Annotated in this window: 57 protein-coding genes and 2 tRNA genes (1 of these 59 running past the window's edge); 27 read left to right on the top strand and 32 right to left on the bottom strand. The window is 63.4% G+C overall.

Annotated elements, in window-relative coordinates; translation table 11 throughout:
• The 3 genes from CH293_RS20400 to CH293_RS20390 form a co-directional block, all read right to left on the bottom strand.
• Window positions 1-246 carry the 5' portion of a DUF5130 family protein gene (locus tag CH293_RS20400; protein ID WP_037110227.1) on the bottom strand. 231 nt of this gene lie to the left of the window's left edge, so the window shows 246 of its 477 coding nt (coding positions 1-246); its start codon is at window positions 244-246; its stop codon lies beyond the left edge, outside the window.
• Window positions 233-487 carry a hypothetical protein gene (locus tag CH293_RS20395; RefSeq protein WP_019664760.1) on the bottom strand — a complete coding sequence of 85 codons (255 nt, stop codon included), beginning with the start codon at window positions 485-487 and terminating at the stop codon, window positions 233-235. Before CH293_RS20395 ends, CH293_RS20400 begins: the two co-directional genes overlap by 14 nt.
• A gap of 72 nt (window positions 488-559) precedes the next feature.
• On the bottom strand, window positions 560-1,087 hold the full coding sequence (locus CH293_RS20390) for an HNH endonuclease (protein ID WP_020111685.1): 528 nt from the start codon (window positions 1,085-1,087) through the stop codon (window positions 560-562).
• A gap of 331 nt (window positions 1,088-1,418) precedes the next feature.
• Between CH293_RS20390 and CH293_RS20385 the strand changes: the two genes are divergently transcribed.
• Window positions 1,419-2,393: a mechanosensitive ion channel family protein gene (locus CH293_RS20385; protein WP_037110225.1), complete on the top strand. Its 975-nt coding sequence runs from the start codon at window positions 1,419-1,421 to the stop codon at window positions 2,391-2,393.
• Between the two features lie 49 nt (window positions 2,394-2,442).
• Entirely contained in the window at window positions 2,443-2,838 is a 396-nt protein-coding gene (locus CH293_RS20380) for a globin (protein ID WP_094721337.1), read from the top strand.
• A gap of 10 nt (window positions 2,839-2,848) precedes the next feature.
• On the opposite strand, the gene CH293_RS20375 is transcribed toward CH293_RS20380, so the two are convergent.
• Window positions 2,849-3,340 carry a cupin domain-containing protein gene (locus CH293_RS20375; protein WP_037110220.1) on the bottom strand — a complete coding sequence of 164 codons (492 nt, stop codon included), beginning with the start codon at window positions 3,338-3,340 and terminating at the stop codon, window positions 2,849-2,851.
• Window positions 3,341-3,604: 264 nt separating this feature from the next.
• Between CH293_RS20375 and CH293_RS20370 the strand changes: the two genes are divergently transcribed.
• Entirely contained in the window at window positions 3,605-5,188 is a 1,584-nt protein-coding gene (locus CH293_RS20370; protein WP_037110217.1) for an alpha-amylase family glycosyl hydrolase, read from the top strand.
• Between the two features lie 7 nt (window positions 5,189-5,195).
• Here CH293_RS20370 and CH293_RS20365 read toward each other — a convergent pair whose 3' ends face one another.
• The 7 genes from CH293_RS20365 to CH293_RS20335 form a co-directional block, all read right to left on the bottom strand.
• Window positions 5,196-5,882: a hypothetical protein gene (locus CH293_RS20365; protein WP_037110214.1), complete on the bottom strand. Its 687-nt coding sequence runs from the start codon at window positions 5,880-5,882 to the stop codon at window positions 5,196-5,198.
• A complete protein-coding gene (locus CH293_RS20360; protein WP_052059270.1) occupies window positions 5,875-6,339 on the bottom strand; it encodes a thioesterase family protein in 465 nt (154 codons plus the stop codon). Before CH293_RS20360 ends, CH293_RS20365 begins: the two co-directional genes overlap by 8 nt.
• A gap of 46 nt (window positions 6,340-6,385) precedes the next feature.
• The gene (locus tag CH293_RS20355; RefSeq protein WP_094721336.1) at window positions 6,386-11,254 is read right to left on the bottom strand and encodes an NAD-glutamate dehydrogenase; all 4,869 of its coding nucleotides are present in this window, start codon (window positions 11,252-11,254) and stop codon (window positions 6,386-6,388) included.
• 136 nt (window positions 11,255-11,390) lie between these two features.
• Window positions 11,391-13,070 carry an energy-dependent translational throttle protein EttA gene (gene ettA / locus CH293_RS20350; RefSeq protein ID WP_019664769.1) on the bottom strand — a complete coding sequence of 560 codons (1,680 nt, stop codon included), beginning with the start codon at window positions 13,068-13,070 and terminating at the stop codon, window positions 11,391-11,393.
• A gap of 151 nt (window positions 13,071-13,221) precedes the next feature.
• The gene (gene ssb, locus CH293_RS20345; protein WP_037110211.1) at window positions 13,222-13,758 is read right to left on the bottom strand and encodes a single-stranded DNA-binding protein; all 537 of its coding nucleotides are present in this window, start codon (window positions 13,756-13,758) and stop codon (window positions 13,222-13,224) included.
• Window positions 13,759-13,929: 171 nt separating this feature from the next.
• The gene (locus tag CH293_RS20340; protein ID WP_094721335.1) at window positions 13,930-14,553 is read right to left on the bottom strand and encodes a YigZ family protein; all 624 of its coding nucleotides are present in this window, start codon (window positions 14,551-14,553) and stop codon (window positions 13,930-13,932) included.
• 52 nt (window positions 14,554-14,605) lie between these two features.
• Window positions 14,606-16,369 carry an ABC transporter ATP-binding protein gene (locus CH293_RS20335; protein WP_094721334.1) on the bottom strand — a complete coding sequence of 588 codons (1,764 nt, stop codon included), beginning with the start codon at window positions 16,367-16,369 and terminating at the stop codon, window positions 14,606-14,608.
• A 117-nt stretch (window positions 16,370-16,486) separates the two neighbouring features.
• On the opposite strand from CH293_RS20335, the gene CH293_RS20330 reads away from it, so the two are divergent.
• On the top strand, window positions 16,487-16,915 hold the full coding sequence (locus CH293_RS20330; protein WP_037110203.1) for a MarR family winged helix-turn-helix transcriptional regulator: 429 nt from the start codon (window positions 16,487-16,489) through the stop codon (window positions 16,913-16,915).
• Between the two features lie 21 nt (window positions 16,916-16,936).
• Here CH293_RS20330 and CH293_RS20325 read toward each other — a convergent pair whose 3' ends face one another.
• Both CH293_RS20325 and CH293_RS20320 read right to left on the bottom strand, forming a co-directional pair.
• The gene (locus CH293_RS20325; protein WP_094721333.1) at window positions 16,937-18,967 is read right to left on the bottom strand and encodes a cytochrome c oxidase assembly protein; all 2,031 of its coding nucleotides are present in this window, start codon (window positions 18,965-18,967) and stop codon (window positions 16,937-16,939) included.
• 92 nt (window positions 18,968-19,059) lie between these two features.
• Window positions 19,060-20,211 carry an XdhC family protein gene (locus CH293_RS20320; RefSeq protein WP_094721332.1) on the bottom strand — a complete coding sequence of 384 codons (1,152 nt, stop codon included), beginning with the start codon at window positions 20,209-20,211 and terminating at the stop codon, window positions 19,060-19,062.
• A gap of 356 nt (window positions 20,212-20,567) precedes the next feature.
• On the opposite strand from CH293_RS20320, the gene CH293_RS20315 reads away from it, so the two are divergent.
• The 4 genes from CH293_RS20315 (at window position 20,568) to CH293_RS20300 (ending at window position 23,419) form a co-directional block, all read left to right on the top strand.
• The gene (locus CH293_RS20315) at window positions 20,568-21,641 is read left to right on the top strand and encodes a site-specific integrase (RefSeq protein ID WP_176460073.1); all 1,074 of its coding nucleotides are present in this window, start codon (window positions 20,568-20,570) and stop codon (window positions 21,639-21,641) included.
• Between the two features lie 281 nt (window positions 21,642-21,922).
• Window positions 21,923-22,090 carry a helix-turn-helix domain-containing protein gene (locus tag CH293_RS20310; RefSeq protein ID WP_094721330.1) on the top strand — a complete coding sequence of 56 codons (168 nt, stop codon included), beginning with the start codon at window positions 21,923-21,925 and terminating at the stop codon, window positions 22,088-22,090.
• A 246-nt stretch (window positions 22,091-22,336) separates the two neighbouring features.
• A complete protein-coding gene (locus tag CH293_RS20305; protein ID WP_141217204.1) occupies window positions 22,337-23,023 on the top strand; it encodes a hypothetical protein in 687 nt (228 codons plus the stop codon).
• A gap of 6 nt (window positions 23,024-23,029) precedes the next feature.
• Entirely contained in the window at window positions 23,030-23,419 is a 390-nt protein-coding gene (locus tag CH293_RS20300; protein ID WP_141217203.1) for a hypothetical protein, read from the top strand.
• A gap of 114 nt (window positions 23,420-23,533) precedes the next feature.
• Here CH293_RS20300 and CH293_RS28260 read toward each other — a convergent pair whose 3' ends face one another.
• Window positions 23,534-23,683: a hypothetical protein gene (locus tag CH293_RS28260; RefSeq protein WP_176460072.1), complete on the bottom strand. Its 150-nt coding sequence runs from the start codon at window positions 23,681-23,683 to the stop codon at window positions 23,534-23,536.
• 12 nt (window positions 23,684-23,695) lie between these two features.
• Between CH293_RS28260 and CH293_RS20295 the strand changes: the two genes are divergently transcribed.
• The 5 genes from CH293_RS20295 to CH293_RS20275 all read left to right on the top strand — a co-directional run bounded on the left by CH293_RS20295 (window position 23,696) and on the right by CH293_RS20275 (window position 27,796).
• Window positions 23,696-24,547: a hypothetical protein gene (locus CH293_RS20295; protein ID WP_141217202.1), complete on the top strand. Its 852-nt coding sequence runs from the start codon at window positions 23,696-23,698 to the stop codon at window positions 24,545-24,547.
• A 393-nt stretch (window positions 24,548-24,940) separates the two neighbouring features.
• The gene (locus CH293_RS20290; RefSeq protein ID WP_141217201.1) at window positions 24,941-25,186 is read left to right on the top strand and encodes a hypothetical protein; all 246 of its coding nucleotides are present in this window, start codon (window positions 24,941-24,943) and stop codon (window positions 25,184-25,186) included.
• Between the two features lie 400 nt (window positions 25,187-25,586).
• The gene (locus CH293_RS20285) at window positions 25,587-26,144 is read left to right on the top strand and encodes an HK97 family phage prohead protease (RefSeq protein WP_176460071.1); all 558 of its coding nucleotides are present in this window, start codon (window positions 25,587-25,589) and stop codon (window positions 26,142-26,144) included.
• A gap of 15 nt (window positions 26,145-26,159) precedes the next feature.
• Window positions 26,160-27,437 carry a phage major capsid protein gene (locus CH293_RS20280; RefSeq protein ID WP_094721324.1) on the top strand — a complete coding sequence of 426 codons (1,278 nt, stop codon included), beginning with the start codon at window positions 26,160-26,162 and terminating at the stop codon, window positions 27,435-27,437.
• A gap of 2 nt (window positions 27,438-27,439) precedes the next feature.
• Window positions 27,440-27,796: a hypothetical protein gene (locus tag CH293_RS20275; RefSeq protein ID WP_094721323.1), complete on the top strand. Its 357-nt coding sequence runs from the start codon at window positions 27,440-27,442 to the stop codon at window positions 27,794-27,796.
• A gap of 445 nt (window positions 27,797-28,241) precedes the next feature.
• On the opposite strand, the gene CH293_RS27950 is transcribed toward CH293_RS20275, so the two are convergent.
• The 3 genes from CH293_RS27950 to CH293_RS28255 form a co-directional block, all read right to left on the bottom strand.
• On the bottom strand, window positions 28,242-28,478 hold the full coding sequence (locus tag CH293_RS27950; RefSeq protein WP_141217200.1) for a hypothetical protein: 237 nt from the start codon (window positions 28,476-28,478) through the stop codon (window positions 28,242-28,244).
• A gap of 1,179 nt (window positions 28,479-29,657) precedes the next feature.
• Window positions 29,658-29,730, bottom strand: a tRNA-Arg gene (locus CH293_RS20265).
• A gap of 29 nt (window positions 29,731-29,759) precedes the next feature.
• Window positions 29,760-29,912 (bottom strand): hypothetical protein, encoded by a 153-nt coding sequence (locus CH293_RS28255; protein ID WP_170945301.1) that lies wholly within the window; start codon window positions 29,910-29,912, stop codon window positions 29,760-29,762.
• Between the two features lie 38 nt (window positions 29,913-29,950).
• On the opposite strand from CH293_RS28255, the gene CH293_RS20260 reads away from it, so the two are divergent.
• Together CH293_RS20260 and CH293_RS20255 are read left to right on the top strand one after the other, a co-directional pair.
• A complete protein-coding gene (locus tag CH293_RS20260; protein WP_052059275.1) occupies window positions 29,951-31,069 on the top strand; it encodes a N(5)-(carboxyethyl)ornithine synthase in 1,119 nt (372 codons plus the stop codon).
• Between the two features lie 188 nt (window positions 31,070-31,257).
• Complete coding sequence (locus CH293_RS20255) at window positions 31,258-31,899, top strand: YdcF family protein (RefSeq protein ID WP_094721321.1); 642 nt, start codon at window positions 31,258-31,260, stop codon at window positions 31,897-31,899.
• Window positions 31,900-31,932: 33 nt separating this feature from the next.
• Here the strand turns inward: CH293_RS20255 and CH293_RS20250 are convergent, their stop codons facing one another.
• The 4 genes from CH293_RS20250 to CH293_RS20235 form a co-directional block, all read right to left on the bottom strand.
• Complete coding sequence (locus CH293_RS20250; protein WP_094721320.1) at window positions 31,933-33,111, bottom strand: CdaR family transcriptional regulator; 1,179 nt, start codon at window positions 33,109-33,111, stop codon at window positions 31,933-31,935.
• 215 nt (window positions 33,112-33,326) lie between these two features.
• Complete coding sequence (locus tag CH293_RS20245) at window positions 33,327-33,554, bottom strand: hypothetical protein (protein WP_033190614.1); 228 nt, start codon at window positions 33,552-33,554, stop codon at window positions 33,327-33,329.
• A 46-nt stretch (window positions 33,555-33,600) separates the two neighbouring features.
• The gene (locus CH293_RS20240) at window positions 33,601-34,779 is read right to left on the bottom strand and encodes an acyl-CoA desaturase (RefSeq protein WP_019664781.1); all 1,179 of its coding nucleotides are present in this window, start codon (window positions 34,777-34,779) and stop codon (window positions 33,601-33,603) included.
• Window positions 34,780-34,827: 48 nt separating this feature from the next.
• A complete protein-coding gene (locus tag CH293_RS20235; protein ID WP_052059274.1) occupies window positions 34,828-35,940 on the bottom strand; it encodes a ferredoxin reductase in 1,113 nt (370 codons plus the stop codon).
• 199 nt (window positions 35,941-36,139) lie between these two features.
• Here CH293_RS20235 and CH293_RS20230 point away from each other — a divergent pair, with 199 nt between their 5' ends.
• Complete coding sequence (locus CH293_RS20230; RefSeq protein ID WP_037110336.1) at window positions 36,140-36,766, top strand: TetR family transcriptional regulator; 627 nt, start codon at window positions 36,140-36,142, stop codon at window positions 36,764-36,766.
• A 42-nt stretch (window positions 36,767-36,808) separates the two neighbouring features.
• Window positions 36,809-37,642 (top strand): alpha/beta hydrolase, encoded by an 834-nt coding sequence (locus tag CH293_RS20225; protein WP_094721319.1) that lies wholly within the window; start codon window positions 36,809-36,811, stop codon window positions 37,640-37,642.
• Window positions 37,643-37,644: 2 nt separating this feature from the next.
• On the opposite strand, the gene CH293_RS20220 is transcribed toward CH293_RS20225, so the two are convergent.
• Window positions 37,645-38,967, bottom strand: a complete 1,323-nt coding sequence (locus CH293_RS20220; RefSeq protein ID WP_094721318.1) for an MFS transporter — start codon at window positions 38,965-38,967, stop codon at window positions 37,645-37,647.
• A 129-nt stretch (window positions 38,968-39,096) separates the two neighbouring features.
• Between CH293_RS20220 and CH293_RS20215 the strand changes: the two genes are divergently transcribed.
• From CH293_RS20215 to cmrA, 3 genes are read left to right on the top strand one after another with little or no spacing between them, the layout of a single operon-like run.
• A complete protein-coding gene (locus tag CH293_RS20215; protein ID WP_037110187.1) occupies window positions 39,097-39,624 on the top strand; it encodes a PadR family transcriptional regulator in 528 nt (175 codons plus the stop codon).
• On the top strand, window positions 39,621-41,657 hold the full coding sequence (locus CH293_RS20210; RefSeq protein WP_094721317.1) for an NADPH-dependent 2,4-dienoyl-CoA reductase: 2,037 nt from the start codon (window positions 39,621-39,623) through the stop codon (window positions 41,655-41,657). Before CH293_RS20215 ends, CH293_RS20210 begins: the two co-directional genes overlap by 4 nt.
• Before the next feature lie 52 nt (window positions 41,658-41,709).
• Entirely contained in the window at window positions 41,710-42,513 is an 804-nt protein-coding gene (gene cmrA / locus CH293_RS20205; RefSeq protein ID WP_094721316.1) for a mycolate reductase, read from the top strand.
• 4 nt (window positions 42,514-42,517) lie between these two features.
• On the opposite strand, the gene CH293_RS20200 is transcribed toward cmrA, so the two are convergent.
• Window positions 42,518-43,129, bottom strand: coding sequence for a hypothetical protein (locus CH293_RS20200; RefSeq protein WP_094721315.1), 612 nt, complete (start codon window positions 43,127-43,129; stop codon window positions 42,518-42,520).
• Between the two features lie 113 nt (window positions 43,130-43,242).
• On the opposite strand from CH293_RS20200, the gene CH293_RS20195 reads away from it, so the two are divergent.
• Complete coding sequence (locus CH293_RS20195; RefSeq protein ID WP_094721314.1) at window positions 43,243-43,767, top strand: DUF3558 domain-containing protein; 525 nt, start codon at window positions 43,243-43,245, stop codon at window positions 43,765-43,767.
• A 31-nt stretch (window positions 43,768-43,798) separates the two neighbouring features.
• Here the strand turns inward: CH293_RS20195 and CH293_RS20190 are convergent, their stop codons facing one another.
• Window positions 43,799-45,541, bottom strand: coding sequence for a helicase HerA-like domain-containing protein (locus CH293_RS20190; protein ID WP_141217199.1), 1,743 nt, complete (start codon window positions 45,539-45,541; stop codon window positions 43,799-43,801).
• A 105-nt stretch (window positions 45,542-45,646) separates the two neighbouring features.
• Between CH293_RS20190 and orn the strand changes: the two genes are divergently transcribed.
• The 3 genes from orn (at window position 45,647) to CH293_RS20175 (ending at window position 47,451) form a co-directional block, all read left to right on the top strand.
• Window positions 45,647-46,249 carry an oligoribonuclease gene (gene orn, locus CH293_RS20185; protein WP_080732968.1) on the top strand — a complete coding sequence of 201 codons (603 nt, stop codon included), beginning with the start codon at window positions 45,647-45,649 and terminating at the stop codon, window positions 46,247-46,249.
• Window positions 46,250-46,336: 87 nt separating this feature from the next.
• Window positions 46,337-46,412: transfer RNA gene (locus tag CH293_RS20180), tRNA-His, on the top strand.
• Window positions 46,413-46,731: 319 nt separating this feature from the next.
• The gene (locus CH293_RS20175; RefSeq protein WP_241483767.1) at window positions 46,732-47,451 is read left to right on the top strand and encodes a M23 family metallopeptidase; all 720 of its coding nucleotides are present in this window, start codon (window positions 46,732-46,734) and stop codon (window positions 47,449-47,451) included.
• On the opposite strand, the gene CH293_RS20170 is transcribed toward CH293_RS20175, so the two are convergent.
• From CH293_RS20170 to uraD, 8 genes are all read right to left on the bottom strand, one after another.
• Window positions 47,448-48,641 carry an Ig-like domain-containing protein gene (locus tag CH293_RS20170; RefSeq protein ID WP_052059273.1) on the bottom strand — a complete coding sequence of 398 codons (1,194 nt, stop codon included), beginning with the start codon at window positions 48,639-48,641 and terminating at the stop codon, window positions 47,448-47,450. The two genes, CH293_RS20175 and CH293_RS20170, sit on opposite strands and share 4 nt — an antisense overlap.
• 189 nt (window positions 48,642-48,830) lie before the next feature.
• Window positions 48,831-50,312 (bottom strand): NAD(P)/FAD-dependent oxidoreductase, encoded by a 1,482-nt coding sequence (locus tag CH293_RS20165; protein WP_094721312.1) that lies wholly within the window; start codon window positions 50,310-50,312, stop codon window positions 48,831-48,833.
• Window positions 50,313-50,340: 28 nt separating this feature from the next.
• On the bottom strand, window positions 50,341-51,201 hold the full coding sequence (locus CH293_RS20160) for an SDR family oxidoreductase (protein WP_094721311.1): 861 nt from the start codon (window positions 51,199-51,201) through the stop codon (window positions 50,341-50,343).
• 106 nt (window positions 51,202-51,307) lie between these two features.
• The gene (locus CH293_RS20155; RefSeq protein ID WP_037110162.1) at window positions 51,308-52,057 is read right to left on the bottom strand and encodes an IclR family transcriptional regulator; all 750 of its coding nucleotides are present in this window, start codon (window positions 52,055-52,057) and stop codon (window positions 51,308-51,310) included.
• A 65-nt stretch (window positions 52,058-52,122) separates the two neighbouring features.
• Complete coding sequence (locus CH293_RS20150; RefSeq protein ID WP_217900776.1) at window positions 52,123-53,637, bottom strand: nucleobase:cation symporter-2 family protein; 1,515 nt, start codon at window positions 53,635-53,637, stop codon at window positions 52,123-52,125.
• A gap of 11 nt (window positions 53,638-53,648) precedes the next feature.
• Window positions 53,649-54,539: a factor-independent urate hydroxylase gene (gene pucL, locus CH293_RS20145; RefSeq protein WP_094721310.1), complete on the bottom strand. Its 891-nt coding sequence runs from the start codon at window positions 54,537-54,539 to the stop codon at window positions 53,649-53,651.
• 2 nt (window positions 54,540-54,541) lie between these two features.
• Window positions 54,542-54,874, bottom strand: coding sequence for a hydroxyisourate hydrolase (gene uraH / locus CH293_RS20140; protein WP_094721309.1), 333 nt, complete (start codon window positions 54,872-54,874; stop codon window positions 54,542-54,544).
• Window positions 54,875-55,405 carry a 2-oxo-4-hydroxy-4-carboxy-5-ureidoimidazoline decarboxylase gene (gene uraD, locus CH293_RS20135; protein ID WP_094721308.1) on the bottom strand — a complete coding sequence of 177 codons (531 nt, stop codon included), beginning with the start codon at window positions 55,403-55,405 and terminating at the stop codon, window positions 54,875-54,877.
• Window positions 55,406-55,625: 220 nt separating this feature from the next.
• On the opposite strand from uraD, the gene CH293_RS20130 reads away from it, so the two are divergent.
• The 3 genes from CH293_RS20130 to CH293_RS20120 all read left to right on the top strand — a co-directional run.
• Window positions 55,626-56,018 carry a gamma-glutamylcyclotransferase gene (locus CH293_RS20130; protein WP_037110157.1) on the top strand — a complete coding sequence of 131 codons (393 nt, stop codon included), beginning with the start codon at window positions 55,626-55,628 and terminating at the stop codon, window positions 56,016-56,018.
• Window positions 56,019-56,032: 14 nt separating this feature from the next.
• The gene (locus CH293_RS20125; RefSeq protein WP_094721307.1) at window positions 56,033-56,860 is read left to right on the top strand and encodes a hydroxypyruvate isomerase family protein; all 828 of its coding nucleotides are present in this window, start codon (window positions 56,033-56,035) and stop codon (window positions 56,858-56,860) included.
• A gap of 9 nt (window positions 56,861-56,869) precedes the next feature.
• On the top strand, window positions 56,870-56,963 hold a 94-nt coding region (locus tag CH293_RS20120), incomplete at its 3' end, for an NAD(P)-binding domain-containing protein (RefSeq protein ID WP_255122945.1).

Genomic DNA, 56,963 nt, shown 5'->3' with positions numbered 1-56,963 from the left:
TGCACCTGCGGCGACATCCTCACCCAGGTCTCCGAGGTAGACGTTGAAGCGAATCTGCGTGGCCCGCGTTGCCTCGGTGAGTGCGACGTCGAGGGACACGAGGTCCTGCGTGGCGAACGGAAGGTGCGCCGGGCTGGCCGTCCCGAACTCGTGAGCAGCCGACACACGTCCGCTGGACGTCAGAGCCGAGCCGTAGGGCAAGTCCTCCGCGTCGATGTCACTCTTGACCAGTTCACCACTTGCCACTTGCCGACCCTCCGATCGAATCTGCAGCGGATGCATGCGAATCGCCGTGGCCGCCACCGTGCGGTGTCACCTCGTCGGTCGCGCTCCACAGAATTGGTTCACGTGTCCATTCGTCGGTCAACCGGTACGGAGTGATGTCCAGACCCGGCTGCCTTTCCCCCACGTAGGACAACGCGCCGATGATTCCGATGATCGCAGCCGGAATCACCCCGAAGATCAGGATCGTCTCGAGAATGCTCACAGGGTGTGAGATTAGTCGACTTTTCACCCCGAAGCGACAGCGGGGCCGTCCGGATCGATTCGAGACCGACCGCTACGCCGCACCCTCACCCAGGTACGCCAACCAGGACGGATCGAGTTCCTTGTTGCTGGCGAGCAAACGCCAGTGAGGCCCCTTCGGTGGAACGAGTTGCGCTCGCAGAGTCCAGCCCAGCTCACTGAGCATTTTGTCTGCTTTGCGATGGTTGCACGACGCGCAGCACGCAACGCAGTTCTCCCACGAGTGCTCTCCCCCACGACTCCGCGGGATGACGTGGTCCACGGTTTCCGCCTTGGCACCGCAGTACGCGCACCGGAAGCGATCTCTGTGCATCAGCGCGGCCCTCGTCATCGGCACGCGAGCTCGGTACGGCACTCGAACGAACGTCCTCAGACGGATCACCGAGGGCACTTGGACGGAGAAGTCAGCAGATCGAATGTAGGGACCGGAAGGATCGTCGTGGACGACATCGGCCTTGTTGCACACCAGCAATACCACTGCGCGACGCATCGGCAGCGCGGTCAAGGGCTCGAAAGTGGCGTTCAGAAGCAGCACTCGGCGCTTGACCCAGGCAGGAACCATGTTGTCGCTGGGCGACACTGTCTCGCCAGGAGAAACGACATGTAGCGGAGACGCCCCCGATATCCGTTGCCGCTGGTCTGCGGTGTCATGGACATCGATGGGCGGGAGTTGTCGGTGTCGGTGTTGCTTGTTCTTCACTTCGGTTCTCCCAAAAGCGTCGGCGTCCGCGCATGGCTTGCGCGGAACACGTGTCACAGTGGAACACGAAAACGCTGGGTCTGCACACCCCTTTTCCGGATCGTGGTGATGACCGATCGGTGAACGCACAACCAACGAGCAGGTCCGCTACCAGCACGGTGGCGAGAATCCGCGCCTTCCGTAGACTCTGCAAGTGTCTGTATTCGAATCGAACTCATCGACCTACCTGACGGGCTCGTCTCTCGACACACGTGCCTTCGAACTGACCGAAACCGGTCGAGACTGGCTGGTGGACAGACCTTTACAAGTTCTCGGCTACCTTGCGCTCGCGGTTGTCCTCCGACTCGTACTGCACAAGCTGATCGACCGTTTCACCAGTCGCAGCGGATCGTCGTCGGACAAGGCACCTGCACTTCTTCGGCCACTGCGCGAGCGTGCGCCGTCGACGCTGCAGAGCTCGATCCTCTCCGAACGCCGTCGCCAACGCGCCAAGACCATCGGCTCGGTCCTCAAGTCCGGCGTGTCCGTGGTCATCCTGACGTGGTTCGTACTGTCCGTACTCGACGTGGTCGGAGTGAACGTCACCCCGTTCATCGCCTCCGCGGGCATCGTCGGAGTTGCGCTCGGTTTCGGTGCCCAGAATCTGGTCCGCGACTTCCTGTCCGGCATCTTCATGCTGCTCGAGGATCAATACGGCGTCGGCGATGTCGTCGATCTCGGTGAAGCAGTGGGCACAGTGGAAAGCGTCGGACTGCGCGTGACCACGATCCGCGACGTCAACGGCACCGTCTGGTACTGCCGCAACGGCGAGGTCCTTCGCGTCGGCAACATGAGTCAAGGTTTTGCGGTAGCAGTCCTCGACCTCCCCGTCGCGCACACTGCCAATCTCGACGAGGCCTGCGAGGTGGCCGAGAAGGCGACGCTCGACGTCGTCGAATCGGGCGCGTTCGCCGAGGACCTACTCGGGGATCCCGAGATGCTCGGCGTCAACGCCGTCAGTGCCGACACGGTCACCATCCGTATCACCGTCAAGACCAGGCCCGGGATGCAGTGGGCGGTGCAGCGACGGCTTCACCGCGAAATTCTGCAGGCCTTCGACGACGCCGGAATTCAGGCCCCGTACCCCCAAGGCCGACCGGCCGGCGCGATCGTCGACCTGGCAAAGTAGGCACCACCTGGCCGCACCCCCGACCTCGAACGACTGGAGAGAAGCACCGATGACCGAACCGCAACAGACCTTCTACGACGCGGTCGGCGGTGCGGACACGTTCTACAAGCTGACGGCCAGGTTCTACGAGGAAGTGGCGAAGGACGACGTCGTGCGACCGCTGTACCCCGAGGAAGACCTGGGGCCTGCGGAGCGCCGCATGCGAATGTTTCTCGAACAGTACTGGGGAGGACCACGCACCTACTCGGACGAACGTGGGCACCCTCGCCTCCGCATGCGGCACTCACCGTTCCACATCGGTCCGATCGAACGGGACGCATGGTTGCGGTGCATGCACAGTGCGATCGCGTCGATAGACGATTCGGTCCTCGACGCCCCGCATCGGGCGCAGTTGGTCGACTACATGGAGATGGCGGCCAACTCCATGGTCAACTCTCCATTCTAGGAACCGACCTTCACAGACGAGGCGCGGATCCTTCGCGCTGGGCTGCCGTCGGCTGGGCGGCGCCGCTGCGTCCTAGTCCCTTTGCTCGTCGGAGTGCACCACGAACGTTGCCGGCGAACTTCAAGGCGAGCAGGAGCGAGCCGGAAAGATGCTGGCGAAGAATTGCGTGCTTGCGGACGTAGTCCTCGACGTGCCACTCGGACCAGGTGCCTGCACGGAACAGTGCCGCATCGCCCGCCACCAGCGTGCGTTCAGGATGGTCGTCGGACGAGACCGTCACCGAGCCGTCCATGATGTGGACGATCTCGTCGACCGGGAAGTACCAGCGGAAGCGACCGGCCGTGCAGTCCCACACGTTGGTGGTGGTCGTCCCGTCGATGCTGCGTGACCATTCGGCCACGCGGGCGTGGGGCTCACCCTCGATGATCCAGTCCGGATCGATCGGACTGTCCTGCAGAAGCACTTCACTCAAACGGACTGCTTCGATCGACTGCTCGGCCATGTGATTTCCTCGTGCTCCTCGTTCCGGTTCGACGGGTACGGTACCTCATCATTCGGACAAAGCGGCTGTTTTCGGGAGGTAAACCGGGGAAACGGTATGCCTTCGTGCGCGTCGCTCGCATTTTCGCCCGGGCGTGAGCCCGCATTTTTGCCGGGCGTGAGCCCGCATTTTTGCCGGTCGTGGGCTCCCATCGTTGCGAGGTGACGAAGATCAACCCGGTCCCTGATCGAGGTCGAGCCCCCGCGTTTGGCAGACTTGACCGTTGTGACCGATCGACTCGAACCTCAGCCCGAACCGTGGTGGAAGGACGCGATCTTCTATCAGATCTACCCGCGTTCGTTCGCCGATTCCAACGGCGACGGCGTCGGTGATCTCGGCGGCGTTCGGGACAAGCTGGGTTACCTCGAACTACTCGGAATCGACGCGATCTGGCTGAGCCCGATCATGGAGTCGCCGATGGCGGATCACGGGTACGACGTATCCGATCCGAGAGCGATCGACCCCCTGTTCGGTGACCTCGCGGTGATGGACTCGCTGATCGAAGAGGCACACGCGCGCGACATCAAGGTCACCATGGACCTGGTGCCCAACCACACGAGCGACCGACATCCGTGGTTCGTCGCAGCGCTCGACTCGGCTCCCGGAAGCCCGGAACGTGCCCGCTACATCTTCCGTGACGGCAAGGGACCGGACGGCTCCGAACCGCCGAACAACTGGCCGAGCATCTTCGGCGGTCCCGCATGGACCCGTATCCGCGAAGCCGACGGAACGCCGGGACAGTGGTACCTCCACATCTTCGCGGCCGAACAACCCGATCTCGACTGGACCAACCCCGAGGTCTTCGAGGACTTGGCCACGACGCTGCGTTTCTGGTTGGACCGGGGAGTCGACGGCTTCCGGATCGACGTCGCACACGGCATGGCCAAGCCCGAAGGCCTTCCGGACATGAGCCTGGAAACGAACGAGCTCATGAAGAACGACGACTCCGATCCACGGTTCAACAATCCGGCCGTACACGAAATACACCGTGGTATCCGAAAGATCATGGACGAATACCAGGGCACGACGACGGTCGGTGAAATCTGGGTGCAGGACAACGTCAGGTTCTCCGAGTACATCCGCCCCGACGAGCTGCATCTCGGCTTCAACTTCCGCCTGGCCGAAGCCGAGTTCGATGCAGCAGCCATCCGAAGCGCAGTGTCGAACTCCTTGGACGCGGTGGCCCTCGTCGACGGCACCCCGACGTGGACGCTGTCCAACCACGACGTCGTCCGCGAAGTCACTCGTTACGGCGGAGGCACTCGCGGCACAGCCCGCGCCAGGGCAATGATCCTGCTCGAATTGGCGCTGCCTGGAACGGTGTTCGTCTACAACGGCGCCGAGCTGGGCCTTCCCAATGTCGATTTACCCGACGAGTCCCTGCAGGACCCGGTGTGGGAACGCTCCGGCCACACCGAGCGCGGCCGAGACGGATGCCGTGTGCCCCTCCCGTGGGAAGGAACCGAACCGCCGTTCGCGTTCAGTTCGTCCCCGGCTACCTGGCTGCCGATGCCCGCGGAATGGGCGTCGCTCACGGTGGAAGAACAGCTCGAAGACGTCGATTCGATGCTGAGCCTGTACCGGTCCGCCTTCGAACTCCGCGCGCTACGGCCGGAATTCGCCGGACCCGGAGTGGATTGGTACGGCAGTCCACCCGGATGTCTTGCGTTCCGACGACCAGGGGGGCTGATCTGCGCACTCAACGCGACCGACGTTCCGATCCCCCTCCCGCCGGGCGAGGTCCTGATGTCCAGCGCGCCTCTCGTCGACGGGCAACTTCCCGCCGACGCCGCAGCGTGGTTGGTCTAGGGCCGTGTCAGCGCTCCACGGTGAGGGAGAGCGAGTTCTCTCGGCGGCAGAAGACCGAGCCGTAGCGCGCGTCGAGTCGTAACCACACCTTGGTGGCGCGAACGCGCACGATCTCGTTCGAGTCGATGCGCGCGAGGTCGACGTCGGCCTTGAGCGGGTCCTCCCCCGTGTGCGGCACGAAACCCATTGCCGTGAGGGCGAATACCGTTCTCATCGTGACCGACACTCCGCCCGTGGCACCGTCGACGTGCAGGACCTGCTGATCGAGCAGCGACACCGGCGGACCGTGGCTGCTCCCGTGCTCCTTCGCCAGCGCTGCACCGCGCTGAGCGAGGTCGATCAAGACCCGAGCAGGTACGTCGTCGACATGCTCGAATCCCTGGTCGGGAGGCAACGCGCCCTTCCACGCCGAATCCATCGAGAAGCCTGGGTCGACCCTGCCGTCGACGGCCGACCCGAGCGCCACGAGCAGCTGATCGGCTGCCGCCGAGGTGTCGTCCGGAACGATCGATCCGGCGACGACCCGCACGGCGAGCGCGTCGAAACCCGTCGATGCCCACGCCGACAGCCGCCCGTCGGTACGCGTCCTCAAGCGCACCACCGCAGCTTCGTCGAGGCGCAGCGCCTTGCCGAGGAACGCGGTCAGATTCTCCCGTTCGACCGGGTCCGGGATGGTGAGTACACGCTCAAACACGCTGCCAGCTCTCGAGGTACTCGCGCTCTTCAGCGGTGAGACGCCGCAGCTTCTGAGTGTCGATGTCGAACGCTGCGATCTGAGTCGACGCGATGATCGCCGCCGGAGTGTCCAAGGACGCACCGTTGGCACGCACCTCGTAACCGGCCACGAAATCCACGGCCCGCACCTTGTCGATCCACATGAAGACGTCCAGTGGGCCGTCCTCGTGTCGAAGCTGACCGCGGTACTTCACGTGCAGATCCGCGATGACCGCGCCGTGTCGCAGGTTCGCCGTCGGTCGTCCGTCGACGAGAAGCCACGGGATCCGCGCCTCCTCCAGCAACGTCACCATGCGGGCATGGTTGATGTGCTGGTACACGTCCATGTCCGACCAGCGAACATCCACGCTGGTGTGAAAACCGATGCGTTCCTGCGGCTCTCGATGGTCGGACAGATGGTCGGCGGGCACACTCACAGCAGTCGTCCTTCTTTCGTCGATGGCACGCTACGGGCAGAAAATGCTACGGAACCATACTGCGCACCTGCCGCGCAGCGACGGACAGTGTAGCGAGGTCGAGTGTTCCCGAGTCCGAGATCTCGCGGAGCGCAGCGCGAGCACGTGCGAGGCGGGACGAGTTGGTCGATTCCCACTCCGCGATCTTCTCCGAGGCACTCTCGTGCGGTTCGCCGCCCAGGAGAACCTCTTTGGTGATCGCCCGCAGCGAGGAGTACAGATCGTCACGGAGCGCCAGCCGTGCCAGCGAATGCCAGCGATCCCCTCGGGCGAGTCCGGACACCGATGTCAGCAACCAGTCGATGCCGATGTGCGCGTCCAGTGCGAAGTACAGCTCGGCGACTTCCGCGGGGTCGTGTTCGGTGATGTCCGCGACGTCGATGATGTCGAGCAGACTGTAGTGATCGAGGAGTCGATACACCGCGGACGCAAGCTCCCTCGGTGCCCCACGTTCGACGGCTGCCTGTACGCGGGCGTCGGCGTCGCGCGCCTGATAGCTGTCGATGTACTCTCCGACGACGGCACGCAGAGATGCGACTTTGCCTGCGTACCGGCTGATTTCGGCGCCGACGGCAAGAGGTTGCGGCCGATTGGTCAACAACCACCGAGCGACGCGGTCGAGTACCCGTCGGGATTCGAGCAGCAACTCGTCGGACGACGACGTCGACATACCCGCCGTTCGGATGTCGTTCCACAGCTCGTCCAACCCGAAGATCGCCGTCGCAGCCGCGAACGCACGCACGGCGTCGGTACCCGTTGCACCTGCGTCCTCGGCGAGTCGGTAGACGAAAGTGATGCCGCCCCGATCGACGGTCTCGTTGGTCAGCGTGGTCGCCACCAACTGCCTACGCAGTGGGTGCGAGGTGATCTCGTTCGCGTAGGGCTCGCGAAGAACGTCCGGGAAGTACTTCGGCAGACGCGAAGCGAACACGTCGCTGTCCGGCAGTTCGCTGGCCAACAGGTCACTTTCGAGGCTCAACTTCACGTGAGCCATCAATGTCGCAAGCTCCGGAGAGGTCAGTCCGCGGCCCTCCGACTTCCGCGTGCGGATCTCCTGTTCGGTGGGCAGCGCTTCGAGTTCTCGGTCGAGCCCTCGTCGTTCCTCCAGGTCCTCGATCACCCGTCGGTGCACGGTGAGCAACGACGGCGCGTCGAATCGAGAGGTCCCCAACAGTTCGTTCTGCATGAAGTTGTCCCACAGCACCAACCGGCCGACCTCGTCCGTCATCGACGCGAGGAGTTCGTCGCGATCGCCTCGGTCCAGCGCACCGTCGGAGATCGCGGACTCGAGAAGGATCTTGATGTTGACCTCGTGGTCGGAGCAGTCGACGCCCGCCGAGTTGTCCACGGCGTCGGTGTTGATCCGTCCGCCTGCCAGGTCGTACTCGATGCGGCCGAGTGCCGTTGCACCCAGGTTTCCGCCCTCGCCGACGACTGTGGCCCTGATCTCGTTGCCGTCGACCCGAACCGCGTCGTTCGATTTGTCGCCGACGTCGGAATTCGATTCGGTGGACGCCTTGATGTAGGTGCCGATTCCGCCGTTCCACAGCAGGTCGGCCGGGGCAGTGAGGATGGCACGAACCAGCTCGGGGGGCGACAACGACGTCACGGTGTCCCCCAGCCCCAACGCCGCGCGCGCCTCGGGACTGATCGGAACCGATTTCACGGTCTTGTCCCACACTCCGCCGCCCCGCGAGATCAATGCCGAATCGTAATCGGCCCAGGAGGAACGAGGGAGTGCGAACAGACGCTCCCGTTCGGCGAACGACGCCGCCCTGTCCGGGTTCGGATCGAGGAAGATGTGCCGGTGGTCGAACGCCGCCAGCAGTCCGATGTGGCGGCTGAGCAGCATTCCGTTTCCGAACACGTCGCCGCTCATGTCGCCGACGCCGACGACGGTGAAGTCCTCGGTTTGAGTGTCGACTCCGATTTCACGGAAGTGCCGCTTGACGCTCTCCCACGCACCCTTCGCCGTGATTCCCATCGCCTTGTGGTCGTACCCTGCCGAGCCGCCGGACGCGAAAGCGTCACCGAGCCAGAAGTCGTATTCGGCGGCAACGGAATTGGCGAGGTCGGAGAACGTCGCAGTACCCTTGTCGGCGGCGACGACGAGGTACGTGTCGTCGCGGTCTCGGCGTACGACGCGTTCGGGTGGAATGACCGATCCGCTTGCACGATCGAGGTTGTCGGTGACGTCCAGTAGCCCGGCGATGAACAACCGGTAGCAGGATTTGCCCTCGTCCAACGCCGAAGTACGATCAGCGGCAGCATCCCCGGTGGTGGCGGGCGGACGCTTGACGACGAATCCGCCCTTCGCGCCCACCGGAACGATCACCGCGTTCTTGACCATCTGAGCTTTGGCGAGGCCGAGGATTTCGGTGCGGAAATCCTCGCGACGGTCGGACCAGCGCAACCCTCCTCGGGCGACGGCCCCGAACCGAAGGTGAACACCTTCGGCGCGCGGGGAATAGACGAAGATCTCGAATGTGGGCTTGGGCTTGGGCAGTTCCGCGATCTTCTGCGGATCGAACTTGATCGAGAGAAACTCGCGCCGAGTGCCGTGTGCATCCACCACGTAGAAGTTGGTGCGCAACGTCGCGCGGACGAGTTCGAAGATCGATCGCAGAATTCTGTCCGCGTCGAGGCTGATGACCTCGTCGATCAAGGACTGGAGCTCGTCACTCAGTTCCTCGGAACGGGATTCCGACGCGCGCTCGGGGTCGAACTGCGCCTCGAAGAGCCCGACCAGAAGTCGTGCGGTCCGCGGGTGCGAGAGCAGGACGCCCTCGATGTTGAACTGACTGTACGGAAAGTTGGCCTGGCGCAGGTATTTCGCGTATGCCCGCAGGATCTGTGCTTGACGCCAGTCGAGTGCAGCCCGCATGACCAGTTCGTTGAACCTGTCGGCTTCCGCCCGACCCTCCCACACGGCCGTGAAGGCATCGGTGAAGCGCAGCTGGACCCGCGATTCACGATCGGTCGCACCGGCATCCTGCAACTCCGAGTCGAGATCGCCGTCGATCGCCGCGTTCAACATCTCGCGCGATGCCGACACCCCGAAATCGTATATCCAGCACTGCAATCCGTCGGGGCGGACCACCGGATAAGGACGCTCGTCGTCGACCTCGACACCGAGGCTCTGCAACACGGGCAGTACCTGGCTGAGCGATACTCCCCTTCCTCCGATGTACAGACTGAACCGCCAGCTACCGACCTCGGAGTCGGCGTTTCGGTAAAGCTGCATGTCGATCGCACCGTCGGACAGGGCTTCGAAACGGACGATGTCGAAGACTGCACGCTCGGGCCGGAAGTCCTGCTTGTACGCCTCGGGCAATGCGTCCGCGTAGCGCGAGGCGACGACGGTGTCGGCCGAGTCGATACGCGAGACCGCCTCCGACAGCGCATCTTCCCAGGTTCGGATGGTCTCGGTGAGCAGAGCCTCGATCCGGTCGACGTTGTCCCGCGAGAGATCGAGTACGGAGGCCTCCGCGTCGTCCCGCCGGACCGTGACGTGCAGCAACGCCAGGTCGGATTCCGTGACACGTGCCGTGTAATCGATACCCGAACCGGCCAATTCGTCGAGCAGGCACTTCTGTACCGCCAACCGCACGCGTGTGGTGTAGCGATCACGCGGTAGATAGACCAGCGCGGACACGAACGCCCCGCCCGCGTCCTCACGCAGGAACACCTTCACCTTGCGCCGACGCCCCAGGGCGAGCACCGCCGTCGCCGTCTCGTACAGAGAGTGAGCATCGGTGGCGAACAGCTCCGACCGCGGCATCGACTGGACGACCTCCAGCATCGCCTGTCCCGAGAACGACTGCAGGTCGTACCCGGCGCGATCAACCGCTGAGCGGACGCGGCGTTCGATCACCGGTATGTCGAGGACGTTCTCGTGTAACGCGGTCACGGTGAAGACACCGACGAATCGATGTTCCCCCAGTTCCGGATTCGACGGATCGAAGAGAGTCACGAAGTAGGGATAGACAGCGCGGTGCACCGTCGCCGGGCTGGAACCCTGAACGAGCGCGACGATATCGGCACGATCGTCCAGAGAGATTGTGTCCGAACCAATTCGGTGATCGTCCCGCAACACACCCAATCCACTGTCCGCAATCGGTACCGCGGTGAGGGACCCCTCGGACGACTTCTCGGCCGAGTAGCGGCGGTACCCGAGCAACGTGTAGTGACCGTCGGCGAGCCAGCGCAGCAGGCCGGCGGCTTCACGCTGCTGAACCGCAGACGAATCAGGGGACACGGCAGCGGCGGCCTCGAATGCATCCGCGATCTCGCTCTGCACCCGTCGCATGTCGTCGGTGTCGGCGATGACTTCGCGAACGTCGGTCAGTACCGCGGCGACAGCGACCTCGAGCGTGTCCACGACGTCGTCGGGCACCGCAGGATTGAGCTGTAGATGCATCCAGGATTCGCGGTTCGTCCCGCTCGGACTCGATCCGTTGCTCGATCCGGCAGACACCAACCTGCCGTCACTGTCTCGTGTGACGTCGAGGATGGGGTGCACGACGTCGCTGACCTCGACTCCGATCCGAGACAGCTGGGATACCACGGACTCGACGAGCAAGGGCATGTCGTCGGTGACGATCTGCAGTGCAAGCCCCGCCACACCCGGCGTCCCGTCGGAATTGTCGGCACCGGGGCGATACAAGCGGATGTTCGCGGTCCCCGCGGTACGCCGCGCGGCGAGTTGCACGTGACGCCGGAACATCGTTCGTTCGGCCTGCTCGATCGATCCGTCCTGATCGGCCGAGTCGACGTGCGCGAAGTACGCCGCCTTCACCCGAGACAGGGATGTGACCAACTCCCCCGGCAGTTCGCTCGTCCAGTCGATGTCCGTCGTACCCGCCGAGTTCGGCATGTGTTGAACCACTCCCTTGTGAGGACCTTCTTCGTCGTAAGGACGAGCCTATAGGGGAAGGCGCCTCTCGATGGGTGTGTGGTCCGGCCTGTTTCGCGTACTCGTCGGTAGACGAAACAGGCCGGACAAATCGCGGCTAGTCGCGGGTCAGCTTGCGGTGGGTCACGCGGTGCGGGCGAGCGGCATCGGGGCCGAGGCGTTCGACCTTGTTGGCCTCGTAGCCCTCGAAGTTGCCCTCGTACCAGTACCACGCGGCCTCGTTGTCACCGAAGCCGCCTTCCCACGCGAGGATGTGGGTACACGTCCGGTCCAGGAACCACCGGTCGTGCGAGATGACCACCGCACAGCCCGGGAACTCCTCGAGCGCGTTCTCGAGCGAACCGAGGGTTTCGACGTCCAGGTCGTTGGTCGGCTCGTCGAGCAGGATCAGGTTTCCGCCCTGCTTGAGCGTCATAGCCAAGTTCAGACGGTTACGCTCACCACCGGACAGCACGCCCGACGGCTTCTGCTGATCGTGACCCTTGAACCCGAACGAGCTGATGTAGGCGCGCGACGGGAACTCGGAGTTGCCGACGGTGATGAAGTCCAGGCCGTCGGAGACCGTCTCCCAGACCGTCTTCTTGGGGTCGATACCGGATCGGTTCTGGTCGACGTAGCTGAGCTTGACCGTCTGACCGATCTTGACCTCGCCGCCGTCCGGCTCCTCGAGCCCGACGATGGTCTTGAACAGCGTCGTCTTACCGACACCGTTGGGGCCGATGACGCCGACGATGCCGTTACGCGGGAGCGTGAAGGACAGGTCCTTGATCAGCACGCGACCGTCGAAGCCCTTGTCGAGGTTCTTGACCTCGACGACGACATCGCCCAGCCGCGGCGGGTTGGGGATCTGGATCTCGTCGAAGTCGAGCTTGCGAGTCTTCTCGGCCTCCGCGACCATCTCGTCGTAGCGCGCGAGACGGGACTTGCTCTTGGCCTGGCGTGCCTTGGCGCCCGAGCGCACCCAGGCGAGCTCGTCCTTGAGTCGCTTCTGCAGCTTCTGGTCCTTCTTGCCCGCGACTTCGAGGCGCTCTGCCTTCTTCTCGAGGTACGTCGAGTAATTGCCCTCGTACGGGTAGAGGTGGCCGCGGTCGACCTCGGCGATCCACTGCGCAACGTGGTCGAGGAAGTACCGGTCGTGAGTGACGGCGAGGATGGCGCCGGCGTAGGCAGCAAGATGCTGCTCGAGCCACAGCACCGATTCTGCGTCGAGGTGGTTGGTGGGCTCGTCGAGGAGCAGCAGGTCCGGCTTGCTCAGGAGCAGACGGCACAGTGCGACACGACGCTTCTCACCGCCGGAGAGGTTGGTGACCGGCGACTCCGGCGGCGGGCAACGCAGTGCGTCCATCGCCTGCTCGAGCTGCGAGTCGATCTCCCATGCGTCCGCATGGTCGAGCTTCTCCTGGAGCTCACCCATCTCCTCCATGAGCTCGTCGGAGTAGTCGGTTGCCATGAGCTCGGCGATCTCGTTGTACCGCTTGAGCTGGACCATCACGTCGCCGAGTCCGTCCTCGACGTTCTCTCGAACGGTCTTGGCGTCGTCGAGCTCCGGCTCCTGCATGAGGATGCCGACCGACGCACCTGGCGCGAGGAATGCCTCACCGTTTCCTGGCTGGTCGATCCCGGCCATGATCTTCAGGATGCTGGACTTGCCGGCGCCGTTGGGGCCGACGACGCCGATCTTCGCTCCCGGGTAGAAGCTCATCGTGACGTCATCGAGGATGACCTTGTCGCCGTGCGCCTTGCGCACCTTCTTCATGGTGTAGATGAATTCCGCCATGTGGGCCAGCTTATCGGTCCGAAGGCTCACCGACACCATCGCCGTCGCGGACCGTCTCGTGCGACCGACGACGGCCGTATCCAGCCGCGATGCAGGTCCGGACCCGATCGCCCCTCGAATCGAGTCCGGACACGCGCGTCGACGAAGGGTCCTACGAGACAGCGGCGACGATCCGCTCGTCTCCGGATGCGTCCGACGAGTCGAAGTCGGGCTCGTCGTCCATCTCACGTCCGTCCGCTTCCTCGGTGTCGCTGCTGTCTCGGAGGACGCCGGGATCTCCGGATTCCGTGGCTCCGCTCGGTTCGTCCGATTCGCCACCGATCACGGTCCTGACTCGTTCGACCTTGACGATGCACCGGGCGAGGTCGGGTCCGATCGCGCTCGCCGTCATTTCGACCGCAGACCGTTCGATTCCTTCCCTCGTCGTGTATTCGTTCGTTCTGAGTTGGCCGTACGCGATGACCGGATCGCCCTTCATGAGCGATCCTCCGACGCCCTTGACCAGCCTGCGCCAGCAGGTCACCGTCAGGAACAGCGTCCCGCCGTCGGTCCACTCGCCCGTCGCGCGATCCTGACGGCGCGCGTTGCTCGCCATCCGGAAGCTCAGTACTTCGTCGCCGGATGCGGTCGATCGTTTGACTGGGTTGGTGATCACGGTCCCCACCACCGCACATTGCGCCTCGTACATGTTCGTCCCCCTTGCTTCGGTGTTCGGCCGAGCACTACTCGACCCATGTCGAACTGTGCCGCGAAAATCGACCCTTCGGAGCCTCGAAACGAAATCTGTGGATGGAGCCTGCACCTGTGGACAACCGACTCTCGAACGCCGGTTCACGGTGAGGTGCGTCGGGTTGCCGTGCTATACGGCTGCGTCGACGTAGTCGGTGCCGAGTCGTACCGGTTCGGCACTGCCCGCGGTGGAACCCGCGAGGACACCTTCGATCATGGTGTACTCCGCTGCCGCGAGCGTCAACACCGCCGTGGAGAGATAGTCGACGGACACGATGTCGATCCCTCGCGCACGCAGGTCGGCTTCGATCCTGCCGACATCAGCGTGATCGAGTTCCACTCTCACACGGCGTCTTTGGACCCTGCGACGCACAGTGGCCGTCGCCAGAGCTTCGACGACCGCCCCGGCGTACGCGCGCGCCAGCCCTCCGGTGCCGAGTTTAGTTCCGCCGTAGATCCTGCTGACGACGGCGACCACATTGGTGAGTTCGCGTCCGGTCAACACCTCGAGAATCGGTGTGCCGGCGGTACCACTGGGCTCACCGTCGTCGCTGGCCCTGGCGATTCGGCTACCGGGGAGGTCGCCGACGACGAATGCCCAACAGTGATGCCCGGCAGCGCTGTTGGATTGTCGGGCGTCCGCTATGACGGCTCGTGCGCGGTCCTCGGAGTCCGCCCGTGCCACGACTGCGAGAAATCGCGACTTCTTCACCTCGATCTCGGCGGTAGTTCGATCGACGACAGTCAGGAACATCGTCGGTCTCCTTTCGCCAGAGTCGCGAGGGCGGCTCCTCGGCACGAGAAGTCTACGCCGCGACCGATTCCGAGACGTGTCCGTGCACGGAGTCGCCGGACGCGTGCACCAGGTCGGCGTATCGACCACCCTTGTCGACGAGGTCGGTGTGGTTACCGATCTCGACGACGCGTCCACCGTCGAGGACGGCAATGCGGTCGGCGGCCCGGACCGTCGAGAGCCTGTGGGCGACGATGATGGTCGTGCGCCCTACCATCAGCTCGTCGAGAGCGGTTTGCACGGCGCGCTCGGTCGAGTTGTCCAGCGCGCTGGTCGCCTCGTCGAGAATGAGGATCGGCGGGTTACGCAACACCGTGCGCGCGATGGCGAGGCGCTGCTTCTCGCCACCGGAGAATCGGTACCCGCGTTCCCCGACCACGGTGTCGTACCCGTCGTCCAGGCCCACGACGAAATCGTGAATCTGCGCGATCCGTGCTGCGCGTTCGATCTCGGCGTCGGTTGCGTCGGGTTTCGCGAACCGGAGGTTGTCGCGAATGCTGGCGTGGAACAGGTACGTCTCCTGCGACACTACGCCGACCAGGTCTGCGACGACTGCTGTCGGCAGGTCTCGGATGTCGATGCCGTCTATGGTGATTCGGCCGTGAGTGGGGTCGTGCAGCCGTGCGGCGAGATATCCGAGCGTGGTCTTCCCGGACCCCGTCGATCCGACGAGCGCCAGGGTGCTACCCGCGGGGACGTCGATGTCGATGTCGGACAACGCGGGCCGTGAGGCGTCGGCGTAGGAGAACTCGACGTGTTCGAACCGTACGTGCCCCGATACGTCCTCTCGGGCGAGCAGGGTCGGAGCGATGGGTTCGTCGATGTCGACCGGCAGGTCCAGGTACTCGAAGACGCGCCCGAACAGTGCCAGGGAACTCTGCACCTCCACGCCCGTGCTCAGCAGCTGCATCGTCGGCCTGAACAGCTGAGTTTGCAGGGTCGTGAAGGCGACGAGTGTGCCGACGGTGAGCGCACTTCCGTTCCCGATGGTGATTCCAGCGAACCAGTAGACGAGTGCGGGCATGATGGCGAAGCTGATCTGCATGCTTGCCATGCGCCACTTACCGGCCATCATGGCTTTGAGTTCCACGTCGGCGACTTCGTCGGAGCGCGCCGCGAACTGCTGTGTGAGAACGCCGGACGACCCCGTCGTCTTGCCGAGCAGGATGCCGCTGACGGACAGCGACTCCTCGATCTGAACCGACAGCTCGCTCAGCAGCTTCTGCCGCGTCGTCGAGATCTTTCGTCTCTCGTTGCCGATCTTTCGAGCGATGCGAACGAACACCGGCAGGATGATCAATGAGAACAACGCCAGCCGCCAGTCCAGCAGGAACAGCGCCACGACGGTCGCCGCAACCGTGGTGGCGTTCTGAGCGATCGACGTGGCCGTATTGGTGACCACGGATTGCATTCCGCCGATGTCGTTGGCGATTCTGGACTGCACCTCGCCGGTGCGGGTGCGCGCGAAGAAGCCGAGAGATTGACGTTGCAGGTGACCGTAGACGGCGACGCGCAGGTCGTGCATCAGCGTCTGACCGACGCTGTTGGACATCCACGTCTGGAGTACGCCGAGGGTGTTGGTGACGACGGCTACTGCGATCATGCCCAGCGCGATCAGCGTGACGAGCGTGACGTCGCGATCGGGGATGGCGTGATCGAGCAGTTCACGAAGAAGCAGTGGTGAAGCGAGCGCGACGACTGCACTGACGACGATGATCGAGGTGACGAGTGCGATGCGTGCGCGGTAGGGACGGAACAGCGCCAGAACCCTACCCACGGGGGCTGGGTCGGCGACTTTCGGTTGATTGCGTACCAAGTAGACCTCCTGGGTCGACGAACATAAACGAGAGGTTACCTCACTAAGAGGTTGCGTACAAGCGGCTATGCTGTCGGCATGCACACGGGAGACACCCCGAACCTGGCCGATTCCTTCATGGCCGTCGCGCGGCGGATCCGCCATACCCACATGAGCGCCCTCGAACCGTTCGGACTCAACCCGTCACAGAGCCGCGCGCTGCACGTGCTGGCACGAGAAGGTCGCCCGATGCGACTGCGTGCCTTGGCGGATCATCTGCGCATCGTGGCCCGTTCGGCCACCGACATCGTCGACTCCCTCGAAACCGCGGAACTGGTGGCGAGGGAGAACGACCCGGCCGATCGACGGGCTGTCCTCGTTTCGCTCACCGACACCGGCCGGGTCCGACTACGTGACATCGACGCGGCCCGCGCGAAGGTGGCCGTCGAGTTGTTCGACACCCTCGACCCGTCGGAGCGTGACGATCTTCAGCGCATTCTCGCCAAGATCACGGCCGATCGACTCTGACCTGCCCGAGGAACGTGCGTACTATCCGTTTTCCCGGTCGCGCCGCGCCAGCTCGGCGAACATAGCGTTGTGCGCGGCCAGGTCGGCGTCGTGGTCGCGGTCCGCGGCGCGGTCCGAGCGTTTGGCGTTGCGGTCGTCGCTGCGCGACCACTGGATGAGCAGGGCCAACATCACCAGCACGAGTGGAATCTCGCCCGTGGCCCAGGCGATTCCACCGCCCAACTTCTGATCGCCCATGAGATCGCCGTTCCAATCCAAGCCGAGCGTGCGGTAGTACCAGCCGCCCATGACGGTGTTCATGCTCATCAATGCGACGCCGAAGAAGGCGTGGAAGGGAAGAGACCCGAAAACCATGGCCAGCTTGGTGATGGGTTCGATGTGCCGCGGCGACGGGTCGACACCGATCACGACCCAGTAGAAGAGGTAACCGCTGAGAATGAAGTGCGCGTTCATCAGCAAGTGCGCCGAATGGTTGTCCAGCACGGCACCGAAGATGCCACCGAGATACAGCACGTAGAAGCCGCCGACGAACAGGACCGCCGCGACGACCGGGTGCGTCAGGAAACGCGAAACAGGGCTGTGCAGCGCCTGCAGAAGCCACTCACGGGGACCTGGAATTCCGTCCTTGCCCGCTACCGGCAACGCACGCAGGGCGAGCGTGAGCGCGCCACCGAGTGCGAGCAGAACGGGCACCAACATCGACAACGCCATGTGCGCGCCCATGTGCACGCTGAAGGTCGCCGGCGAATACTTGCCGACGCCGGAGGACGTGGCCACGAGCATCGTCGCGCACCCGAGGAGGAACGAGATCGTCCGCCCGACAGGCCACGCGTCGCCGCGGCGACGCAGACGCCGAACACCGAGCAGGTACACGACGGCCAGCAGGATCGAGGCCGTTCCGAAGATGAGGTCGAACCGCCAGTCGAACATCAGCCGGGCGAAGGTGGGCGGATCCGGGAGGTCGTAACCGAGGGCTGCTTCGGACAAGGAGAGATCGGGGTCGACGTCCGACGGCGGCGGAGTCCGCCCCAGGCCGACGGCGAGGCCGATCGTGGCCGCGAGAACGAGAACTTCTCCCCCGGCGAACCTGATCAGCGCACCACGGGACGACGGGTCGGATGCGAGAGCAGGCAGCGACCTGCGCCGCTGGATCCATCCGAAGAATCCCAGCACGACGAGGGCGAGAACCTTGGCCAGAATCAACCGGCCGTACAGCGTCGTGAACAGATCCCCGATGGACACTCGAACCAGAGCGTTGATCACTCCGGAGGCCGCCATCACGACGAAGCAGACGGTCGCGACCGCCGAGAACCTCCTGGCCGCGACATCGGTGTGCGCACCCCTGCGGCGGGCGTGGGCGAGAACTGCGAACAGACCGCCCGCCCAGAGCGTCGCGCCGACCAGGTGCAGGATCAGACTGTTGGTGGCGACGTCATGCGCACCTCCGGAGGAGGAGTGTCCCGTCAACGCGATGGGCATCAACGTGGCCAGCGCGAACACGAGAAGCAACGGGGTCCACGACCACCTGAGTACCGTCCGCGACACGACCGCGAGCACGACGGCCAGAATCGCCGTCCAGCGCCAGGCTCCGGCGATTTCCACCTGATCGAGGGCCACCCAGAGGTTGCTGGGTTGGATCGCGACGGTGAACGGCTGACCTGAGGTGTCCGACAGGGTCAGCGGGACGAGTACCAGTGCGCACGCAGCCCACACGATCGCGGCAGCCGACCCGGTGCGCACGGCGCGGTATCCGCCCACGTCGAGCACTCCGGATTTCTGCGGAGGTACCAGAAACGCCGCGAGGAGGAAGGAACCGATGGCGATCGATGCCGCTATCTCGCCGATGGCGCGGATGGCGGGGAGCCCGTACGTCGTGGCCGGACCAGGGTCGGGTATACCGAGGAGAACGAGCGCGTCCGACGCGGACAGGCTGATGACGAGCGCTGCACCGACAGCACCGATCAATCCTGCCGTCACGAACACGGAGGTCGATGCGGTCCCCGGAGACTCGGTCGGTGGTGTTTCGACGGTCTCGACGTCTGGTGCTGCCATGACAACCAGAGTAAGAGGTGTCGAGTGCCCTCGTCACCGGCGCCCTGCCGGAGCGAGGCCTGGTGGGGGCCCGAACGACGGGAAGTCCTACGCTACGTCGTAGATCGTGTGACCTCGGCCACCGGCAGATCGTGATGAATCCGACCGCTTCCACCGGCCAGAGGGGCACCACTGCCGCCCCACCGCTTCGCGACGATCTCGGCAGCGATGGAGACGGCCGTCTCCTCCGGAGTACGCGCCCCCAGGTCGAGCCCGATCGGGCTGGACAGTCGTTCCAGTTCTGTATCGGTCAGTCCCGCCTCACGCAAGCGGGCGACGCGGTCGGCGTGGGTACGACGCGACCCCATCGCCCCGACGAACGCGAACTGTGGCCGACGTAACGCGACCTCGAGCAATGGGACGTCGAATTTGGCGTCGTGCGTCAACACACACACGATGGTGCGCTCGTCCACCCGTCCAGCCGCGATCTGGTCGGCAAGATAACGATGTGGCCACTCGACGACGACCTCCGCCGCGGCCGGGAACCGCTGGGTCGTGGCGAACCGTGCCCGCGCGTCGCACACCGTCACCCGGTATCCCAGGAACGCGCCCTGCTGGGCGACGGCGGCCGCGAAGTCGATGGCACCGAACACGAGCATTCTCGGCCGCGGCGCGTAACTCGACACGAAGACGTCCATGCCGTCGCCGAGACGCTCACCCTCCGGTCCGTACGTCAATGTCTCCGTGCGCCCGGATGCCAGAAGTCCACGCACGTCGTCGACCACGGCTGCGTCGATTCGGTCGGTTCCGAACGTGCCCGCCGATGCGTTCTCCTCGATCACCAGGTGACGCCCGAGCTGTGTCGGATCCGGATGACGGACGACGGTTGCGACCGCGATCGGTCGCTCGGCCGCGATCGCGTCGGCGACGGCCCCCAGTTCGGGAAAGGTCGTCTGAGAGATGGGCTCGACGAACACGTACAGCGTGCCGCCACAGGTCAATCCCACCGCGAACGCATCGTCGTCGCTGACGCCGTATCGTTCGAGGACCGGGGAGTCCGATGCGATGACCGCCATCGCGGCCTCGTACACCGCTCCCTCGACGCATCCACCCGACACCGAGCCGCTGACCGTTCCGTCCGGTCCGACGACCATCGATGCCCCTGCGGGTCGCGGAGCAGAATCGAACGTGCGAACCACGGTCCCGACGCCTGCCGTGGCACCGGCGCGCCACAGCGCAACCACCTCGTCGAGGACATCTCTCATCGACAGAATCCTCTCGTCCGAACACGGACCCGGACGACCGCGATGTAGCAGTGCCTCGGTGTTCGCGTTCCATCGACTATGCCCGATACGGAGGGCGACGAATCGTCGATCGTGTTCTCGGTGCCCCCGGCAGGATTCGAACAAGCCGAGACTAGCCTGGACATCCGCAGGTCAGACCGTAAAGTTGGCCATTGACCAGCAAAAACACCGAGGCAACGGAACCGATCGACACCGAATTATAGCGATCGAAACGGAACCGTTGTTCAACGGGGATTCAACGATTCGAGGCCGACATGACCAGCACCAGCGCCGCTGAGAAGCCCGCCAAGCCACGATCTCGCCGAGGTTGGGGCAGGGTGACCAAGCTACCGTCCGGGCGCTACCGGGCCTCCTACCTCCACGAGATGACGGTGTGGACGCCGACGCCGAGGGGCACGACGTTCGGATCGAAGCTGGACGCCGAGGGATGGCTGGCCGACGAGCGCCGGAGGATCGACCGAGGCACCTGGACGCCACCGGGCACGGAGATCGAACGCGGGCGCACCCTGGCCGACTACGCCGAGCACCGGATCGCACAGCGCACCCTGACGCCGAGGACGCGCAAGGGATACACCGAAACGCTGGAGAACCACATAGCGCCCGTGCTGGGTGAGGTACCCCTCTCGCAACTATCGGTGACGCTCGTTCGCGCTTGGTACTCGACGCTGCTACTGGACAAGCCGACCGCACGGGCGCATGCATACTCTCTGCTGCACTCGATCTGCCGCGATGCGGTGTCTGAGAAGCTGATCGACGCCAACCCGTGCGTGGAACGAAAAGCTATGAACGCCAAACGCACTCGCAAGATTCGCACTCTGACAGTAGCTCAACTCACCGAGGTAGCCGAGCACACCGAGCCGAAGGAATTGGTCGCCGCCGTCCTCATCGCCGGGTGGTGCGGACTGCGCTCGGGTGAGCTGAAAGGGTTGCAGCGCAACGATATAGCCGAGGACGCGTCCGTAGTCTCGGTGCGCCGTGCGGTGACCTATCGGTCGGGTGAGTACTTCGAGGGCGCTCCGAAGACGGAAGACGGGGTGCGGGACGTGTCGGTGCCGAAGAGGATTAGACCGGCGATCCTGGCGCACCTGGACAAGCACACCGGCAAGGGCGCTCAGTCGCTCGTATTCGCCGGGAACGGTGGCCCCGAGGGGTATCTGACCGATTGGCAACTCCGACGCGCCGTGGCCACTGCTGGACGTGCCGCTGGGATCGACAATCTCCGGCCGCACGAACTCCGGCACACCGCCGCGACCCTGGCCGCTCAGACCGGCGCGACGACGAAAGAGCTTATGGCGAGGATCGGTCACTCGACGGCCGACGCCGCGCTGATCTATCAACATGCCGCCGCCGAACGAGACGCCGCGATAGCGCGCAAGCTCGACGAGATGTGACCCAGGTTTAGCACAATTGCTAGATCTCTCCCACCGTATCGTCGCTGGTCAGGGCCTCCGCAGGAAAATTGCATGGACACGTGCGATATGTGTGGTTCCATAGGTATTGAGCCGAAACGGACCTAGCCAACGGGGCCCACGGCAGAGCACGACGACCGGTGCACGACGAGGACCGGACCCATTGACTGCAGAGGCACTCACTGGCGCATCGCGAGGACGGACGGGTTGGCGTCTGCTTCACTCGGTGCCGCGCCGCACATCGAACCCAGTGAGGCACAACCATGTCCGAATTTCTATCGATCGACTCCATCGCTGAGCTTCTCGACGTCCACCGGGACACGATCCGGAAAGCGATCGCCGAGCGCAAGCTGAAGGCCTACCGAGTCGGTGTCCAGTACCGCGTCCGCAGAACAGATTTCGACGCCTGGCTCGGGAAGCCGGTCAACTAAGATGCGCGCCGCTGGCCAGCTGGCGACGACCGGCACCCGGCACCCGAACGCATTCACCTATAAACCCGCGCCGAATTCGGACGGAAAACTCGACAAATCGTCCTCTCATGCAAATGCATCGCAAGACGATTCTTTGCCGATTTGCCTACTCGGTGAATGCGGAAAGAAAGTCAAGGCGCACGGTTTGTGTATGACGCATTACCAGCAAAAGCGCCGCGCAGAGAAGAAAGCGAAGGAGGGTCGCAAATGACTTGGGCACGGATCACGGACTCGTTCCCGGCAACGATCGACAACCACAACTTGTCACTAAGTGCGGTCTATCTCTACATAAGAGCGTTGCAAAATGGGATAGCAGGGGGCACCGACGGGATTATCTCTGTCGTAAGTGCGCGTTTGTTGCTGCAGGCGAAGGCAGTACGGAACAAGGATCGAGTCATCGCCGAACTGGTCGATGCGGGCCTGTGGACATGGCTCGACGACAAGCACCTACAGCAGGACTGGACAGGACAGGAAACCGCCGCTGACCGGGCAGTAAAGCTCGAATCCAACGCCAAGCGACAGGCCGATTACGTCAGTCGAGATCGACGGTGCGCTGCCGGTGACCACTCGATGTGCAGTGGTACGAAACGGAAGTGTCAGACCAAAAATGACGCCGTCAGTGACAGCGCCCACTCCACCTCCACTCCACCCCACTTCCACACCACACCACGTAGTGAGGGTGAGGGTGAGAAGAGGTCGGACGGATCGGCTACGCCTCCCTCGACGGGATCGCCTGCTGGCGCGTCGACCCGCTCGGGTCCGTCCTCCGGCAACGGCGCATCAAACAATGGCGCACCCACAAAAAGCGCACCGACACACGACGAGGAAATAGAAGGATTCTTCGATGACGAATTGATAGCCGCATTCGACAAACTCGCCAAGATAACGGAGTAAGCGAACATGTTGCAGAATATTCGAATTACACGCCGCGCAGCTTCTGATCCGGATTTCGTAATGATTCACCTGGTTTGGGATTCAGGTGTTGCGTTATCGGATTGGACAGAGGCGCACACGATCGAATGGCGCAAATTCGCCGCGATCATTCCGGAAACGGTGAAAACCTTGCAACTCTCTGACGTCCCGTTCGAGAGCAAGATGTGGTGTTGGACGACGCCGACCGAAACGGAAGACCGCGCTCCGGAGGTCCGAAGTGTGTTCAAGCTACGAGCCGAGGACGAGTCCGCAGCGCTTGTGGTCATCAAAACCACGCTTTTGCAGATAGTCGAACTGTTCGGTGCGCCTCAGGTGCCCCGTCCCGAGCCTGAGTCGAACGCTGACGGATCGGACTGACGATTCGGCACCCGAGTATGGGCGAAACCGGCATAGACGACCTGAGGGCCGAAAATGGCCCCGGCTCGAACACCGAGATGAGTGCTCGAACCGGGGTTGGGGGCCTGACGTGATCTACGCCGCGTCGATCGAGAACACCGACACGATTTCGCTGCCGTCGGTGTCGAAAAGTGAACCGGCCACGGGAATGAATTCGGTCACGGTGCGCGAGTGCCGAATGGTCTGCCCGAGTTCGATGGGCCGATCGAGAAGTGCTGTCGACATTTACAACCTCCATTGTTCGATGTGGACATGGATCATTGTAGCTTCAACCACGTTTTACATCCACGCAGAAATGAGTCAAACACGATGAAGGACAACGCAATAGACCTGCCCGCCAAGCTGGCCGGGACCGACCTGACACCCTCCGAGCCGAACGAGATGGAATGGTTTTTCGAGCACGGTGACAGCGTGCCCTACCCCGGCAACACTCCGCGCACCGAGCCGGTAGACCCCGATCACGTTGCACCGCTTGTTCACACGCTCCTCAATCGCGCAGGCTGGACCTCGCTGACCGGACACCAGACCCGCTTGCTGGCGCTGACCCTCGCCCTGGCCGTGTCGGTGCCCGGAGATGAGAGGTTCGGGTGCACGACACTCTGGGAAGGGTTCAAGGTCGAGCGGCCGGGGCCGACGTTCTACCTGTCCGACGATCTACGCGGGGTCGCTCAGCGGAAGACAGCGTTCGAGGCTGACCAGCACCAGCGCACGCGCTGCACGACCGTTTCGGTGGACCGGGTGACCGAGTTCGACTTCCCGGCCGATACAGCGCTGATCGTGATCGATACGGTCGAGCCGTTGCCGGACTTCAAACTCTCCGTGCTGGAGGCGACCCGGCGCAGAACCGGCGCAGCGATCCTGGTGACGACCCCGCTCGACCGAGCAGAAATCAAGCTCAAGTTACGCGCCACTGGAGGGCTGAAACTCGGTCTACTGGTCGAGCATTCCGAGCACTCACCCGACGATGAGCAGGGTGTCGTCCCACTGCTGGTGCACCTGGTCAGTCTGGACCCGACCGATTCTCGACCGACGCCGGTACTACACCAACAGACCCTGAGCGACTTACTGCCGAGCAAGCGGGCGGACTGAAAATGACACTCACCAGAACCGAGAGCTTGCTACTCCACGTCCGAACCCACGTCGCCGGTGAGACCCGAGAGTCGCTGCACCGAGCAGGATTCCACGACTGGGAGATCGATCGGCAAGTCAAGTACGGACACCTCCGAGAATCGAACGGGCGCGTGCACTATGTCCACCGAGATCTTGACCACCGACCCACTGACGGAATGGAGACCCGATGAAAGCGAAGCACCCGAGTACGTGCCCGGTATGCCGAGGTCCCATCGTCGTCGGACAGGACATTTCGTATTACTTGCTGGACGGTGAGCGACGTTGGGTCTGTTGCAGGACTGACGATTCGAAGGCTCCTGTCCGATCGCGGCAATGGAACAACGGCGCGTTCATACCGAAGCGGCGCAAACGATGACCGCACCGGAAAGCCTCTACGACGAGGAGGTGATCGCGCTGAAGGTTGCCGCTGTGCTCGATCACGTGCTCGCGAAACTGCCCGACGCGCTCCGCTCGATACTGCCGATGATCGTCCCCGTGTTCGACTCCGAGCATCTTCACCTGGTGTGTGGTTCTGCGCCGCTGGTATCCATTCCGATCTGGTGGCTCCGCGACGGCGGCGATTGGCTACTGCCGAGCTTGACCGAGGCGACACGATGAGCGCTCGGTACCTCGACAATCGCTGGCGCGCTGAGATCGCCGCTGACACACCGAGCACGCCGAGGCCTCCTAAGACACCCGTGGTGCGGTGCGAGAGCTGCACAAGGCGCGTCAGGCAGGCAGGGCAGACCCTCTGCAGGCGCTGTAGACAGTAGACAGATCGACACCCCGGCGTGAGGACCGGGGCTAGGTGAAATAACGAGCGCGTGTTACATTTCGGCCATATACTGGTGCATAGCAGGTCGCCCCGACTTCGCCACACGCGGAACGGGAATCGCCAGCGCTACGCTATCGCCTACCAGCGAAATGCACGGGCCGACAAAGGAAAGCCACCCGTCGCGCACTACAAGGGCCGATTCGATGTCGTGTGTTCAAGCCACGTTTCCGAAACGGAATGCCCATGTCCCACAAACTCATCCTTCGCGATACGTCCACGCTCCTCGAAATCCGTGAATCGGATACCTCCGAGCGCATCATCTCGGGTATCTCGGTACCGTTCTCGACCTTCACCCGGATCGATTCCTGGGAAGGGCATTTCGAGGAACAGGTACTCAGGGGCGCATTCAAGAAAACGATCGCCGAACGCGGTGACAAGGTGAAACTGCTCGCTCACCACGAAGCTCGTTCGATGCCACTGGGACGTGCCGTGCTGCTCGAAGAACGCTTCGACGGACTCTATTCGGAGTTCAAACTGTCGCGCACGCAGGCAGCCGATGAGGCGCTCGAACTCGTTCGCGATGGGGCAATTACGGGCCTGAGCGTGGGCATGCGAGTTCTCGGTGAACGGTGGTCGGTGAAGCAAGATCGCCGGACAATCACCGAGATCGCATTGATGGAAGTGTCACTCTGCAACTTCCCAGCGTACGAAACCGCAGGCATCACGGGCACACGATCGCTCGATAACCCACTTACCGCCGAGGCTGCACAGCGCCGCTTGCGCTTGCTTGATCTTGGCTAAAACTGAAGGAATACAATGCATCTCAAGACTATGAACAAGGCAGAGTTGCAGGCCTTCTTGGCCGAGGCACGTGCCGAACTCGAAGGACTGGCAACCCGAGGCGCAGACCTCACCGGGGCCGACAGTGCACGGTTCGAGGAACTCGAAGGTCTGTACAAAGAAGCCCGCTCGCTGATCGCCGCTATCGACAAGCGAAGCGCCGCCGTCATTGACGGGTTCGACGCCGGTACCATCACCGAAGACAACGGCACCACGTTGCACCAGACCCGCGCCGCGAAGTCGAACAACCCGCTCAGGGGCAAGGTTCTCCTCCGCTCCGACGAGTCCATGACCGAGTGGGCCGCAGCAAACGGAGAGGCCGACAGCGCCGACATTTCGATCGGCCGACTCCTCCGAGGACTCCACTCGAACGACTGGACGAATGCCGAAGAAGAGCGCGCGCTATCGGTCGCCAACCAGACCAGCGCAGGCGTTCTCGTGCCTGTCAAGACAGCAACGCAGATCATCGACAAGGCTCGAAACCAGGCCGCAGTGCTTCTCGCCGGAGCCACCGTAGTGCCGCTGTCAACATCCGTGACGCGAGTTCCGAGGTTGACCGGTGAAGGCACCCCGGACTTCTATGCCGAAGGCGCACAGCGCAACGCGAAGGACTTGACGTTCGACTCGCTGACGTTGACAGCCCGGTCGTTCGATAGACTCATTATCGTGTCTAACGAATTGCTCGAAGACAGTGACCCGAGCGCGGCCGGTGTGATCGAAGATGCCTTCGCCAAGCAGTTCGCGCTCGGACTCGACCAGGCCGCGCTCTTTGCCGACGGGATCAACCCGAACCCCACGGGCCTGTTCAATACGGCCGGGGTACCGAAAGTCAACCACGGCACGAACGGCACCAAGCCGACCGACTACGACTGGCTGGTGCAGGCTGCCGGTAACGTGCTGGCGCAGAATTTCGTTCCCACGGGCACGATCCTCTCGCCGCGCACTGCTACCACCCTGCAGCTCCTCAAAGATACTCAGGGGCGCTACCTCTCGGCTCCCGAGGGTCTGCCGACTCCGTACGTCACCAACCAGGTGCCGAACAACTTCACCACGGGCACATCGAATGTCACTTCCGCGCTGTTCGTCGGCGACTGGTCGCAGCTCTACATCGGGGTTCGAAAGTCGTTCACCATCAAGACAATCGACCAGCGATGGGCAGATCAGAACTCCACCGGGTTCCTGGCGCAAATGCGAATCGACATCGGTGTAGCACAACCGCTGGCCTTCGAAATCCACACGGGCATCCTGGCGTAACGATGGACTGGGGATTGAAACGATGGGGACATGATCCGATCGAGTCGGTCCCCGAGACGCCGCAGAGGGAAGGGGTAGACTTCTCTACCTACCGCGCCCTTCCCGATGCACCCGGAGCCGATGAGGACGTTCTGAACGGCGATTTCGTCAAGGTCCGAGTATTGCGAAACCCAGTGCCCGACGATGGCTCTCCGGCTCGATTGGTCTGGGAGCGACAATCCACGGTCAACCGAGTGCACATCGATTCGGCACGGGCGCTGGAGACATTCGTTACCGCGCAAGGGATAACGATCCCGAGGGGCGCGATAGTCGAACGCACCAGCGCGATTTACTTGCAGAACGTCTACAAGTTCGACTGACAGGCTCTCCCCGATTCAACATGCGGCACATGGTTTTTCGCACATCTGCCGTCCGTAGGCCGTGATGGAGCCGCATGTTGAATCGGGGCCTAGTAGCCGAAACCACCAGCCCGCTTTGGTAGGTCGGCAACACAGAACACGACACGTCCGAGTGGCGCAGCGACTTACACCTCTTTCACGCTGTTGGAATCAAGCCACGCTCGCGAGAGCCGCCGTTGTGTTCGAAACCCCTGCACCGCGCTTCGGCTTTCGCGGGCCTCTCTTGGCTCGGTGCAGGGTCTAGGCGCTCGACTCGTGGACATCCTCACCACGGACCGAGCACATCTCACGTGGTGGTGTCGAGCCGCAGTGAAGTCCACCCACCTCTGGACCCGCTGGTCCGGCTCCACCGCCACGTGAGCACACTCACCTACCCATCGATCGAGTTCGTCCGTCTCCGTCGATCTCAGGCCCGAAGTCCGGCCGTCAGGCGCAGCGCCGAGGTTATCAGCTCGCCCGCGTGCGACTCCACGTCGGCCAAAGCCGTTGGCCCGATATCCATGTTGGCCCAGTGTGGCCGTCGTGCTCTGCCCTTGCTGTCCACCACACCCTCGACGGTAGATGACAGTGCAGCGATGAAACCACACAGCACCAGCGCTGCTGCTGCCACTGCTGCTGCTACCACCACACTCCACCCCAACACACGCTGGACTGTCTGTCGCACAACGATGTTCGTGTGTGAACGTGTCACCACCTTGTGGTGTGCGAGTGCTGCATCGTGTGCTGCCTCCACCTCCCGCCGCCACGCTGGCAAGGTACGCACGCCTTGGCCCGTGAGCAGTGCAGTAGTGTGCTCGATGCGCTTGTGCCTCTTGAGCTTTGCTGTCTTGCTCTTCACTCGATCAACGAATGACGTTCGTTCAGTGTGATTCTCGCCCACGACATAGACGTCGTCGGTGCGCAGTGATGAGAGGTTCGGTGCCGAGAGTGGCGCTGTGGCATACATATATGAATCGTCCTGTCGCTGGTGTGAGTGGCGCGGGTTGGTGATGCCCTCGCAGCGCCCAGTGTGCACGCCTCCGCAGCGCCGCGCAACCTATGTGTCCGATAGCTAGGTGGCCGAGTCCCGTTGGTGCGCTGGAGGACTGGAGAGGAGGCGAGAGGGTAGGGGGGCACTAAGTTAACGGAGATTCACACCCTTGGCTGACCCCGCGGTCGGCCGGATATCTCTCTCTGAACGATAAATCCCCTGCAAAACGCCTGGTCAGGGGCTTGTGAGAGCCGAAAAGCGCTGTGCGAAATGGAAATTTGAGATTTTTGTCAAAAACCTGACCCAGTTTACCCCTGCTCGGTGAGCAGTACAAGCGTACTGTTTGGGTCATTTTCACCCCGTGGGCCGTGGGCGTCCGCTGGCGTCGACCCGAGTCTCGGGGAGGTCGGTAACCGGCACTTGCTGTTAAGTGCGACCGAGAGAGTCCGTCCGGGGATTGTCATTTACATTTGTAAGTGTGCACTGACTTACTCCGTAGCGGACGCTGCCGAGCACGCCTACAATCGCACTTGTCATTCAAGTTCCCACCTGGTGTGATGACAAACAGAAGGGCCCCGACGATCCGGCTGGTTACCGGACACCTCAAGTCGGGGCCCTTCGTCGCGTGCGGGGTCTCTACTCGACTTCGACAATCGGCTCAGGCCGCACGGGCACCTCTTCGACGGCACGACCTAGTTGTGCCCGTGTGAGCGCCACCAGCGCCCGAGCGTTGCGACACGCCGACAAACCATAGGAGATCGGCCGCGCATACCCGCAGGTCACGGACCTGGACACTATCGACCGTATGTTCAACGATCGGGCGAGAAACCAGTGTTTGCGCTGGTCAGAGGGTGCCCCCGGCAGGATTCGAACCTGCGACCAAGGGATTAGAAGGCCCTTGCTCTATCCCCTGAGCTACGGAGGCGTGGCCCGGACGGGTCCGAGCACGGTGAATCAGTCTACCTGCTCGATCGGCGCGTCGACGAAGGGCAGCGGATAAGACCGGAAATGCGGTGCGAAATCCGCTGCGAGCCCGGTCGATCCTGCACCGAGGCGCAGCATCACGTGCGAATACGCGCCGCCGAACGTGTGGTTGACTGATCGCAACCGAAGGGGCCACCGTGCACCAGCTCACCCTCGGCGTCATGTCTCGGTCGTCGAAGCCGAACGAACGTCGCCTCCCGATTCATCCGCATCACCTCGAACGTATTCCCGACGAGCTGCGCCGCCGCGTGTTCTTCGAGGCGGGGTACGGACTTCCGTTCGGTATCTCCGACGACCACATCGCCGCGTCGACCGGAGGCATCCGCTCGCGTACGGAGCTGATCGACGAGTGCGATGTCATTTTGTTGCCGAAACCGCAAGCGTCGGACTTGGAGTCGCTCCGTCCGGGTCAGATTCTGTGGGGTTGGCCGCATTGCGTACAGGACGTCGAGCTCACTCAGGCGGCCATCGACCGCAGGCTGACGCTCGTGGCTTTCGAAGCGATGAACCATTGGACAGCGGAAGGTTCGTTCAATCTCCACGTGTTCCACAAGAACAACGAATTGGCCGGTTACTGCTCGGTGCTGCATGCCTTGCAACTGATCGGGTCGACCGGCGACTACGGACGCCGGCTGCGCGCTGCGGTGATCGGTTTCGGTGCTACGGCGAGGGGTGCGGTGACGGCTCTGAACGCCCACGGCGTGCACGAGGTGGACGTACTCACTCAGCGCGGTGTCACTGCTGTCGGTTCGCCGATTCACTCGGCACGCATCGTCAATTTCGATCTCGACGGCGAAAACCCGCGACGTAGCCGTGCATTGACCGACGAAGGGCGAATCCCGTTGTCGCAGTTCCTCGGCGATCACGACATCATCGTCAACTGCGTATTGCAGAATACGAATGCCCCACTGACGTTCCTGCGCACGGAGGATCTCGACTCGATCGATCCCGGCACGTTGATAGTCGATGTCTCGTGCGACGAGGGAATGGGGTTCGAATGGGCCCGTCCCACGTCCTTCGACGCGCCCATGTTCACGGTCGGCGACAATGTTCGTTACTACGCGGTCGATCACAGTCCGTCCTACCTGTGGGACTCGGCAACCTGGGAGATCAGCGAGTCACTGCTGCCGTTCATCGGCACCGTCCTGGGCGGACCGACCAGCTGGGACGCCGACGCGACCATTCGTCGCTCCATCGAGATCCGCGACGGTGCCCTGGTCAACCCGGACATCCTCGCATTTCAACACCGAAGCGCCGAGTATCCTCACCCGGTGGCGTGATCGAAGGCGAAAGCGTTGTGAATCATGACGTTTCGCCCCGGCCGCACGTTCATGTACAGCGTCACTGGTCAGCGTCCGTGATCTTGTAAGCCCTCACACCGCGCGAGCGTTGTGTGGAGGAACCCCCTGTTGCACGCTGGATCGAGAGAACATGTCTCGAGACGAACGACCAGCCGGGGGGCGCCTTCATGGCACACAGATCACGATGGAATTTCACACGTCTGACGCTCGCGACGGCCATCGCGTGCGGGCTGGCCTTAGGCCACGCACCCGGGACAGCACACGCGGACATCAATCCGATCACGTTCGGCAACGGTCTGATGTCGACGCTCGGCGGTTGCTTGTTCCCGGATCCGACGGCCATCGCGTGGTGCACTGGGCAGGAGATCCTGACCGACCATGCACCCCTGATGTTGGACCTCAATCCCGTCGGCACCACGATCGTCGTTCTCGGAGCCGGACTGTACGACGACGGAACGATGCGGCCACTGCTCGTGGATCGACTACAGGCAGCGTTGACGCTTGCGCAGCGCTATCCGGCGTCCCCCATCATCACGAGCGGCGGGGTTCCCCGTGCAGGCGTCACCGAGGCTCGCGCCATGCGGGACTGGTTGATCGCGGCAGGTGTTGCGCCGGAACGGATCACCGAGGAGAACACGTCGACGTCGACGGTGGAGAACGCCCGAAACACTGCAACGATCCTGGCGGATCGGGGTTCGCAAGGAGCCGTGGTCGTGTCCAGCACCAATCACGTCGAACGAGCGCTCATCGACTTTCGAAAGGCGATATCCGGACGGTTTCCGGTGAGCGGCGTCGTGTCGGGTCGGTGACCCGAGCACGACGCTCACCGACGCGGGTGCGGATCAGGATGCCTCGGCAACCATGTCCGACATGGCCCCACCCGGTTCGTTTGCCCGCGAAAGGCAGTCGACGACGAGAGCAGCATGCAACGACATGAGGCCCGCGGAACTGAGCGGGTCCACACCGGTCAGCTGTTCGATCCGCTTGAGGCGGTAGTCGACGGTATTGGGATGTACGTACAGCAGTTTCGCACTCGCGCGCCTGTTGGCCTCGCTGCCGACGAACGTCTTCAGGGTGTGCATCAACTCGGGGAAGCCGTCGAGTGGCGCGATCACCGAACGCAACCGCGAACGGCCGGGGCCCGGACGCGAGAGCTGATACTCCAGGGCGAGATCGCTCGTCCGGTACAGACGGGGTTGCATCCGCAGCGACCTGGCCAGATCCACCAACTCGCGGCAATGGTCGAGCACGCCGTTCAACGAGCCGAGTGCGCCACGTGCCGTGGCTGCGACGGTATCGACGTCCAGAGTTGCGCCGAGCCGTGCCAGGCAGTCCTCGACGACGCTCGCAGGCGAAGACGGAACGAGGACGACTCCCCCGCCCGCGGTCAGCGACAGCAGTGGTCCGCGAACGCCCGAGGCTGCAGCCATCGCGCTCTCCGCGGCAGCCAAGGCTGCGTTGTCCACGGTGCGCATGTCGGTCTTGGCGGTGTCCGGTCGTCCGGTGTCCGACGGCGTGGCGACGAACCGTAGGAACACCACGTCGTATTCCGCGGCCACCTCGATTCCATTTCGTTCCGCAATGCCGCGGGCTTCGGGATCGTCGGCGACGAGCAGGTCGACCAACTGGGCGACGCGCTCTCCGTTGGACCCTGGGTCCTGGCGGCAGAACTCCATGTATGCGGCCGAGACTGCATTGCCGAGGGACTCGAGGACTCGCATCATGAACACCGCACTGTCGACCACGTCGGATCGATCGACCTCGGCGACACTGCCTTTCAGCCCCGCGGCGGCCGCGGCGTGAACGTGACGCTGCGCGTCCCGTAGCGGTACACCCTCCCGCGCAAGGTCTTCCGCCGCGCGACGGACCGGTTCGAGCTCGGCGGGCGCCGGGGGCCTACCTGCGCGAAGGCAACGGTCGACGACAGCACCGCTGCGCCCTTCCAACGCGGATGTCCGTCCGCGAGAGACCTCGGTGACAACAGTGCCGGGGGAATGCGTGAACGAGGAGTCCAACCGCATGTCGAGCCGCCTTTCCTACCGCTTATGTGGTTCGTGGAGTAACGGTAACCCATCGAGCGGTCCGAGGGTATGAAAATGGACGTACAAACATTCTTCGAGTTTGTTTTCGAGTATCGATCTGCTCTTACAGCGAACAGCCGGGCCGTTCGCCCCGGTGAAGGGGGGAACGACCCGGCGTCCGAGCCTCGATCGATTCTGCGGCCGTGGCCGAGTTGCTACCTGTTCTCGAACTCGCCGTTGATGACCTTGCCAGCAGGAGTGTCCTCGCGGGCCTTCTTCGCAGCCTCGCGCATCTCGATGCCGTCGGAGATGAGATCACCGATCTCCCGGGTCACGTCTCGCACCGCCCCGGCAATGATGACGGCGATCCGACCCACGTGTGTGGCCGCGGACTCGGTCAATTCCTGCACGGTGTCCTTGTTGCGTTCGAACTTGCCGACCACGACGTTCACCCCTGATTCGGTATTCGGTCCGGTAGCGCCGGCCACGTCAGGCCGCGACCTTCTTGCGCTCGACGATAACACCGACCGTCGGCTTGGATCCGGTCAGAGAATCCGGTAACGCGAGCTTGAAGATCTTGCCCCACACGGTGCCGATCTGCTTGAAGAAACCGCCGGTGTTGTAGGGAAGGCCGTACTTGCCGCACAGTGCCTTCACTTCAGGGGCGAGCTCCGGGTAACGGTGCGCGGGCAGATCCGGGAACAGGTGATGCTCGATCTGGTGCGACAGGTTGCCGGACATGATGTGGAACAGCGGCGATCCCTCGATGTTCGCCGATCCGAGCATCTGTCGGACGTACCACTCGCCGCGCGACTCGTCTGCGGTCTCGTCCTCGGTGAAGGTCTGTACCCCCGTCGGGAAGTGTCCGCAGAAGATGATCGAGTACGTCCACAGGTTGCGGATCAAGTTGGCGCCGACGTTCCCCACCAGTGTGGTGACGAAGAAGGGTCCGGACAGCGCCGGAAAGATCACGTAGTCCTTGAGAACCTGACGACCGGCCTTGCGCCACATCCCCTGCAGCAGCGGCTTGACGTCGTGCCACTTGCGCTTGCCCTGGACGATGTTCTCCGCTTCGAGGTCGTGCAGCATGACGCCCCACTCGAAGAACGTCATCAGCAGGAACGCATAGACGGGGTTACCCAGATAGTACGGATTCCACTTCTGGCCCTCGTCCATCCGCAGGATTCCGTAGCCGATGTCGCGGTCCTTGCCGACGATGTTGGTGAACGTGTGGTGCATGTAGTTGTGCGAGTGCTTCCACTGGTCGGCTGGGCAGACGGTATCCCATTCGAACACTTCGGAATTGAAGCCGGGCTCACGCATCCAGTCGTACTGGCCGTGCATGACGTTGTGGCCGATCTCCATGTTGTCGAGAATCTTGGAGACGCCGAGGGCGCCGACTCCGGCAAGCCACACCGGAGGCAGGAACGGCAGATACATCATGGCGCGACCGGCGATCTCGAGGCCGCGTTGAGTCTTGACGATGTTGTAGATGTATTCGCGATCCTCTTCGCCCAGCTTGGCGACGGTGCGAGCGCGGAGCTCGTCGAGCTCGCGGCCGAGGTCTTGGACTTGCTCGTAGGACAGGACTGTCGGTGGCAGCGCCTCGGGCTTCTCCGCGGATCCGAAAAAGGGCAGAGACAGTGAAGGCAGTGGTATTCCGAACATTTGAAACACTCTCCGTTTCGGTTGTCGAAAATTTGTCGGTCGGGTCGGTCAGATTTCGATGTCCACGTCACCGACAGGGACCGACACGCAAATCTGGATCTTCTTGTGCGGTTCGGTGTCGGTCTCCCCGGTCTTGACGTTCCGGGTGCATCCCGAGGTCTTCACGGACGTGCAGGTGAAGCAGATGCCCATCCGGCAGCCGTAGGACGGCGTCAGGCCCGCGTCCTCCGCCTGCTCGAGGAGGGTCTTGCCCGAGTTGGTGGCGACGACGTCACTGGTGGAGAAATTGATGTCTCCGTCTGCATCGGCGTCGGCGGTCGGTGCTGGCGCTGCGAACTCCTCGAAGTGGAGTCGGTCGGAAAGTCCCAGGTCATCGTAGATATCCCGGACTCCCCGCATCAGCCCCGGCGGACCGCACAAGAACGTCTGAGCATCCGCGAACCACGGCGCCACGGCGTTCAGATGCTCGGGTCCGAAGAAACCGTGAAGGTCTCCCCCGCTCGGCTGGTTCGTGTACGCCAACACGATTCGGACGCGTTCGTGCTCGGCGGCGATCTGTTCCAACTCGGCCCGGTACGAGACATCTTTTTCCGTGTAGGCGTAGTGCAGGAAGGTGAGGTCGCCGCTGTACCCCTCGTCCAGCAGCGACCTCAACATGGACAGCACGGGGGTGATTCCGCTTCCGCCACTGATCAGCAGGACCGATTCCGGACGAGGCGTCGGCAGGTGGAACACACCGTCGGCCTGCGACAGGCTGACGACCAGACCCACCCGGGCGTTCGCGTGGAGATGCTGCGAGACAAGGCCTTCCGGGTGCGCCTTGATGGTTAGTTCGATTTGGCCGTCGGCGCGGTACTGCGAGCACGCGGGCGAGTAGCACCGCGTATGGCGCACCCCGTCGATGACAACGCCGACCTGGACGAACTGCCCGGCCTGGAAGCCCTGCCACTGGTGCGTGGGACGCAACGTAAGGGTGACCGTGTCAGCGGTGGACCGGTGTACATCCGTCACTTCTGCCCGAAGGTCTCTCACTGTGGTCATCGGGTCGACCAGTTCGAGGTAACGGTCGAGCGCATGAGGCGTTGCCATGGCCTCGAACAGGGACAGCAGCGAAAACTTGCGGCGAATGCCTGATTGTCGAGACTTCTGCTGAATTGCCATCTCGCCTCCCGGTTCGAGGAACTTCTTCAGTGTACGTCTGTGCACTAGAATCTCAGTGTGGCAGATCCGTACCGGAATCTGTCAACGTGAAAGTGATGGCACCGACACCGGATCATCGGTGTGTCCCGCCTCACACCCACCCTGAGGCGACGTCGAGACCGGAGGAGGTCACAGAGTGGACAGCAATAAACTCGAACATGTGACAGAACCGGGTACGCGTGCGGAACGTAAGGAACGCACACGACAAGCACTCATCGACGGCACCCTGGATCTGTTGCGCGACCGGTCGTTCGCGAGCGTCAGTTTGCGGGAGGTCTCACGATCCGCCGGCATAGTGCCGACTGCGTTCTACCGGCACTTCGCGTCCATGGAAGATCTCGGTGTAGCGCTGGTCGAAGACTCGATGCGGACGCTTCGTCAGATGCTGAGGGACGCGCGCAAGGATCCCACGGTCAAGAACGCAACCGAATCGCTCCGGATCCTCGTGCGCGCCGTTCGCTCGCACGAGGATCAGTTCCGATTCATCGCCCGTGAGCGCTACGGCGGAGTCACCGAAGTACGACGCGCATTCGCGACCGAGCTCCGCATGTTCGTCAGCGAACTGACCATCGACCTCGCCCGCATGCCAGGACTCGAATCCTGGGACATCAGCGATCTGGAGATGGCCGCGGATCTGATCGTCTCGACCATGCTCACCGCTACCGTCGGTCTGTTGGAGATCGACCGCCCCGGCAGCGCAAGCGAACGCGAACTCCTGACACGCACCGAACAGCAAGTCCGCCTCGTGGTGTTGGGCATGGGAGTCTGGAGATCGAACCACGGTTGAATCGACCCGAGGTCCACTCGACCTCAGCTGGGAGAACCGCACATGACGATGACCGAAGTAACCGTCGACGATCTGGTGTTCGACGTGTCGATCGCCGGAGAGGCACGCGCGGAACCGGTGGTGCTGCTGCACGGCTTCCCGCAAACGCACGCATGCTGGGATCGGATCTCACCGACGCTCGTGAAACACGGGCTGTTCACCATCGCACCCGACCAACGCGGATACTCACCCGGCGCACGTCCGCTCGGCACCGAGGCCTATCGCGTGGAGAATCTCGTCGGCGACGTCGTCGGGATCCTGGACCAACTCGGCCTGGAGTCAGCGCACGTCGTCGGACACGACTGGGGTGCCGCCGTGGCGTGGCAACTCGCCGCACGGCATCCGGAACACGTTCGTTCGCTCGTTGCAGTGTCCGTGCCCCACACGGCTGCGTTCAACCGAGCGCTTCGAGAGGACGCGGACCAGCGTGAGCGCTCGACTTACATGGGCCTGTTGCGACAAGCAGGTAAAGCCGAGGATGTGCTGCTCGAAGACGACGCACGCAGGCTGCGGGCCATGTTCTCCGATCGCAGCCCGGACGACCGTTACGTCCGACACCTGCAACAGCCGGGGGCTTTGACCGCGGCGTTGGAGTGGTATCGCGCAATGACCAACGAGTTCGGACGCCTCCCACCGGTGACCGTTCCGACGACCTACGTCTGGAGCAACCAGGACTCGGCGATCGGCCGTGCGGGCGCCGAACAATGCGGCGAATTCGTCGACGCGGACTACACATTCGTCGAACTCGACGGAATTTCGCACTGGATTCCCGAGGAAGCCCCCGAACGTTTGGCCGACGAGATCCTGCGGCGAGTCGCCCAGTCGCGGGTGTCGTGAGATCAGACCTTGTCGGGCGCTTTCACGGCGAGCAAAGCCAGTAACCCGACGAACAGCACGACGAGTAGTCCACCGATGCCGGCACGGTCCGCGTCGAACAGCCAGACGAACAGCCCGAACAAGGTGGGTGCGAGGAACGAGACTGCACGGCCGGTCGTGGCGTACAGACCGAAGAACTGACCCTCGCGCCCGGGTGGTGCCAGACGTGCCAGGTAGGTTCGCGACGACGACTGCGCCGGCCCGACGAACAGGCACAGCACCAACCCGAACACCCAGAACAGCACCGGGCCGGACACGAACAACAGCACGATCCCCGCGACGATCATCGCCACGAGAGAGAACACGATGACGGATTTGGGTCCGGATCGATCGTCGAATCGACCGGCGGTCACCGCGCCCAGACCGGCGACGACGTTGGCGGCGACGCCGAAGAGCAGTACGTCTGCCGAGCTGATGCCGTAGACACTCACCGCCAGAACAGCACCGAACGTGAACACCCCGGCCAGGCCGTCGCGGAACAGAGCGCTCGCGATCAGGAAGTAGACGCTGCGTCTGTCGGCAGTCCACAGCTCGCGGAGGTCGCGGAACAGTACTTTGTACGATTCCAGCATTCCCGCCTTGGCGGCGCCTGGATCCTGTTCGGTGGACGGCAGTTCGGGAACGGTGAGCAGGACGGGAATCGCGGAGACGGCGAACCACACCGCGGCCAGCAGGGCGACGAGCCGAATGTTCATGCCACCGTCGGTGGTGATGCCGAACAGTCCTCTGGTGTCACCGTCACCGGTGATGAAACCGAAGTAGCAGATCAACAGCAGAACGATGCCGCCGAAATACCCCATCGACCAACCGAATCCGGACACGCGGCCGATGTTGGCCGGCGTGGAGACCTGACGAAGCATGGCGTTGTACGGAACACTGGCCAGTTCGAACAGGATCGAGCCTGCGGCGAGCAGTACCAGGCCCAGCCACAGGTAGTGATAGTCGTCGGCGACTAAAAACAAGCCGGCCATCGACGCGACGGTGAGCCCCGTCAACAACGCCAACGAGCGCTTTCGGCGGCCACGGGCGTCGAAGCGTTGGCCGGAGACAGGCGCAAGTATCGCGATGACGACGCCTGCTGCTCCGATCGCCCAACTGAACCACGACGTCGCCGAGATCGATCCGGGCAGGTCGTCGCCCACCGCATCGGTGAGGTACACCGAGAACACGAACGTCAGAATCACCGCGTTGAAGGCGGCAGATCCCCAATCCCAGATACCCCAGGCGAATACCTGCTTTCGGGTCGTCGCGACGCCTACGACGGCGGTGTCGGCCGGAGTGTTCATGGGCAAAGCCTAAGCCGGGAGTGGAGCCTGCGGGAATGACCCCGGAGAGCAAGCACGTCCAGCACAGCATCGCACTGCAGGATATGCACCTGGTTGCATAGTCACCGTGTTGCATACATACTGGCTGTCGTGGCACTCGAGCACGCGATACTCGTTTCCCTGACCGAATCGAACGGCTCCGGTTACGAACTGGCGCGCCGATTCGACAAGTCGATCGGCTTCTTCTGGAGCGCGAGCCATCAGCAGATCTACCGGGTGCTGACGCGTATGGACGCGGCCGGGTGGATCGTGGGCGCCTCCGTAGTGCAGGACGGTCGGCCGGACAAGAAGGTCTATTCGGTCAGCCGGAGCGGGCTCGACGAGCTGGATCGCTGGATCGCCCGACCCACCGATCCGAGCGCGCTCCGGGAGGAACTGGCCGTCAAGATCCGGGGCGCAGCACACGGTGACGTCGAGGCGCTTCGCACCGAGGTCCGCCGACACCGGGATGTCCATGCGGACAGGCTCGAGATCTTCCGACTCATCGAGAAACGCGATTTCCCATCACCGTCCTCCCTCTCGGGTACCGCACTGCATCAATACTTGGTACTGCGCGGCGGAATCCGAGTCGAGGAGGGCTTCGCCGAATGGTGCGACGAGATATTGGAGCGATTGTGACCGGTACCGAGAACTATCCGATTCTTCTGTCGCCGTTGAAGGTCGGCAACACCACTCTGAAGAATCGCGTCATCATGGGATCCATTCATACCGGTTTGGAGGACCGCGCACGAGACACCTCTCGACTGGCGGCCTACTTCGCCGAACGCGCGCGCGGTGGCGTCGCGCTGATCGTCACCGGTGGCTATGCACCCAATCGCACCGGATGGCTCCTCCCGTTCGGCGCCAAGCTCACCAACCGAATCGAGGCGCGGCGACATCGCACGATCACGGACGCGGTGCATGCGGAAGGCGGCAAGATCGCTCTGCAGATCCTGCATGCAGGTCGATACTCGTATCAGCCGTTCAGTGTGTCGGCGTCGTCGATCAAGGCCCCCATCAACCCATTTCGCCCGCGGCGCCTCACCGCACGAGGTGTGCGGTGGCAGATCCGCAACTTCGTGAGGTGTGCGCGGCTGGCTCGGTCCGCTGGGTACGACGGCGTCGAGATCATGGGCGGCGAAGGATATTTCATCAATCAGTTCCTCTCCGAGCGCACCAACAAGCGGCGCGACGAGTGGGGTGGAAGCGCAGAGAACAGGCGTCGTATCGCGGTCGAGATCGCCCGGTGTATCCGAGAGGCGGTGGGCACCGACTTCCTGGTGATGTTCCGATTGTCCATGGCCGATCTCGTCGAGGGTGGACAGAGCTGGAGCGACATCGTCGCCCTGGCGCAGGATTTGGAGAGCGTCGGCGTCGACGTCATCAACACCGACATCGGCTGGCACGAATCCCGCGTTCCCACCATCGTCACGTCGGTTCCGCGTGCAGCGTTCGCCGACATCACCGGAAAGCTCGACAAGCATGTCGACATCCCGGTGGCGGCGTCGAATCGAATCAACATGCCCGACATCGCGGAAGGAATCCTCGCACGCGGTGACGCACAGCTGATCTCGATGGCCCGGCCGATGCTCGCCGACCCGTTCTGGGTGCGCAAGACCGAAGCGAACGCAGCGGACTCCATCAACACGTGTATCGCGTGCAACCAGGCGTGTCTGGACCACGCGTTCGTCCACAAAACAGTCTCCTGCCTGGTCAACCCCCGCGCGGGACGTGAAGTCGAATTGCAGTTGATGCCTGCCCGCAGAACCAAGAAGGTCGCGGTCGTGGGCGGCGGTCCGGCAGGGCTGTCCGCCGCACTCGAAGCTGCCCGTCGCGGCCACGCCGTCAGCCTGTTCGAGTCCAGGCCGGCACTGGGTGGCCAATTCGGTATCGCACAGCGCATTCCAGGCAAGGAGGAGTTCTCCGAGACCATCCGCTACTTCACGACAGCGCTGCGCGACGCCGACGTGGCGGTCCACCTGGGCAGGCGCGTCACCGCAGTCGAGCTCGTCGCAGGCGATTTCGACGAGGTGATCGTCGCGACGGGAGTAGTCCCGAGAATCCCGTCGATACCCGGTATCGATCACCCGTCGGTGCTGTCCTACGCCGATGTCGTCGAGCACGGAAGACCGGTGGGTGACCGCGTGGCCGTCATCGGGGCGGGCGGCATCGGTGTCGACATCGCGGAATTTCTGACGACCGACGCCTCCCCCACGCTGGACCTGAAGGAATGGAAGCAGGAGTGGGGTGTCACCGAACCGGAAGCGGCGCCGGGGGCGCTCACCACACCCGTCCCCGCGCCGTCGCCGCGTGAGGTCTACCTGTTGCAGCGCAAGAAGGGACGAATCGGCGCGGGGCTGGCGAAGACGACGGGATGGGTGCACCGCGCGGCGCTGAAAGCCAAAGGCGTGCACGAGCTCTCCGGCGTGAATTACGAACGCATCGACGACGAGGGTCTGCACATCACCTTCGGCGAGCGCCACGAGCGTCCACGCACGCTCGCCGTCGACACCGTCGTCGTGTGTGCGGGCCAGGAACCCGTCCGCGATCTCGTCGACGACCTACGAGCCGCGGGAACGACGACCCATGTCATCGGGGGCGCCGATGTCGCTGCCGAACTCGACGCCAAGCGCGCGATCGAGCAAGGAACACGCCTCGCTGCATCCATCTGATTCCAGCCAGGTGATTCCAGCCAGGTGGATTCATCCACTACCCTGTCTCAGCGTGAGCCTGCCCAGTCCCGCGCCCGAAGCCCGTGCTGTCGTCACCGGAGCGTCCTCCGGAATCGGCGAAGCGCTGGCCACCGAACTCGCCGCCCGCGGCCATTCACTGATTGTCGTGGCACGGCGGGGTGAGTTGCTCGAGGCACTTGCCACCGGACTCCGTGCCGCGCACGGAGTGACCGTCGAGGTCCGAGTTCTCGATCTGTCGGACCGGAATGCCCGCGTATCGTTCGCCGACGAGTTGGCGAAGCGCGAGATCAGCATTCTGTGCAACAACGCAGGTATCGCCACGTTCGGGCCGGTCGCAAACCTCGACCCCGCCTACGAACGGGATCAGGTGGAACTGAATGCAGTCGCCGTGCACGATCTCACGCTCGCTGTCATTCCGGGAATGGTGGCGCGGGGCAGCGGCGGAATTCTGATCACGGGTTCGGCGGCCGGGAACATGGCCATCCCGAACAATGCGACGTACGCAGCGACGAAAGCGTTCGTCAACACGTTCTCCGAGTCGCTACGGCTCGAACTCAAGGACAGCGGAGTGAACGTCACCCTGCTGGCCCCTGGCCCTGTTCGCACCGAGACTCCTGATCCCGCCGACGCATCCATAGTGGACAAGCTGGTCCCGGATTTCCTGTGGATCGACAGCGCCTACACGGCCAAGCTGTCGCTGGATTCGTTGGCGAAGAACAAGATGCGTGTAGTGCCGGGCCTGCTGTCCAAGGGCATGTCGATCGCGGGCCAGTACAGTCCGCGCGCCATCTCGGCCCCCATCGTCGGAAGCTTCTACAAGAAGCTCGGCGGCTGAACCCTCACCGAGGGCGGAAGTGGTCCAGCGAATCGGACACGATCGACAACGCGGTGTCGGTATCCATCGACGGGGCCAATTCCGGTATCAGCACCGTCACCCCGTCACGGACGCCTTGGCACCGCAGGACCGTCGAATCCGGTCGTGTCGGGCCTGTACTTCTGCCTGATTCGGTCGATTCCCCAGGCTCCACTCCGGCCGGCACCAGCGAATTCACCGTCACCAGGCACTCGGCGTCACCCGAGGTCTCGATGCGTTCGGGAGGCGACGGCAACCGGAGCCGTTCGGCGATGGCATCGCCCGCCTGCGTACTCCACAAGCGAGGGCTGGGCGCATCGACTGCATAGACCGTCACCAGAACCAAGAGCGACTCGTCCGCGTATCCCTGTGCGGCGGCGTCGGCCCCGTCGTACGCGGCGCTGAGCCCCGCGACGGCATCCTCGCGCTGCGGACCCGAGTCGTCGTCTCGGTCGAATCGCTCCATCTGCTGTTGCATCGTCTGAAGCCCGGCGACGGAGTCCGGGAACTCCAGAGCCTGCTGCGCACTAGCCGAACCCGAACTGCAGCCGACGACGGCCGCGATCGCAACGGGTGGTACCAACCAGGATTTCTTCATGCAGTCGATCCTCTCGCTACCGCGGGGCGGCCGATATGAGTAGTTCTACCGGTTTCGCAGGGTGAAACCACCTCCTAGGCTAAACGGACAAACCGCCCGGGAGGACTTGTTCGATGATCGACCGCGCACCCATCGTGTCCACCGCTGTCGTGACTGCCGCCGTGGCCGCCGTCGTGCTGATCGGAGGATGTAGTCGGCACGAGGTCACCTACGCGGTGAACGGCGAGACGGTGCAACCCGATCCGCCGACCGACGCAGCCGCCGAGGTGGACCCGTGCTCGGTCCTGTCCGAGAACACGCGCACTCGTCTCGGCTTGGCGGACATCGAGCCGGTCGAACTACCGAAGACACCGGACGGGGGCTGCACCTGGGACGGCAACAGCCGCTACCTTCTGCCGAATCTGACGCTGTGGGTGCGCGGGCAGACCGACGCCGATCCGAACGACGACATCGTCGACATCGCGGGCGTTCCGGTCAACGTGTACAACATCGCGGGCACGTCTGGGCGACTCATTGCGTACTTCGACGACCTGACGCTCAGCCTGAACTACATCAAGGCGAAGGTGGAGATCGACACCTTCGATGCACTGGAGGCCGCGATGACCGACGTGTTGGACGGGTACTCCCGCACCGCGTGAACCACTCGCTCACGCGGCTGCGGCCGTACCCTCACCGTCGACGGCGACGGCCTGTGCCGAAAATGCTGCGTGAAATTTCCCGTCCGGCAGCCGAAGCTGCAGAACGGAGGAAACTCTTGACTGCGGGGTTACCCATGATTCGTTCCGCCGCAGAGGGCCCTTCAGGTTCCAGTGGCGGTAGATCGGGCAGGTCCGCAGGCAACGGTGGGATGTCGAACGTTTCGGTCGGCGCAGGCACATCGGTGACCCGGGCCTCCAATTTCTCGTAGGCCGACTCGCGATCGATGGTCTCGCGATACTTGGGTCCGAGCGTGCTCGCCGACGCCGCAGCGCCGATGGCGTCGTTGCCTATGGTGTCCATCACCGAGCGCGGCGGGCGAATCTTGGTCCATGCCACCGGCGTCGGCGCGCCCTTCTCCGAGAGCACGGTGACGATGGCCTCGCCTGTGCCGAGCGAGGTGAGTGCCTTCTCGAGGTCGTACGCTTCGGTTTTCGGGTAGGTGCGGACGGTCTTGTTCAGCGCCTTCTGGTCGTCGGGCGTGAATGCCCTCAGCGCGTGCTGAATTCGCGCGCCCAGCTGTGACAGCACTTGGTTCGGCACGTCCGTCGGGAGCTGTGTGCAGAAGAACACACCGACGCCCTTCGAACGGATGAGCTTGACGGTCTGTTCTACCTGCTGCAGAAAGGCTTTGGAGGCGTCGGCGAACAACAGGTGAGCTTCGTCGAAGATGAAGACCAACTTGGGTTTGTCGATGTCGCCGACCTCGGGCAGGGTCTGGAACATGTCGGCCAGGACCCACATCAGGAACGTCGAGAACATCACCGGCCGGGCGGCGTGGGCCCCCAGCTCGAACAGCGTGATGATGCCCTTGCCGTCGGCGCCGACCCGAAGAAGATCCTCGGTGTCGAGCTCGGGTTCACCGAAGAAGGTGTCTCCTCCGTCGGCTTCGAGGTTGATCAGGGAACGCAGGATGACACCCGCGGTCGCAGCCGATACACCGCCGATGCCCTTGAGATCCGCCTTGCCCTCGTCACTGGTGAGATGGGTGATGACGGCACGCAGATCCTTGAGATCCAGCAATGCCAAGCCTTGCTTGTCCGCCCAATGGAAGATCAAGCCGAGTGTCGATTCCTGAGTGTTGTTGAGTCCCAGCACTTTGCTCAGAAGTATCGGACCGAACGCGGTGATGGTCGCACGCACAGGGATACCGATGCCGTCGGTGCCGAGCGAGAGGAATTCGACGGGGTGACCGGTCGGACTCCAGTCGGAATCTCCGGTCTCCACTGCACGCGCCCTGATCTTCTCGTTGTCCGCACCTGGGGACGACAGCCCGGACAGGTCGCCTTTGACGTCGGCCATGACAACGGGGACGCCTGCGCTCGACAACTGTTCGGCAATCCCTTGCAGTGTCTTCGTCTTCCCGGTACCGGTCGCTCCCGCGACCAATCCGTGCCTGTTCAGCGTCGCGAGGGGAATGCGAATTTCAGCGGCTGGATCCGTCACGCCGTCCAGGACGACGGTTCCGAGCTTCAATGCGGCTCCCGAGGACTGATAACCCGCGGCTATCTCCGCTGCCACACCAGCCGGTACCGCGGCGCCCTCGGTTTCGGTGACCTGGGCTTCGGCGTTCAGCGCTTCCTTCTCGGCCGCCTCTGCTGCAGCCAGAGCCTCGGCGGCAACTCGGGCCGCTTCCACGGCAGCGGCCTTGGCAGCCTTCGCCTTCTCCGCGGGGGTGAGAGTGGTGGAACCTTCCGACGCCGGATCGACCGTCATGTCTATCGATGCTCCTTGGTTCTCTGTGCTTGCTGTCGTTCGGCTCGCACTGCAATCGCCACCGCAAACCTTAGCGGTGAGCATGGTCGCACTAGTCTGTGTCGTGTGCAGGACAAACTTGTGTGGATCGATTGTGAAATGACCGGCCTGGATTTGTCGAAGGACAAGCTCATCGAGATCGCGGCGCTCGTCACCGACAGCGAACTGGAGATTCTCGGCGAGGGTGTCGACATCGTCATCCACGCCGACGACGACGCGTTGGCGTCGATGCCGGATGTGGTGAAGAAGATGCACGCCAAGTCCGGGCTGACCGACGAGGTGCGTGCGTCGACGGTGACGCTCGAGGAAGCACAGCAGCAGGTGCTGGCGTACATCCGCGAGCATGTTCCGGTGGCCGGGACGGTGCCTCTGGCAGGAAACTCCATTGCGACCGACCGCGGATTCATCTCCCGTGACATGGTCGAGCTGGACACATACCTGCACTACCGCATGATCGACGTCAGTTCCATCAAGGAGCTGACGCGTCGGTGGTATCCGCGGATTTACTTCGGCCAACCACAGAAGGGGCTCGCGCACCGCGCCTTGGCCGACATCAAGGAGTCGATCAAGGAGTTGAAGTACTACCGCCAGACGGTGTTCGTGCCCGAGCCTGGCCCTTCGACCAGCGAAATTGCTGCCGTCGTCGAAGGGCTCGACACACCGTCGTAGGGGCGATTCGCAACTGACGAATCGAACCGCTAGTATTGTCGTCGCTGCTGAAACAGAGCCTGAACGGGCGAAGAAGATGTGGCTATGGTGGGTGTAGTTCAGCTGGTAGAGCACCAGGTTGTGATCCTGGGTGTCGCGGGTTCGAGTCCCGTCACTCACCCCATAGAAGCGAGAAAGCCGGTCTCCGTACGGAGGCCGGCTTTTTTGCTGTTCGAGGTCCGTCCCCCCGCGTCGACCTACGCCCATCGCCCAGCTCGCTGAATTACGTTGTTGTAATTCAACTTTCGAGTTTCCTATGAGGTTCATGTGACGTACGGTTACAAATGGCACTTTTGGGGAAGAAAAGTACCAACGTGAAAGCTGTGAACTTGCAGTGTTGATTCAACGTGCCCCGAAACGCGCCACCAGCAGTTCTAGCCCAGTTTCGTTCGAGTCGGGCACTAGATCAGGAGGCAGTTCACGTGGGTCGAAGAGTTCACAAGGTGATTGCGGGTTCGATGTTGTCGGCGGCGCTGTGCCTCGGTACCACGGGTCTGATCAACCCCACCGTCGCCACGGCGCAGCCGACCATCGAACTACCCGAAATCCCGATTCCACAGCCGGACGCGCAGCAGAGAGCGGCCATACTCGCCGCGGTTCTGGACGCGACCGGAGTACTGATCAACGAGGTCGCAGCCGTCATTCTCGACTCGGACTTCGGCCCGGCGCCGGACACTTCGTCCGACGAGCCGGAGGCCTCGACCGCTCCCCCATCGGTGGGCCTGGGTGGCTCGATCCTCCCGCTCCCCGCCAGAAGCTACGAGATCTCCTCCGGTTACGGCAGCCGCAACAACCCCACCGGAAACGGCGGTCAGTTCCATCAAGGTGTCGATTTGGCAGCACCGTCAGGTACGCCCATCTACGCCGTGACGGGCGGAACCGTCGAACAGGCGGGAGATGCGGGCGACGGCTACGGCAACCTGGTTCGGATCAAGAGCGGCAACACCGTCACGTACTACGGCCACCAGTCCAGCGTGGACGTCGAGGTCGGCGACACGGTGAACGCGGGCGATCGGATCGGATCCGTCGGCAGCACCGGCAACTCGACCGGGCCACACCTGCACCTGGAGGTCAGGAACAACGGATCGAGCATCGAACCGGTGGCCTACCTGAAGACACTCGGTATCGATCCCGCTCGATACGAGAAGCAGGGTTCCGACTAGACGCTCGACGCGTTGCCGGCTTTCCATTCCTCCCACGGAATGTTCCAGTCGCCGAGCCCGTCGACGCCGGACAATGTGCCGCCCACGGTGTTCTTGACCACGACGATGTCGCCGCGCTTGGTGTTGTCGAAGACCCACTTGGCGTTGGACGGGCTCAGGTTGAGGCATCCGTGGCTGGCGTTGGAATATCCCTGCTGCCCCACGGACCACGGGGCGGAGTGGAAGAAGATGCCGCTGTACGACATCCGGACGGCCCAGTCGACCGGGGTGCGGTAGCCGGCCGAGGAGTTGACGGGCACTCCGTACGTGGACGAGTCCATGACGAGGTGATCGAAGCGGTCGCCGATGATGTAGACGCCGTTGTCGGTCGGTGTGCTGTCCTTGCCCATCGACGTGGGCATGGTGATGACGTCCTGGCCGTTGACGTTGAACGTCACCTGCTTGGTGTTGTCGTCGGCCGTCGCGACCACGGCGTCGCCGATGGTGAACGACGTCGACGCGTTCTCCTGGCCGTAGATACCGTCGCCGAGGTCACGGCCGTACACGTTGACCGCGACGTCGACGCGCGTGCCCGACGCCCAGTAGTTCTGCGGCCGCCAGCGGACCTCGCGGTCGTTGACCCAGTAGAACGCGCCCTCGACGGCGGGTGTCGTGGTGACCTGGATGGCGTTCTGAGCGGCGATCTTGTCGGTGATCGTTTCGTCGAACTGGACGGCGACCGGCTGACCGATGCCGACGACGGCGCCTTCGCTCGGCATGACGTACGGCTTGGTGAAGTTACCGGGCTGACTGGTGGTGAACGAGCTGACTGTCGTGCTCGATCCGCCGAGCCCGTACGCGTCGGCCTGCACGCGGTACTTTCGGTTGTATCCGAGCGGCTCGGTGTTGGTCCAGCTCAGACCGTCCGGCGAGATTGCCCCCGATACGGGCACGCCCTCGGGGTTGAGCATCGTGACGCCGGCGAGCTTGCCGTCGACGACGCTCACCGTGACCGGATCCGCCGGGGAGAATCCGACCGCACCGTCGTCGACGGTGGAGGTCAGCTTGGGCTTGAGGAGCTCGGCGATCGGGTTGGAGTCGATGGGGGCAGCGTCGATCTTGCTGTCGTTCGTCGATGCACATCCGGACAGAACGACCGTTGCCGCCACCGATGCGACAGCCGCCAACACGACTCCGCGCGAGATCCTCATGCGCCACTCCACTTCACGACCGACCGATTTGCGAGTACCCACCGAAAACGGACACTTCGACCACATAATGCCAGGCCATCACCTGCGCATCCACTTGAAATGCCGCTCCGAGAGTAACGTTCGAATACCAATCGGCCCGTTACTGACCTGTGTTACGTCACAGGCCGTGTCGGCGCCGTCGGTGACGGATCACCGGAAGCTCATGTTGTCGTCGACCAGCTTGCCGTACCGCAGAGCCGGCAAATCGCGAAAGTAGTTCATGCGCAATTTCCACGGAGCCGACGATCCCTGTTTGGGGAACGAATCGACGGAGCGGAGAACGTAACCGGCCGCGAAGTCGAGGAACGGCTCCTCCCCGACCGATGCATCGCGCTTCAGCCGCACTTCTCGCGCGCCGGTCTTGTCCATGTGTGCGAGCAGCCTGGCGACGTAATCGGACACCAGGTCGGCCTTGAGCGTCCACGATGCGTTGGTGTATCCGACGACGAACGCGAAATTCGGCACGTCGGTCAGCATCATGCCCTTGTACGCCATCGTGTCCGTGAGGTCGACGACGCGGCCGTCGACCGAGAGCGTCACATTGCCGAACGCCACGAGGTTCAGTCCGGTCGCCGTGACGACGATGTCGGCATCCAGGTGCTCGCCGGATTTCAGATCGATGCCGGAGTCGGTGAACTTCTCGATGTGATCGGTGACGATGTCCACTTCGTCCTTGCGAATCGAGCGGAACAGATCGTTGTCGGGAACGAGGCAGAGCCGTTGGTCCCACGGGTCGTACCGGGGTGTGAAATGGGTGTCCAGGTCGTACCCCTTCGGAAGCCACCCCTCCTGCAATTTTCTGATCTGCTTCTTCATGAACCCCGGATAACGCTGGCAGAGCACGTACAGCCCGATCGCGGTCAAGGCGTTCTTCGTCCGGGTGATTCCGTATGCGGCACGTGCGGGAAGGTACTTGCGCAGGCCGAGCGCGACCTGGTCCTCGGATGGCAACGACAGGATGTAGCTGGGCGAGCGCTGCAGTAACGTCACGTGCGACGCTTCACGAGCTAGATTGGGCGCCAACGTGATCGCAGTAGCGCCGCTGCCGATGACCACGACCTTCTTGCCGGAGTAGTCGAGATCCTCGGGCCATTTCTGTGGGTGGATCACCGTGCCACCGAAGTCCTCGATGCCGGCGAACTCCGGGGTGAATCCCTTGTCGTAGTCGTAGTACCCACTGCAGCACATCAGGAACGACGCCTCGAACGTCACGACCTCTCCGCCGGAACGCTGAGCCGTCACCGTCCACTTGGACGTCGCGGTGGACCATTCCGCGGACACGACCTTGTGGTGGAACCGAATGTGACGGTCGATCCCCTCGTCCTTCGCCGTGTCCTCGATGTACTCGCGGATGTCCTTGCCGTCGGCGATCGACTTGTCGCCCGCCCATGGGCGGAAGTTGTACCCCAGTGTGTACATGTCCGAATCCGACCGAATCCCCGGATACCGGAACAGGTCCCACGTACCGCCGATTGCGCCGCGGCTCTCCAGAATCGCGTACGTCTTGCCGGGTAGCTTCGCCTGAAGGTGATGCGCCGCGCCGATACCGGACAGGCCTGCGCCCACGATGAGGAAGTCGACCGATTCCGTCTCGGTTCGCGACGAAGTGTCGGAGGGGGATGTCGTTGTCATCGAAACTCTTTCGTCCGTGCCGTCTGGTCTACTTGTTGCGTGCGCTGGTCGAGCGCCCGAGTGCGGCGACTTCGGCATCCATCTTGGGAAGCAACCTCGGTACGTGCTTCAGCAGCGCTCTGTCGCCCACTGCCGAGTTCAGGACGGCACGGAACTTGCCCGCCACTCCGACCCAGCCGGGCACGTACACCTTCCTCTTGCGACTTTCGAGCCCCGCAACGAAGGCGTCGACGCACTTGTCGACGGTCATCGTTCGCCCGAACGGCCCTGGCATGACCTCGAGCATTTCGCGGAACGCACCGAGATCGGATTTGGCGTCCTGAACGAGTGGAGTGTCTATCCAGGCCATGTGGGCCGACCCTACGCCGACGCCCTGGTGTGCGACCTCGAGCCGCAGTGCGTTCGCGAACTGCTCGACCCCGGCTTTGCTCGCGTTGTACGCCGCCAGGCCGGGGCACGCAGCGAACGCGGCGAGCGACGACACGACGAGGACGTAGCCGTTGCGCTCGATCAACGACGGCAGCGCCGCCCGAACGGTGTGGAACACCCCGAGGACGTTGATGTCGAGTACTCGCGCGAACGTGGCGGGGTCGACCTGGAGTACCGAACCGTAACTGGAAATACCGGCGTTGGCCAGCACGAGGTCGATGCCGCCGAAGCGCGCAATGCCTGCGTCGACCGCGGCCTGCGTCGCGTCGAGGTCGCGGACATCGGCCACGACGGTGACCGCGGCGTCGCCCAGCTCGACGCCCAGAGCGAGCAGTGGCTCCTCGTCGACGTCGGTCAACACCAGCTTGCTCCCCCGGGCCGCCAGTGCACGGGCTGTTTCCGCACCGATACCGCGCGCCGCGCCCGTGATGAAGACAACCTTGTTCGAGAGTGTGGGCATCGCCCGTCACCTCCAGTTTCCGTTCCCCCCGTATTGGGAACTGCTAGGTGTCACTTTCCATCTGATACGGACGGGTGTCAAGATTGCACCGAGCAAGGCTGCGACATCAACGAGGCTGGAGATCCTTCGACAACCGCTCGGCTGCGGACACCAGGAGCGGAACGAACTGCTCGGCGGACTCCAGGGTCACCCGCGCGGTCGGCCCGGCAATGGACATGGCGGTGAGCGTCGGAGCACCGATGACGGGAACCGCGAAGCACCGCACTCCCACCTCCTGCTCACCGTCGTCGATCGCGTACCCACGCGATCGGACGACGGCAAGATCGGCGAGCAGTGCATCGAGAGTGTTCAGCGTGTTCACCGTCCGCGGAGCCATACCGGTTCGCGAGACGAGGGCACGGACCTCGTCGTCGGGCAGCTGAGACAGAAGCGCCTTGCCCACCCCGGTGGAATGAGGAAGGACACGCTGACCCACTTCGTTGAACATGCGCATGGCGTGCTCCGACGGCACCTGCGCGACGTAGACGGCCATGTCGTCTTCCAGGAATGCCATGTTCGACGTCTCGTGCGTCTGCCGAACGAGCTCGGACAGATACGGCTTGGCCCACCCCCCGATCAGTTTGGTTGCGCTGTCGCCCAATCCGATCAACTTGGTGCCCAACGCGTACCGACGGGTGGCGAGCCGGCGGACGTAACCGAGCGTCACCAGAGTTCCGATCAGTCGGTGCACCGTGGGCATCGGCAGATCGGCCGCCTCGGCAAGTTCACTGATACCGATCGAGCCTCCCGAGGCCGCCATGATGTCGAGAAGCTCGAATGCTCGCTCGACCGACTGCACTCCGCCACCCACCGCCATGGATCACCTCTCGACTCGTTCGGTTACGGCTACCCTATTTCACCTGCCGGCCTTCACCGCTCGACTCAGGTGGAGTGGTGTCGTGTGGCCACGGGCGGTGCCGCTGTGACCACGGACGGTGATGCCTTGTTTCCCTTGGTCAACACGTTGAAAGCGATGTTCAGAACCACGGCCACGATGCTCGCCGCACTGATGCCCGAGTCGAAGACCACGTGCACCCACTCGGGGAAGGCCGAGTAGAAACCCGGCACCGCGATCGGAATGACGCCGAATCCCAGCGCGACCGCGACGATGACGAGGTTCAGGTTCCCGTCGAAGTTCACCTTGGACAGGGTTCTGATTCCACTGGCCGCAACCGAGCCGAACAACACTATTCCCGCTCCACCGAGCACGGGCAACGGCACCGACGCCACCACCCGGCCCAACACCGGAAAGAGACCGAGGAACAACAACACCGAACCGCCCGCGGCCACCACGTAACGGCTCTTGATCCCGGTGACGGCCACGAGTCCGACGTTCTGCGCGAAGGCACTCGCCGGGAAAGTCCCGAACACCGGTGCAACCGTCGTCGCGATCATGTCCGCCCGGAGCCCGTCCCCGACCCGACGAGCATCGACGTCCGTTCCGACGATCTCGCCGACGGCAAGAATGTCCGCTGTCGTCTCGGTCATGATGACCAGAATGACGACGACCATCGAGATGATCGCGCCGATCTGAAAGACCGGTGCACCGAATGCGAACGGCTCCGGCAAGGCGAAGAAACTGCCAGTGCCCACGTCGGAGAAATCGGCCTTGCCGACGGCGAACGCGAACCCGGTGCCGACGACGATTCCGATGAGTATCGACAGGCGAGAGAGAGTTCCCTGCACGAACCGGCTGACTAGGAGCACCACGGCGAGGCTGAAGCCGGCGAGACCGATGTTGGACATCGACCCCCAATCAGCGGCGCCCTGGTCGCCACCCATCGCCCACCGCACCGTGACCGGAAGAAGCGAAATCCCGATCACCGTGATGATCGTGCCCGTCACGACCGGCGGGAAGAACCGGACGATCTTGCTGAAGAACGGCGTGATCAAAACGCCGATCGCACCGGCCGCGATGATCGCACCGAACACCGAGTTCAAACCGTCGGGACCACTGGCGATAGCGACCATCGTCGACACGGACGCGAAGGAAATACCCTGCACCAAGGGCAGTTTCGCGCCGACGTACGGAAGCCCGAGGGTCTGGAGCATCGTCGCAGCACCACTGACGAACAGCGCAGCCGACACCAGAACCGCAATCTGGGTGCCGTTCAACCCGGCCGCACCGCCGACGATCAGAGGCGGCGCGATCACCCCGCCGTACATCGTCAGGATATGTTGCAATCCATAGAGATACGACCTACCGATCGACAGGCGCTCGTCCTCCGGACGCCCCTGATCGCCCTTACCATCCCCGCGGGCTCCGCTCCCGGCCTTGCCCTGGTCACTCCTGCGGGCTCCGCTCCCGGCCTCATCCTGGTCACTCCTGCGGGCCCCGCTCCCGGCCTCATCCTGGTCACTCCTGCGGGCTCCGCTCCCGGCCTTCCTCAGCTTCATGGCCTTCGCTCCTAACAGAATCCGGGTACGGTGGCCCACACGTGCCCGGCGTCGGGAACGTCGTCGCGTTTCACCGTCGCCTCGATCAGTCCGTACGGCCGGTCGGCGACGTAGAACACTTCACCTGGGTTGTCGAGTCCGAACGGCTCGAGATCGACGAGGAAGTGGTGGATGTTGGGCATGGAGAACTTGATCTCGCCGATCTCCGGGTGCGCTTCGAGGACTTGGGTTCCCATCTGGAACAGAGTCTGCTGCAACGCCAACGAGTGGGTGGATGCGAAGGCGTCGAGCATGATCGACCGGACGTCGTCGAAGACCTTGTCGAAATCGAGGTCGGTGGACAGGTACCGCCACCGCGCGCTGACCGACGTCGCGAGAATGCGGTCGGTCGTCTCCTTCAGCGTGGTGTACCGATCCTTGGGGTATCCCCAGAACTCCGATGCCGTGGAGTTCAGGACGACGAGATCGCTGACGCCGGAGATCACCGTCGGGCCGGTTTCGTCGATGGTCACGACGGTGTTGCGCTTCTCGTCACTGCTCTTGACGAACGAGTGGTCGTAGCCGTCGGTGCCCGACGGTACTCGCGCCCAGCTGTACTGCTCGATCTCCCACCTCCCGCCGTCGATCCAGTCGAAACTGTCGGTGAAGTGCCGGCCGAGACGCAGAGCGAAGTCCTCGATTGCGCCGAGTCCGTCCCGGGCGAAGGCGTACACGGTGTTCTTCTGGGTGTCCGTCGCGACGACGTGACTGTTGTCGCCGACGGTGTGGGCGGCTTCCAGATCACCCCGCAGCTGGGAGGTGACGCTGACGTCGGTGATGCGGTGACGCGGAGTGTCCCGGTCGATTCTGACCAGGCGGCATTCGGCCTTTCCGTACTGATTTGCTCCGAGAACGATGCTCATGTCTAGCTCCCTCGATAAGTCGTGAATGCGAACGGGCTGAGAAGAAGTGGTACGTGGTAGTGCGAGGCGTCCGGGGCTGTCTCGAAGACGATCTCGACTGCGGGGTAGAAGGTGTGGACGTCACGGTCGGCGTAGTAGCGGCCGGTGTCGAAGGTGAGGCGGTATCGGCCTGGGTCGAGAGCGTCGGGGCCCAGGCTTTCGATGCGCCCGTTGGAATCGGTGACGCCCTGGGCGATCTCCTGCCGAGCATTCGCGAGTACGACCGAAACGCCCTGTGCAGGAGCACCACTGGACGAGTCGAGCACGTGGGTGGTGACGAAGCTACGTCCGGGCATCTACGACACCTTCGCCAATCGCACGGCGGCGATCTCACGGAGTTCACGCTCGACGACGCGCTCCTCGACATCCGGTTCGTTGCCGAGGCGACGCTCCAGCATGTCGACGATGTCGTCGATGCTCCGGCCGGCAGCGCGAACGAGAAACACTCGGTCGAAGCGCCTCTCGTAGGCGATGTTTCCGTCGCGCAGCCGTCGCCGGACGTCGGTGGCCGACATGTCGAGGCCCGCCTGCTCCGCCCGGGCACTGCGTGCGTGGTCGTCGTCGCCCTCCGGGCGTTCCCCGATGCGAGGGTGCACGTCGAGCGCTCGGTCGATCTCGTCGGCGGTCAGTGGGGCTGCCGCAGCGAACACGGCCCGGCGTAACTCGTCGTCGTCCTCGTACGGCAGGTGCCCGATCATGTGCTCGATCCAACGAGGAACGTCGAGTGCCGCTGCAAGCATCCTCCGCACGTCGGGTTCGGCGGCTGCGTTCAGACGCTCCGCCGCGCCCGCCTCTCCTAATTCCGTAATGCGAAATGTCGATTCCATATATTGAGCGTGACAGCCATCACATATTGATGTCAAGGGTTTGTGCCGACGAGTTTGCCGAGACGTCATGATCATTGGAGCGCAACGGATTTCGCATCATGGAATTGCCACCGGCGGGGTTCCATACTGTTGACAGATCGCCGTGCGGTGCATCACACTTTCCTCATCGCTGGAATTTTTATTCCACAATGCGAAATTCATTCGATCCGAGGAGGCATAGATGACCGAGTTGTTCTGCAACGGCGGAGCCATGCGCGGCGGCAACCTTCACCACAATGTCGCCGGCCACCCATTCGTCGGAACCGCCAGAACGACCGCCAAGTACCGCTTCTACTCGGTTCGCGACGAGTTCCCGGCACTACTGCTGGACGACGCTGCAGGAGCGGCGATCGACGGCGAGCTCTACGACATCCCACTCGACGACATCCGGACTGCGTTTCTGCCCGACGAGCCACCGGAGCTCGAGCTGACAGTCGTCGAACTCGAGGACGGGCGTTCCGTTCTGGGCGTGGGACTGCGCCCCTGGGTTCTCGAGGAGCACCCGGACGATCTGACCGACATCACTCACACTGGAGGTTGGCGACAATATCGCGGGCTCCCGGTCCCGAGATGACGAAAGGTACAGCAATGCAGAACAACTCGTACACAGTCAACTGCTCCATCCTGTTCACCGACGTTCCGCTGCTGGAGCGACCGGCTGCCGCGAAGGCGGCGGGGTTCGACGCCGTCGAATTCTGGTGGCCGTTTCCGACTCCGGTTCCCGGCGACCGTGATGTGGACGCGTTCGTCTCCGCCGTCCGGGATGCAGGCGTTCGGTTGACCGGACTGAACTTCGCCGCGGGTGACATGCCTGCGGGCGACCGCGGAATTCTGAGCGACCCCGCGCAGGTTCGTGCCTTCCGTGACAACATCGACGTCACTGTCGGCATCGGCAAGACGCTCGGCACCGGCGCGTTCAACGCGTTGTACGGAAACCGAATCGACGGCACCGATCCCGCCGAGCAGGATCGTGTCGCGGCCGAGAATCTGGCTGCCGCCGGGGCCGCTGCAGCCGAGATCGGCGCCGTCGTGTTGATCGAGCCGGTCAGCGGTGCACCGGCATATCCGCTCCTGACCGCCGACGACGCCGTAGCCGTCATTCGACGTGTCGAGCGCGACCACGACGTACACAGTCTTCGTCTGCTGGCCGATCTGTATCACCTCGACGTCAACGGGGACGACGTCGCCGCCGCACTCGACTCCTTTTCCGACCTCATCGGTCACGTTCAGATCGCCGACTCCCCCGGCCGCGGCGAGCCCGGAACCGGAACGCTCGACCTGCCCGCCTACCTGTCGCAACTGAGCGGCAACGGCTACGACGGCTACATCGGCGTCGAGTACAAGGCCACTCGCCCCGACACCTTCTCCTGGCTGCGCGATACCTCGTCCTGGGTCGCCGCCCCCACCTCCACGTAAGGAATCTCCATGAGCACAATCGCTTTCATCGGTCTCGGGATCATGGGAAGCCCCATGTCCGTTCATCTCGCCGAGGCCGGACACACAGTCGTCGGCTACAACA

Source organism: Rhodococcus sp. 14-2470-1b (assembly GCF_002259415.1).
Taxonomy (GTDB): Bacteria; Actinomycetota; Actinomycetes; order Mycobacteriales; family Mycobacteriaceae; genus Rhodococcoides.
This window is presented reverse-complemented; position numbering and strand designations above follow the sequence as displayed.

Excerpts from the sequence above, each read along its gene's own strand:
- CH293_RS20390 (WP_020111685.1), bottom strand. The coding sequence starts at position 1,087 with ATGGTTCCTGCCTGGGTCAAGCGCCGAGTGCTGCTTCTGAACGCCACT.
- CH293_RS20380 (WP_094721337.1), top strand. The coding sequence starts at position 2,443 with ATGACCGAACCGCAACAGACCTTCTACGACGCGGTCGGCGGTGCGGAC.
- CH293_RS20375 (WP_037110220.1), bottom strand. The coding sequence starts at position 3,340 with ATGGCCGAGCAGTCGATCGAAGCAGTCCGTTTGAGTGAAGTGCTTCTG.
- CH293_RS20355 (WP_094721336.1), bottom strand. The coding sequence starts at position 11,254 with ATGCCGAACTCGGCGGGTACGACGGACATCGACTGGACGAGCGAACTG.
- ettA (WP_019664769.1), bottom strand. The coding sequence starts at position 13,070 with ATGGCGGAATTCATCTACACCATGAAGAAGGTGCGCAAGGCGCACGGC.
- ssb (WP_037110211.1), bottom strand. The coding sequence starts at position 13,758 with ATGTACGAGGCGCAATGTGCGGTGGTGGGGACCGTGATCACCAACCCA.
- CH293_RS20340 (WP_094721335.1), bottom strand. The coding sequence starts at position 14,553 with ATGTTCCTGACTGTCGTCGATCGAACTACCGCCGAGATCGAGGTGAAG.
- CH293_RS20330 (WP_037110203.1), top strand. The coding sequence starts at position 16,487 with ATGCACACGGGAGACACCCCGAACCTGGCCGATTCCTTCATGGCCGTC.
- CH293_RS20325 (WP_094721333.1), bottom strand. The coding sequence starts at position 18,967 with ATGGCAGCACCAGACGTCGAGACCGTCGAAACACCACCGACCGAGTCT.
- CH293_RS20320 (WP_094721332.1), bottom strand. The coding sequence starts at position 20,211 with ATGAGAGATGTCCTCGACGAGGTGGTTGCGCTGTGGCGCGCCGGTGCC.
- CH293_RS20310 (WP_094721330.1), top strand. The coding sequence starts at position 21,923 with ATGTCCGAATTTCTATCGATCGACTCCATCGCTGAGCTTCTCGACGTC.
- CH293_RS20305 (WP_141217204.1), top strand. The coding sequence starts at position 22,337 with ATGACTTGGGCACGGATCACGGACTCGTTCCCGGCAACGATCGACAAC.
- CH293_RS20300 (WP_141217203.1), top strand. The coding sequence starts at position 23,030 with ATGTTGCAGAATATTCGAATTACACGCCGCGCAGCTTCTGATCCGGAT.
- CH293_RS28260 (WP_176460072.1), bottom strand. The coding sequence starts at position 23,683 with ATGTCGACAGCACTTCTCGATCGGCCCATCGAACTCGGGCAGACCATT.
- CH293_RS20290 (WP_141217201.1), top strand. The coding sequence starts at position 24,941 with ATGACCGCACCGGAAAGCCTCTACGACGAGGAGGTGATCGCGCTGAAG.
- CH293_RS20285 (WP_176460071.1), top strand. The coding sequence starts at position 25,587 with ATGTCCCACAAACTCATCCTTCGCGATACGTCCACGCTCCTCGAAATC.
- CH293_RS20280 (WP_094721324.1), top strand. The coding sequence starts at position 26,160 with ATGCATCTCAAGACTATGAACAAGGCAGAGTTGCAGGCCTTCTTGGCC.
- CH293_RS20275 (WP_094721323.1), top strand. The coding sequence starts at position 27,440 with ATGGACTGGGGATTGAAACGATGGGGACATGATCCGATCGAGTCGGTC.
- CH293_RS20260 (WP_052059275.1), top strand. The coding sequence starts at position 29,951 with ATGTCTCGGTCGTCGAAGCCGAACGAACGTCGCCTCCCGATTCATCCG.
- CH293_RS20255 (WP_094721321.1), top strand. The coding sequence starts at position 31,258 with ATGGCACACAGATCACGATGGAATTTCACACGTCTGACGCTCGCGACG.
- CH293_RS20250 (WP_094721320.1), bottom strand. The coding sequence starts at position 33,111 with ATGCGGTTGGACTCCTCGTTCACGCATTCCCCCGGCACTGTTGTCACC.
- CH293_RS20240 (WP_019664781.1), bottom strand. The coding sequence starts at position 34,779 with ATGTTCGGAATACCACTGCCTTCACTGTCTCTGCCCTTTTTCGGATCC.
- CH293_RS20235 (WP_052059274.1), bottom strand. The coding sequence starts at position 35,940 with ATGGCAATTCAGCAGAAGTCTCGACAATCAGGCATTCGCCGCAAGTTT.
- CH293_RS20225 (WP_094721319.1), top strand. The coding sequence starts at position 36,809 with ATGACGATGACCGAAGTAACCGTCGACGATCTGGTGTTCGACGTGTCG.
- CH293_RS20220 (WP_094721318.1), bottom strand. The coding sequence starts at position 38,967 with ATGAACACTCCGGCCGACACCGCCGTCGTAGGCGTCGCGACGACCCGA.
- CH293_RS20200 (WP_094721315.1), bottom strand. The coding sequence starts at position 43,129 with ATGAAGAAATCCTGGTTGGTACCACCCGTTGCGATCGCGGCCGTCGTC.
- CH293_RS20195 (WP_094721314.1), top strand. The coding sequence starts at position 43,243 with ATGATCGACCGCGCACCCATCGTGTCCACCGCTGTCGTGACTGCCGCC.
- CH293_RS20190 (WP_141217199.1), bottom strand. The coding sequence starts at position 45,541 with ATGACGGTCGATCCGGCGTCGGAAGGTTCCACCACTCTCACCCCCGCG.
- CH293_RS20170 (WP_052059273.1), bottom strand. The coding sequence starts at position 48,641 with ATGAGGATCTCGCGCGGAGTCGTGTTGGCGGCTGTCGCATCGGTGGCG.
- CH293_RS20165 (WP_094721312.1), bottom strand. The coding sequence starts at position 50,312 with ATGACAACGACATCCCCCTCCGACACTTCGTCGCGAACCGAGACGGAA.
- CH293_RS20160 (WP_094721311.1), bottom strand. The coding sequence starts at position 51,201 with ATGCCCACACTCTCGAACAAGGTTGTCTTCATCACGGGCGCGGCGCGC.
- CH293_RS20155 (WP_037110162.1), bottom strand. The coding sequence starts at position 52,057 with ATGGCGGTGGGTGGCGGAGTGCAGTCGGTCGAGCGAGCATTCGAGCTT.
- CH293_RS20150 (WP_217900776.1), bottom strand. The coding sequence starts at position 53,637 with ATGAAGCTGAGGAAGGCCGGGAGCGGAGCCCGCAGGAGTGACCAGGAT.
- pucL (WP_094721310.1), bottom strand. The coding sequence starts at position 54,539 with ATGAGCATCGTTCTCGGAGCAAATCAGTACGGAAAGGCCGAATGCCGC.
- uraH (WP_094721309.1), bottom strand. The coding sequence starts at position 54,874 with ATGCCCGGACGTAGCTTCGTCACCACCCACGTGCTCGACTCGTCCAGT.
- uraD (WP_094721308.1), bottom strand. The coding sequence starts at position 55,405 with ATGGAATCGACATTTCGCATTACGGAATTAGGAGAGGCGGGCGCGGCG.
- CH293_RS20130 (WP_037110157.1), top strand. The coding sequence starts at position 55,626 with ATGACCGAGTTGTTCTGCAACGGCGGAGCCATGCGCGGCGGCAACCTT.
- CH293_RS20125 (WP_094721307.1), top strand. The coding sequence starts at position 56,033 with ATGCAGAACAACTCGTACACAGTCAACTGCTCCATCCTGTTCACCGAC.